The sequence below is a fragment of the Streptomyces sp. NPDC002809 genome (genome assembly GCF_040295435.1).
Taxonomy (GTDB): Bacteria; Actinomycetota; Actinomycetes; order Streptomycetales; family Streptomycetaceae; genus Streptomyces.
In genome coordinates, this window is record NZ_JBEOVJ010000058.1 from 1 (window position 1) to 53,122 (window position 53,122).

Here is a 53,122-nt window from a genome sequence, read left to right on the forward strand (position 1 = left end):
GCCGTCTTCACCCGGGGCGGCCCGGAGAACAGCAGGGAGCCGGCGAACGCGACGACGGCGGCGAGCGCAGCGGTGCCCACCATGAGGCGGCCCTGTGTGGCTCTCGTCACGGCTGTCGCCGTGGCCTTCGTCGATCCGGCTTCCCATTGTGGGGGACGGGTCTGACAATCCCGGCAGCCGGACGAACGGCCCCCGGCTGCCGGCCCGTCGACCGCGTCGGCAGCCGGCCCTGTTGACCGCGCCGGAACGCCGATGGTCCCGCACCTGTTCGCGCGGGACCATCGGCGTACCCGGTCAGCGGCGCGGGCGGCGTCCCCGGCCCTTGGGCGCGGGACCCTCGTCGTCGTGGTCGCCGAGCAGTTCGTCCGCCAAGGTGGGCAGATCGTCCAGCGGGGTCTCCTCCGCCCAGTCGGGGCGGGGGCGGCGCGACCGGGGTGCCTGCTCCTGCTGATCCCGGTCCGCGTGCTGGCTCGCGTGCGGGTCGGTGATCTGCGGCAGCTCGCGGGTGCGCTCGTTCTCGCCCTCCGGTACGGAGGGCGACGGGCGCTCGTCCCGGAAGATGCCGCGCGGCACCCGGTCCGCGGGGTCGGCGTCGCGTCCGGCGTTCCGTCCGCTGTCCCGTGCCGTGTCCCTACCTGTATCCCGTACCGGCGGAAGCACCGCCGTCTCGTCCGCCGCACCCGGATGTCCGGACGTGTCGGAGACCTTCGGGATCATCGCCGTCTCGGCCTCGTCGGAAGGCCAGGGCGCGGACTGCGACGCGCTGCGGGGCCGCCCGGACCCTGACTGCGGGTCCACCGGGGAGGGCACCGGCTGCGTGATCTCGTTCGGGTTGACGATCGGGGTCGGCACCGTCAGCTCACTGTCCGAAACGGACCGATCGGACCGATCGGATGTCCCGGACTGCCCGGCGGCACGCGCAGCCCTCGCTGCCGCAGCCGCCTCGGCATCGGCTTCCGCCTGGGCGGCGGCCGCCTGCGCACGGGCGCTCTCCGCTGCCGCGGCCGCATCGGCCTCGGCCTGGCGGCGCGCAGCCTCGGCGCGGAGCAGTGACTCCTCCGCCTTGCGCTGCTTCTCCAGGCGCCGGGCCTCGGCCTCCTGGCGGAGCCGCGCCTCTTCCTCGGCCTGGCGGCGCAGCCGCGCCTGCTCGGCCTCGCGGGCCGCGTCCTCGGCCTCGACCCGGGCGCGCTCCTCCTCGGCGACCCGGCGGGCCTCCTCGGCACGCTGCCTGGCCTCTTCCGCCTGGCGTTCGGCCTCGCGACGGCGCGCTTCCTCCTCCTCGAGGCGCTTGCGCTCCTCCTCCTCGGCACGGAGCTTGGCGAGCTGCTCCTGTCGCTCACGCTCCAGGCGCTCCTCCTCCGCCTTGCGCGCGGCTTCCTCCTCGGCGAGGCGCCTGGCCTCCTCCTCGGCGGCCTTGCGCGCCGCTTCCCGGGCCTTGATCTCGGCCTCGGAGAGCGGAAGGAGCTGGTCGAGCCGGTGACGTACGACCGTGGTGATCGCCTCAGGTTCCTGGCCGGCGTCCACCACCAGGTAGCGCGTCGGATCGGCGGCGGCCAGCGTCAGGAAGCCGGACCGGACCCGGGCGTGGAACTCGGGCGGCTCGGACTCCAGCCGGTCGGGCGCCTCGGTGAACCGTTCCCTCGCGGTCTGCGGGTCGACGTCCAGGAGCACCGTCAGGTGCGGGACGAGCCCGCTCGTCGCCCAGCGCGAGATCCGGGCGATCTCGGTCGGCGCGAGATCGCGGCCCGCACCCTGGTAGGCGACGGACGAGTCGATGTAGCGGTCGGAGATGACGATCGCGCCCCGCTCCAGCGCCGGACGCACGACCGAGTCGACGTGCTCGGCGCGGTCGGCGGCGTACAACAGCGCCTCGGCGCGGTTGGAGAGGCCGGCCGACGACACGTCGAGCAGGATCGAGCGCAGCCGCTTGCCGACGGGGGTCGCGCCCGGCTCACGGGTGACGACGACCTCGTGGCCCTTGGCACGGATCCACTCGGCGAGCGCCTCGACCTGGGTGGACTTGCCCGCTCCGTCACCGCCCTCCAGGGCGAGGAAGAAACCGGTCGCGGCGGGGGCGACCGCCGGGTCACCGCCGCGCAGCGCCTCGCGCAGATCGCGGCGGAGCGGCACTCCGGCGCGGTCGTCCGTCTTGGCGAGGACGATCGCGGCCACCGGCAGCAGCAGTGCGCCGATCAGCATCAGGGTGAAGGCGGCGCCGCCGTGCGCGAAGACGAAGTCGCCCGCGGTCAGCCGGTGGGTGCCGATGGTGGCGGCCACCAGCGGGCCGCCGACCGCGCCGAGCGCGATCAGGACCCGGACGACGGCCTGGAGGTGCTCGGTGGTCCGGGCACGGCAGAACTCCTCGGTCTCCTGGTCGACGAGCACGTGGCCGGTGTTCGCTGCGACACCTGCCGCGTATCCGGCGAGCACGGCGACGAGGACAACGGTCGCCGTGTCCGGCACCAGGCCCATCGTCAGCAGGGCGACTCCGGTGACGGCGGTGGCCAGGGAGAGCAGCCGCCGGCGCGACAGGGCCGGCAGCACCTTCTGCGCGGTGCGGATGCCGACGCCCGTACTGCCGGTCAGGGCGAGGATCAGCAGGGCGAAGGTGACGGGTCCGCCGCCGAGGTCGGCGGCGTGCAGTACGGCGACGGCGGCCGCGGCCGCGATCGCTCCGGCGACCGCGGCACAGGTCGCGACGATCAGCGGGACGGCGCCGGTGCGGCCCTTGTCGGGTCCACTGCCGGCGGACGGCCGGCGCAGCCCCTCCAGGGGCGAGCGCGGACGGGGCGTCGGCGAACCGGGCAGCTCCAGGAAGTACAGGGTGGAGATGGAGGCGGAGAACAGCCCGGCCGCGACGTACGAGCCGAGGGCCGCCTGGTGGAAGGAGAACCACTCCAGGCCCGAGCCCAGCAGATTGCCGATGAGCGTAGCGACCAGCAGAACGGCCGCGGCGGCCGGAACGGCCGCGAAGTCCGTACGCAGGGAGAGCCGACGCAGGGTGTCGAGGTGGTCCGGCAGCGGGCGCACCGCGGCGCCCTCGATCGGCGGGGCGGGCAGCAGCGCGGGCGCCGCCCCGTCCTTCGCGATCGTCCACAGACGTTCACCCGCACCGGTGACGAAGACGGTGATCAGGATCATCATGAGGGCCTTGTCGGGCACCCAGTCGATCCACAGCGGGGCGACGACCAGCAGCGCGAGCCGCAGCCCGTCGGCGCCGATCATCAGCCACCGCCGGTCGAGCGGCCCTCCTGGGGCCGTCAGGGTCGTCAACGGACCCAGGAGTACGGCTCCGAAGAGCAGGGTGGAAATAATCCGGGCCCCGAAGACGGCAGCGACGGCGAAGGCCGCCCCGCGGTATCCGGATCCGAATGAGCCCTCAAGGACCGCCGCTTGCAGCGACAGCAACACCAGCACGAGAAGGGCGAGTGCATCGCCGGTACTGCCGACGAGCTGGGCGCTCCACAACCGCTTCAGCGGGGGAACACGCAACAGGGCTCGTACGGCGCGCTCGCGTGAGTCTGCGGCAAGTGTGTCGGAGGTGGGGCTCACGACCGTTGGCTGCTCGGCTCGCGTCATCCGCCCAGCCTATCGGGAGCGGACCGGTACCCGGGGCCCGCGTCCGAACATACGACCGCAGACCCACCGATCCGCGCCGCCGCCCGGAACGGTTCCCACCCCTCAGGACCTCTCCCACCAGCGCCTCCGCAGATCCCCCTCAGCGCGTCCGAACGCCCGCCCAGCCCCTCGGGACCTCTCACGGCAAGCCTCCCCGACCGTCTCCCCCAACCCCTCCGGGGTACCGCCCAGCCCCGCAGCCCCTCAGCCCCTCTTCACCGCAGCCTCTCCGGGGTGCATTCCAAGCCCTCCCTGCGTACCTCCAGCCCCTCCGGCGTTTGAGGAGCGGGCTCCGGGGCGGAGCCCCGGTCACGGGAAGGACCGGGTAGGGGACAAGGCCCGCCGCAGGCGCCCACCCGCACCCAGCCGGGCACGCCCCGCACCGGCCCCGGAACGCAGCAACGCCGGGCGGTCTGGACACACGTCCAGCCCGCCCGGCGTTCAGGAACCCGCCCGGGGCCCCGGAAGGTCAGTCCTCCGAAGACTCCGCAGACGCCGTCTTCTTCGCCGCGGTCTTCTTCGCGGCGCCCGTCGTCTTCTTGGCCGCAGTCTTCTTCGCCGCAGTCGTCTTCTTCGCGGCCGTCGCCGTCTTCTTCGCCGCGGTCGCCTTCTTCGCCGGCGCCTTCTTTGCCGGAGCCTTCTTCGCCGTCTTCTTCTTGGCGGGCCCCTTGGCACGCTTCTCGGCGAGCAGCTCGTAGCCGCGCTCCGGCGTGATCTCCTCGACGCTGTCGTCGGTCCGCAGCGTCGCGTTCGTCTCACCGTCGGTGACGTACGCGCCGAAGCGACCGTCCTTGACGACGACCGGAGCACCGCTCACCGGGTCCGTGCCCAGTTCCTTCAGCGGCGGCTTGGCGGCGGCCCGCCCGCGCTGCTTCGGCTGGGCGTAGATGGCGAGGGCCTCTTCGAGCGTGATGTCGAAGAGCTGGTCCTCGGAGGTGAGGGACCGCGAGTCCGTGCCCTTCTTCAGGTACGGGCCGTAGCGGCCGTTCTGCGCGGTGATCTCGACGCCTTCGGCATCCTCGCCGACCACACGCGGCAGCGACATCAGCTTGAGCGCGTCGGCCAGCGTCACCGTGTCCAGCGACATCGACTTGAACAGCGAAGCCGTCCGCGGCTTCACCGCGTTCTTGCCGGTCTTCGGTGTCCCCTCGGGCAGCACCTCGGTGACGTACGGGCCGTAGCGCCCGTCCTTGGCGATGATCTGGTTCCCGCTCACCGGGTCCGCACCGAGCTCGAAGTCGCCGCTGGGCTTGGCCAGCAGCTCCTCCGCGTACTCGACGGACAGCTCGTCGGGGGCCAGGTCCTCGGGGACGTCCGCGCGCTGGTGGCCCTCGGAGTCCTTCTCGCCGCGCTCGATGTACGGGCCGTAGCGGCCGACGCGGAGCTTGATGTCGTTGCCGACGGGGAACGAGGAGATCTCCCGGGCGTCGATCGCACCGAGGTCGGTGACGAGCTCCTTGAGCCCGCCGAGGTGGTCGCCGTCGCCGTTGCCCGCGTCGGAGGCCTTCCCGGCACCGGCCGCGTCACCGTCCTGCGCACCGAAGTAGAACCGCTTCAGCCAGGGCACGGACTGGGCCTCGCCCCGCGCGATGCGGTCGAGGTCGTCCTCCATGCGGGCCGTGAAGTCGTAGTCGACGAGCCGGCCGAAGTGCTTCTCCAGCAGGTTGACCACGGCGAACGACAGGAACGACGGGACGAGCGCCGTGCCCTTCTTGAAGACGTAGCCGCGGTCGAGGATCGTTCCGATGATCGAGGCGTACGTCGACGGGCGGCCGATCTCGCGCTCTTCGAGCTCCTTGACCAGCGAGGCCTCGGTGTAGCGGGCCGGCGGCTTGGTCGCGTGACCGTCGACAGTGACCTCGTCGGCGGACAGCGCGTCGCCCTCGGCGACCTGCGGCAGCCGGCGCTCGCGGTCGTCGAGCTCGGCGTTCGGGTCGTCGGCGCCTTCGACGTACGCCTTCATGAAGCCGTGGAAGGTGATCGTCTTGCCGGACGCGGAGAACTCGGCGTCCCGGCCGTCGCTCGCCCGGCCGCCGATCTTGACGGTGACGGAGTTGCCGACCGCGTCCTTCATCTGCGAGGCGACGGTCCGCTTCCAGATCAGCTCGTAGAGCCGGAACTGGTCGCCGGTGAGGCCGGTCTCGGCCGGGGTGCGGAAACGGTCCCCGGAGGGGCGGATCGCCTCGTGCGCCTCCTGCGCGTTCTTGACCTTGCCCGCGTAAGTGCGGGGCTTGTCCGGCAGGTAATTCGCCCCGTACAACTGCGTGACCTGGGCCCGGGCCGCGGTGATCGCGGTCTCCGAGAGGGTCGTGGAGTCGGTACGCATGTAGGTGATGAAGCCGTTCTCGTACAGCTTCTGTGCGACCTGCATGGTGGCCTTGGCCCCGAAGCCCAGCTTCCGGCTCGCCTCCTGCTGGAGGGTCGTCGTACGGAAGGGGGCGTACGGGGAGCGGCGGTACGGCTTCGACTCGACGGATCGCACGGCGAACGTGGATTCGGCGAGCGCGGCGGCCAGGGCGCGGGCGTTCGTCTCGTCCAGGTGCAGCGTCTGGCCGGAGGCGGACTTGAGCTGCCCGTCCGGACCGAAGTCGCGGCCCTGGGCGATGCGGCGCCCGTCGACCGCGCTGAGGCGGGCGGTGAGCGTCGAGGGGTCGGAGGCGTCACCGGTGCGGCCGGTGGCGAAGGTGCCGGTCAGGTCCCAGTACTCGGCGGAACGGAAGGCGATGCGCTCGCGCTCCCGCTCGACGACGAGGCGGGTGGCGACGGACTGGACGCGGCCCGCCGACAGCCGCGGCATGACCTTCTTCCACAGGACCGGCGAGACCTCGTAGCCGTAGAGGCGGTCGAGGATACGGCGGGTCTCCTGGGCGTCGACCATGCGCTGGTTGAGCTCGCGCGGGTTGGCGACGGCGGCCCGGATCGCGTCCTTGGTGATCTCGTGGAAGACCATCCGGTGGACGGGAACCTTGGGCTTGAGCACTTCCTGCAGGTGCCACGCGATGGCTTCGCCCTCGCGGTCCTCATCGGTGGCGAGGAAGAGTTCGTCGGACTCCGCGAGAAGCTGCTTGAGCTTCCTGACCTGCGCCTTCTTGTCGGCATTGACGACATAGATCGGCTGGAAGTCGTTCTCGACGTCGACGCCGAGACGGCGTACCTCGCCGGTGTACTCGTCCGGCACCTCGGCGGCGCCGTTCGGGAGGTCGCGGATGTGCCCGACGCTCGCTTCGACGACGTATCCAGGGCCGAGATAGCCCTTGATCGTCTTCGCCTTGGCAGGCGACTCGACGATGACGAGTCGGCGGCCGCCCTGTGCGGTCTCGCTGGTCGGGGACAACTTCGCTCTTCTCTCCGGTCGACGCTCGGTGGGCATCAGGGCAGCGCGATGGCGCTGCCGACAGTGCTGTCGCTGCGGAGTGTGACGGTACAACCCGCCCCCGTGTCAAACGGCAAAAGCCCGCAACGGCCACTCGAACGGTAACCCGACTTCCGCCATTCCTGCCGCCCGGCCCGTTCGGTCGGCCATGCGCAAGGCCACTGCCTGTGGGTTTCGACGGCGCTGCGGCCGCCCTGCGGGTGCCGGGCGCGGGAGCGGGCAGCCCGGGCGTGTTCCCGGGCCGACGCGGGCGGCCGGAGCCGGAGCGGGTTCAGATACGAGTGAGGCACCACACCCCGAGGACGAGGAAAAGTACGCCGAACAGTGCGAACACCGTTCCGGCGCAGACAGCAGGTCCGCTCTCCATATCCGTACGCCTCCCTGTCCCCCGGCGCGGCCCGGCACGGTCGGCCCGTGCGGTGCCGCCCGGTTTCCGGGGGAGACTCCCACCGCGGAACGTCGCCGACACGAACGCCGGGTGAACAGCCGAGCCCGGGTGTGGACAGGGTCAGCGCGCAGGCACGGCAACCATGGCCGAATTCACATCACGTCGAGGGTCGCGCGCCGCCTTTTGCCGTGCTCGAACACCGTCAGCGGTACGTCAGCAGTACGACGGCGCCCAGGACGTACGCCGCCCGTCACGGGCTCCGCGGCGATGCCCCGGCCGTCGAGACCCATGCCGCCGACAACTCACCCGCAGCTTCGGCCACGTGAGCCATCGGCAGCACGTCCCCGCCGGCCCGCATCCGTTCCGGCACGTTCACCCTCGGCACGTTCACCCTCGGCACGTTCTCCCTCGGCACGTTCGCGCCGGTCAGGGGCAGAAGTCGGGAACCGGCCGCATTCGAAATTTCCAGGATGCGAGGAAGACTTCATGAACCACGGACCGAGCACTCCCGGCACCAGGCCGAAGTCGAGGCACCCTGCCGCTGCGGCTGCGGCAGCCGCAGCCGGACCGGTGCGGCCCGGGCACCACCCCAACCGGAATCCGAAGCCCGAGCAGCGGGCAGGCCACAGGTGGCGTGAAGACCCTGATGAAGAGGCTGTTCAGTACATACGGCAGAGCGTGGCCGAACCAGAACGGAGCCCGATTCCGACGGCTCAGCCACAGGGCCGGGACGGCAGTCACGCCATGGCAGCCGGGCCAGGAGCGCGGCATCCCGGAGACCGAAGCGTACGGAGCGGGGCGAGGAACACCCTCGACCGCATCATCCGGCCCCTGGCCGGCGGGCCCGGGCCGGCAGACCCTGCCCGGCGAACACGCGCCGGCGGCCAAGGCCCGGACGCCCGCCGGACCGTGGCAGCGGACAAGCCGTCAACGTGCGGACAGAACACCGCGCAGAGTTGCACACACGCAGGTGCCCGCAGCGCTCGACGGAGTGCGGGTCGGACAGGTCGTCACACTCGAACCCACCCTGGAGGACGCCTGCATCACGATCTTCGGGCAGGCGGAGAAGGCGTCCCGGCAAACGGCCGGACGCACGCGGCCGTTCACCGGCAGCCGTGCCCGTCCCCGTCTGCCGAGACGGTCCGGTGCGCCGAAGCGGCGCGGTGCGGCGCGGTGCGCCATGGCCGTCGCCCGCTGCAGAACAGGCCCCGCAGCGGGCTGATGGCGATCCGGGTCACGCCGGGCGCCCCTCGTCGGGCTCGATACCGATCATCCGGCCATCGGCCCGGCCGGAGGCAGGGGCTCCAGGAAGCCCTCCTCGACCAGCAGCCGGATGGCCTGCGGGGTGCGGTCGCGCAACAGCACCGGGTCCTCGTTCATCAACTGGGCGATCGCGTCCAGGATCCGGCCGGCGGGCAGCGATCCGTCGCACACGCCCGCGAATCCGGCACCGACCGCGTCGACCTTCGTGGCGCGTCGCATGCCGCGGTTCTGACGCAGCACCACGTGCTCGGGATCCTCGGCACCCGGCAGCCCCACCTGCTCCTGCACGACCTCGGCGGCGAGGGTGAAGTGCGCGGCCAGCAACCCCGCGTCGTCCTGCTCCCGCAGGTAGTCCTGGCGGGCGAAGTGCGCCTCGACGGCCGGTCCCAGCGGCTGTTCCACCGGGTGCGGCCACTCCTCGATCACGATCGAGGGCTCCCCGGCGGCGGCCGCGGCGGACTTCCGCAGCGTGATCCAGCCGAAGCCGACGCCCTTCACTCCGTGGGCCTCGAACTCGTCCAGCCAGGCGTCGTACCGCGCGGCGTACTCCGCGGGGGCCGTGCGGTGGTCGCCGCTGTCGCGCAGCCAAAGCTCGGCGTACTGCGTGACGTCCTGCACCTCGCGCTGGATGATCCAGGCGTCACAGCCCCGCGGCACCCAGGACCGCAGCCTGTCCTGCCACTCCTCGTCCTCGGTGTGCTGCCAGTTGGCCAGGAAGTGGGCGTAGCCACCCTCGTTGAGCCGGTCGCCGGTCTGCTGCACCAGGGTCCGGCACAGGTCGTCGCCCGCCATGCCGCCGTCGCGGTAGGTGAGACGGGCGCCGGGCGAGATGACGAAGGGCGGGTTGGAGACGATGAGGTCGAACGTCTCCGTGCCGACGGGCTCGTACAGGGACCCCTCGCGAAGATCGGCCGGACCGGCGCCGGACAGGGCGAGGGTGAGCCGGGTGAAGTCGAGGGCGCGTGGGTTGAGATCGGTGGCGGTGACCCGGGTGGCGTGCTGCGAGGCGTGCAGCGCCTGGATGCCGGAGCCCGTACCGACGTCCAGGGCGGAGCCGACGGGCCTGCGGACGGTGATCCCGGCGAGGGTGGTGGAGGCCCCGCCGATTCCGAGGACGACTCCCTCCTCGTGCGAACCGATGCCGCCCGCGCCGCCGACCGCGCAGCCCAGATCGGAGACGATGAACCAGTCCTCGTCCTCCGGCCCGCTGTACGGCCGCACGTCGACCGTCGCCCGCACCTCGCCGTCCGCCTCGGTGAGCCAGCCGTCCGCCACGCACTCCTTCAGCGGCAGCACGGCGGCTGCCCGCCCGGCGGGTACGGGGCGCTGGAGCAGGAAGAGGCGCACGAGCGTGTCGAGCGGCGCGTCACCCCGGGTGGCCCGCAGCGCCGGGACCGTTTCGCTGCGGGCGAGTGCGGCATAGGCGGGTGCGCCGAGCAGGTCGAGGAGCCCGTCGGCGGTGAAGGCGGCGGCGAGCAGGGCTTCGCGGAGCCGGGTCGCGTGGTCTGCTGCGGGAAGGCTGGTCTTACTCACATGACCCATTGTGACGGCTCCCACTGACAACGGCAGCGGCCCGGCAGCCCACCAGGGGCGCCGGGCCGCTCGTACGACCACCGGTGGCGGGCGTACAACTGCTCGAAGAGGGTGCCGCCGCCTCGGCCGGGAGCTTGCCCGGTGACGACTCCTTGCGGGCAGCCCTCAGGCGGAGGCGGACGCCTCCTTGGACGGCGTCGCCTTCTTCGAGGAGCCGGCCGATGGCGACGTCGAGGGCTTCGGCTTCTGGCAGCCCGTCTGCTTGGCCATCGCGGTACCGACCTCGCCGGACTGGAGCTTCTTCAGCGCCTGGTCACCATTGGTGCTGATCTTGTTCAGCTCGTCCGCGATGCCCTTGAGGCCGTCGGCGAACTTCGCCTGGTCCTTCGTGTCCAGGTCATCGACCTGCTTCTGCAGATCCGCGTAGGCCACGGAGGAGGCGTTGAGCTCCTTCACGGCCTCCTTCTGCGTGGTCTCGCCGTCGTCGACCGGCGGCGGACCTGCCGACTCGACGGCCGCGCCCAGCGCCTTGTACGCCTGCGAGATCTGCTGGAAGGCAGCCGAGTCGGTCTTCTGGACGTCGGCGGGCTTGCTGTTGTCGGCAGTCTGCTGCTGGATGGAGGCGTTGGCGTTCGCGATCTTCTGCAGCTGGGGCTGGACCTGGTCACAGACCTTCTTGGCCCAGTCGTTCACCTTGTTGTCGCTGTCGTCGCTGCAGCCCGACAGCGTAAGTACCAGTACCGCACCGCCGGACAGCGCGGCCGCAAGCTTCTTGTTCACCGGATTGGTCCCTTCCAAGGCTCTCGGCCCCGGAACTTACACGCCGGATGCCCCCCATCCGGGTGCTGGGCGTCCGGTCGATGGCCTTTTGCAGCCATTTGCACCAAGGGAAATGAGGGAGATACAACTCACCCGCACGGCCCCCGAGCGCAAGAACACCTGCACGATCCACCACTCGTACGGAGACACTGACGGGCGGACGTGGCATCAGGATGCCTCGCCCGCCCGTGCCCTGATCAGGCGTCGCCCGGTGAGGACGTACGCGTTCCGGATCCCGGCCTACTGAGCGGCCGCCGGGTCGGCCGGCCTGGCGCTGCCCTCCCCGCCGCCGCCGTCCTCGCCGCCGGAGTCACCCTCGTCCCCCACCGCGATCCCTCGCCGTTTGGACACGTAGACCGCGCCGACGATGACCGCGACGGCCAGTACCGCCACCACCGCTCGCACCCCTGCGCTCGCGTCCTCGCCGTAGCTGAACTGCACCACCGCCGGTGCGATGAGCAGCGCGACCAGGTTCATCACCTTGAGCAGGGGGTTGATCGCCGGCCCGGCCGTGTCCTTGAACGGATCGCCGACCGTGTCACCGATGACGGTCGCGGCATGGGCGTCGCTTCCCTTGCCACCGTAGTGACCGTCCTCGACGAGTTTCTTGGCGTTGTCCCACGCACCGCCGGAGTTGGCGAGGAAGACGGCCATCAGCGTTCCGGTGCCGATGGCGCCCGCCAGGTACGAGCCGAGTGCGCCGACACCGAAGGTGAAGCCGACCGCGATCGGCGCCAGCACCGCCAGCAGACCGGGGGTGGCCAGCTCGCGCAGCGCGTCCTTGGTGCAGATGTCGACGACGCGTCCGTACTCCGGCTTCTCCGTGTAGTCCATGATCCCGGGGTGCTCGCGGAACTGCCGCCGCACCTCGTAGACGACGGCGCCCGCGGACCGCGACACCGCGTTGATGGCCAGTCCGGAGAAGAGGAATACCACCGCGGCACCGAGGATCAGACCGACCAGGTTGTTGGGCTGCGAGATGTCCAGGCTCAGCCCCATCTCCCCGGCCGAGGCGCCCACGTCGTCGACCGCGGTGGCGATCGCGTCACGGTAGGAGCCGAAGAGCGCCGCTGCCGCCAGGACCGCCGTGGCGATGGCGATGCCCTTGGTGATGGCCTTGGTGGTGTTGCCCACGGCGTCCAGGTCGGTGAGGACCTGCGCGCCGGCGCCGGTGACGTCGCCGGACATCTCGGCGATGCCCTGCGCGTTGTCGGAGACCGGGCCGAAGGTGTCCATGGCGACGATGACGCCGACCGTGGTGAGGAGCCCCGTACCGGCCAGCGCCACGGCGAAGAGCGCCAGCATGATCGACGTACCACCGAGCAGGAACGCCCCGTAGACGCCGAGCCCGATCAGCAGCGCGGTGTAGACGGCCGACTCCAGGCCGATGGAGATACCGGCGAGCACGACGGTGGCCGGTCCGGTCAGAGAGGACTTGCCGATGTCCCTGACGGGTCGCCGGGTGGTCTCGGTGAAGTAGCCGGTCAGCTGTTGGATCAGGGCCGCCAGCACGATGCCGATGGCGACGGCGACCAGCGCGAAGACCCGTGGGTCCCCACCGTGCGAGGTGATGGCCGCGTCGGTGACCCCGTCCAGTTCCGCGTACGAGGACGGCAGGTAGACGAAGACCGCGACGGCCACCAGGACGAGCGAGATGACGGCGGAGATGAAGAATCCGCGGTTGATGGCGGTCATCCCGCTTCGGTCGGTGCGTCGCGGGGCGACCGCGAAGATCCCGATCATCGCGGTGACCACACCGATCGCCGGCACGATCAGGGGGAAGGCCAGCCCGGAGTCGCCGAAGGCGGCCTTGCCGAGGATGAGCGCGGCGACCAGCGTGACGGCGTACGACTCGAAGAGGTCGGCGGCCATCCCCGCGCAGTCCCCGACGTTGTCGCCCACGTTGTCGGCGATGGTCGCGGCGTTGCGGGGGTCGTCCTCGGGGATGCCCTGTTCCACCTTGCCGACCAGGTCGGCACCTACGTCGGCGGCCTTGGTGAAGATGCCTCCGCCGACCCTCATGAACATCGCGATCAGCGCCGCACCGAGCCCGAAGCCCTCCAGCACCTTGGGCGCGTCGGCGGCGTAGACGAGCACCACGCAGGAGGCGCCGAGGAGCCCGAGCCCCACGGTGATCATGCCGACCACGCCGCCCGTACGGAAAGCGATCTTCATTGCTTTGTGCGAAACCGCGGTGAGATCCTTTTCCGGTTCGCCTTCCGCGGGGGTCGCCTCACGCGCGGCGGCCGCCACCCGGACATTGCTCCGTACGGCCAGCCGCATGCCGATGTATCCGGTGGCTGCAGAGAAGATCGCACCCACGAGGAAGAACAGCGAACGGCCCGCACGCTGCGACCAGTTGTCGGCCGGAAGCAGCAGAAGCAGGAAGAAGACCACGACGGCGAATACGCCGACGGTACGCAACTGCCGGGCCAGATAGGCATTCGCGCCCTCCTGGACCGCAGCCGCGATCTCCTTCATGCGCTCGGTTCCCTCGCCGGCCGCCAGAACCTGGCGTACCAGCAGCTGGGCGACGACCAGTGCGGCGACAGCGACGACCGCGACGACGATCACGATGACGCGGTTGTCATCGGTGAGTACCGCGGCCGCCAGAGTGGTGGGTGGGTCGGAAAGTGCGGAAAACTGCGACAGTTCTGCCAGTGGTGTGGTGCCGAACCCCGCCATACGTCCTCCTTGACGCTCAGCGCTCAAGACGTGGACGGATTGTAGGGAGAGGAACACGATCAAAACAGTGCGCGGTAAATGTAATTGACCTTCATCCACCGAACGGCAATTGATCGAGTTCTGCGCCTGGACCGAATGCAGTAATGGGGCAGACGCATTTCCCTGAGATCACGGACCGGGCGGAACCGAAAAAGGCCCTGCTCAGCAGGGCCTCGGAATCCGGATCAGGCTTGGCCGACTGCGCCGTCGGGGTGATCGAACGCCCCCGGGACCGCGCCGCCTCAGGAAGGAGCGGGCAACCGACGTCTTCAGCCGGATCAGAACACGGTGGCCGGGTCCTCGGCCGCCTCCGGTCGGTGTCCGACCTCTGCCGCCGACCGGAAACACGGTGCGCGGCGTCCTCGGCCGACCAACAGCACGACAGTCGGCGTCTACAGCCGGCTCACACGGCGGTCGGCGTCTGCCACCGGCTCAAGACATGACGGCATGGCCGACGGCCGACGTCTGCCACCGACTCACGACGCGACTCACGGCGTCTTCGACCAACTCACAACGCGACGGCCGGCGTCTTCGGCCAACTCACAACGCGACGGCCGGCGTCTTCGGCCAACTCACAACGCGACGGCCGGCGTCTTCGGCCAACTCATACGGATCACTCCGCCGTCCGCACCGGACCTGACCTCGACGTCGTCGACCAGACCACTGATGACCGCGAGGCCCATCTCGTCCTCGCCGTCGCCCTCGGCGTCCGGCTCCGGCTCGTCCGGTCCCACGCCGGGCGCGGCGTCGCGGCGTCCGGAAACGCCGCCGGGCACGGACCCGTCGGCACCCGGGCCGGGCACCTCGTCACCGACCTCGATGGAGAAGGACTTCTCCTCCTCGATCAGGACGACCGTGACAGGCGCGGTGATGCCGTGGCTGCGGTGCAGCCCGACCGCGCGGCTGCAGGCCTCGCCCACGGCGAGTCTGACCTCGTCGAGCACTGCCTCATCGACTCCGGCCCGGCGCGCCACAGCAGCCGCCACGAGGCGGGCCGTTCTGACGTGTTCGGGCTGGGCGCTGAAGCGGAGTTCAACGGTGGCCATGCGATCCCCCTCGAACGTACGTATGTGCATCCGCAGGAGCCGGACGTGCGGCCCGGAACTCCTGACTCTGCCTGCGAAAACAGCCGGCCGATCGGACGATCCGCCGATAGGGCGATCCGCCGACCGGCGACGCCCCGGCCATCTGGCCATCCGGCCGACAAGCGACGCGCAACCGCCGTCCGGCAACCGTCCATCCGGCGACCATCCGACACCTGTTCGACAACCGCCGAACCGGTGCCCCGACGTCGCCCGGCGACCGGCCGCCGACAGATGAAGTCAGCCGCAGACCGCCGAACGGGTGACGGAAGCACGCCGAACACCAGTCGCCGAAAGCACCGGCCGCCGATGAACGGCTGCCGTCGCCTCGGCTGTCCCGGTGCGGACCGCCGTCGCACCGACCACCGCCGGACCGGCCTCAGGGCCGGCCCGACCGCGGGCGGGACGTCAGTCGGTTGCCGCCACGGCCTCATCGACCGTGGTGTGGATCGGGAACACCTTGGTCAGACCGGTGATCCGGAAAATCTTGAGAATGCGCTCCTGGTTGCACACCAGTCGCAACGAGCCCTCATGGGCCCGAACACGCTTCAAACCGCCCACGAGCACGCCGAGGCCGGTGGAGTCGAGGAAGTCGACACCTTCCATGTCGACAACCAAGTGGTAGCTGCCGTCATTCACCAACTCGACCAACTGCTCGCGCAGCTTGGGCGCGGTATACACATCAATCTCGCCACCGACCTCGACGACCGTACGGTCGCCACCAGGGCCGGACACATTGCGAGTCGACAAGGACAGGTCCACGGATCCTCCAGCACCTTGCTATCGAGCGGTCGCCCCTCGGTCTCCCCGGCGGAGCCAGGGGACGGATCGCCAGCCGCGATGGCATTCAATCACTTACGGGCAGCCATGCACGACGCCTTGGGACCATTGTCCGTCTCGCCAGTGACACACTCGGTGCCGATGGCCAAGAATCACCGCCCCAGTCGACCGCCCGAGAGCGGGGCTTCCCGCCCCTCTCCCGACGTGGTCCTCGACCGGCTCGCCGCAGGGGCGGGCCGGTCCGCGCGCATCACTCATACGGAGCACTTGCCCCCGCGTACGGGAACCCATGCCATCTGGCCCGATCGCATCCGTCCGGAAGTGATCGCCGCCATCCAGAAGGCCGGTATCGATCACCCCTGGGCCCATCAGGCCACCGCGGCAGAGCACGCTCTGGACGGCGAGTCGGTCGTGATCGCCACCGGCACGGCGTCCGGCAAGTCGCTGGCCTACCTCGCCCCGGTCCTCAGCGCCCTCCTGGACGGCTCCGAAGCCCCTAACGGCCGTGGGGCGACAGCCCTCTACCTCGCCCCCACCAAGGCCCTTGCCGCCGACCAGCGGCGCTCGGTGAAGGAACTCGCGACTCCGCTGGGCAGCGGGATCCGGCCCGCTGTCTACGACGGCGACACCCCGGTCGAAGAACGCGAATGGGTACGCCAGTACGCCAACTACGTCCTCACCAATCCCGACATGCTGCACCGCGGGATACTCCCGTCCCACCCTCGCTGGTCCTCCTTCCTGCGCGCCCTGCGCTACGTCGTCATCGACGAGTGCCACACCTACCGAGGCGTCTTCGGCTCGCACGTCGCCCAGGTGGTGCGCCGGCTACGCCGCCTGTGCGCCCGCTACGGCGCCGATCCGGTCTTCCTCCTCGCCTCCGCCACTTCCGCGGAGCCCTCAGTCGCGGCAGGCCGTCTCACCGGCCTTCCGGTCACGGAGGTCGCCGACGACGCCTCCCCGCGCGGCGAACTGGTCTTCGCGCTGTGGGAGCCGCCACTGACCGAGCTGTCCGGCGAGAAGGGCGCCCCGGTGCGCCGTACCGCCACGGCCGAGACCGCCGACCTGCTCACCGATCTGACCGTGCAGGGCGTGCGTTCCGTCGCGTTCGTACGCTCACGGCGCGGCGCCGAACTCATTTCCGTCATCGCCAAGGAACGCCTCGCCGAGATCGACCGCTCCCTGCCCTCCAGAGTCGCCGCCTACCGCGGGGGCTACCTCCCCGAGGAACGCCGCGCCCTGGAACGCGCGCTGCACTCCGGCAGCCTGCTCGGTCTGGCCGCCACGACCGCCCTCGAACTCGGCATCGACGTGTCCGGCCTCGACGCCGTCGTCATCGCGGGATATCCCGGCACCAGGGCGTCGCTGTGGCAACAGGCCGGCCGCGCGGGGCGGGCCGGCCAGGGCGCCCTCGCCATCCTGGTAGCCCGCGACGACCCGCTGGACACCTTCCTCGTCCACCACCCCGAAGCACTGTTCCAGCAGCCCGTGGAGTCGACCGTCCTCGACCCGGACAACCCGTACGTCCTGGCCCCCCACCTCTGCGCCGCCGCCGCGGAGCTGCCGCTCACCACATCCGACCTGGAACTCTTCGGCCCGGCAGTGGCGGAGCTGCTGCCACAGCTGGAAGCCGCGAAGCTGCTCCGCAAACGGACCTCGGGCTGGCACTGGACCCGGCGGGAGCGAGCCGCCGACCTCACCGACATCCGGGGCGAGGGCGGCCGCCCCGTCCAGATCGTCGAGGAGGGCACCGGCAGGCTTCTGGGCACCGTCGACGAGTCCGCCGCGCACACCGCCGTCCACGAGGGCGCCGTCCACCTCCACCAGGGCCGCACCTACCTGGTCCGGAAACTGGACCTGGAGGACTCGGTCGCGCTGGTCGAGGAGGCCAACCCGCCGTACTCGACGACCGCACGCGACACCACGGCCATCGCGGTCCTGGAGACCGATACCGAGATCCCCTGGGGGGACGGACGGCTCTGCTACGGCTCCGTCGAGGTGACCAACCAGGTCGTCTCCTTCCTTCGCCGCAAACTGATCACCGGCGAGGTACTCGGCGAGACCAAGCTGGACCTTCCGCCCCGCACCCTGCGCACCCGCGCCGTGTGGTGGACGGTCACCCAGGACCAGCTCGACTCGGCACGGATCAACCCGGAGATCCTGGGCGGCGCGTTGCACGCCGCCGAGCACGCCTCCATCGGGATGCTGCCGCTCTTCGCCACCTGCGACCGCTGGGACATCGGTGGAGTGTCCGTACCGCTGCATCCGGACACTCTGCTACCGACGGTCTTCGTGTACGACGGCCACCCAGGCGGCGCCGGTTTCGCCGAACGTGCCTTCCACACCGCCCACGACTGGCTGACCGCCACACGCCAGGCAATCGCATCCTGCGAGTGCGAGGCGGGCTGCCCGTCATGCATCCAGTCCCCCAAGTGCGGCAACGGCAACGAGCCCCTGCACAAACGAGGCGCCGTCCGCCTGCTCACGGAGCTCCTCCGATCCGCCCCGTCCGGCCCGGACGCGACCGAGGCCGAAGCCACCGACGGGACCGACTAGACCCACAAGGCCGACCAGCGGGGCAGAGCCGACGAGGCCGGCAGGGCCGACTCCGCGGAGGAGGCAGGTCCTGCGGACTGATCCGGCCCTATGGCTCAGCCCGGCTCCGAAGAGAAGTCGGACCCTTTGACGGAACCGGGTTCCCCGGAGGTCCGAGCGGCCGGGCGGGCGCCGCAGCCGGCGGGCCCGCCCGTGACCTGACCTCGGACGCGTACGGCCCGCAACGGACCCGGGCCGTCACATCGGCGACCTCCCCCTGGACGGTGCACCGCACCACCTCCGCCCCCTGCGCCGCCGCCACCGCCCGGGCCGACCGGCAGGCGGCAGCGCCTCCCTCCAGGGCCCGGTCGGCCGCAGCCAGCGCGGCCAGGTCGGCCGCGCCCCCGGCCCGGTGCCGGATCACGACCACCTGTCCGAGTGCCAGGATCACCGCGAAGACCACGCACAGCGTCGCCGTGGTGACCGCGGCCCACACGGTTGCCAGCCCCTGGTCCCGGCACTGCCTGGACACCCGCAGTCGTCCCGGCCACCGGACCGGCCGCCGAGGGCCGGGCCGCGTCATGGCGCGGCCCCCACCGTGTCCTCAGCCGCCGCCGCGGCCTCCGAACTCAGCGTCACGCCCAGCGGCCCGGGACCGGGCGCCGGAGCTGCCACGCTGACCCGCCACAGCTCCCCGGCCCGCTCCACCTCGACCCGGGCCCGGTCGGGCGCCGCCGAAAGGGCGGCCTCCCTCACCTGCGCCTCCGGTTCGGATCGGGCTGCCGCCCGCGCGCCGGCACGAGCCGCGTCCACGCACCGGATCTGGGCCGAAGCGGCCATCAGCGCCCACAACAGGGCGAGCGCGAAGATCACCAGCACGGGGATCACCATGGCAGCCTCCGCCGTCACCGCCCCGCGGTCACCGCACCGCCCTGCCGCCCCGGCCGCCTTCCGGGCGCGTCGCTCCCGCTCGGCCCCTTCCGCGGAGCACTCCGGCGCCCCGGCCGCCTCGTCAGAATTTCGCATCGAGTGCGTCCTTCAGCAGCGACTGCAACTGCGCCATGACCGCCGGGCTGGTGACCACCTTGTAGAGCACCGCGGCAAACGCACAGGCCGCGATCGTTCCGACCGCGTATTCCGACGTCGTCATTCCGGCATCTGCCCGCGCCTTGCGTGCCGCGGCTCGCATCCAACGCATGATTTTGCGCATCACTTCAAACCCCCGTTAATTTATATTTCGGTGATAAATCGCCTGCATTTGCGCTTTCCTGGCCATCAAGGCTGCAACAGCCCTCCTGCCAGTCCGATCACCACAGGTGCCACGCCCACGGTGAGGAAGGCAGGAAGGAAGCAGAGCCCGACAGGTGCGGTGATCAGCACGGCGGCCCGCTGGGCCCGCGCCACCGCCGCGCTCGCGCGCTCGGCCCGCATCGCCTCGGCCAGCCTGGCCACCGACTCCGCAGCGGGAGCGCCGGTCGACCCGGCCCGGTCCAGGCAGCGCGCCAGAGCGGCAGCACCCGGTATCTCTCCGAACCTCCCCCAGGCCACCGTGGGATCGCCGCCCAGCCGGATCTCCGCCGCCGTACGCGCCAGTTGCTCACCGACCGGTCCGCCCAGCGACTCACCGACCGCCTCGGCCGCCTCGCGCGGACCGGCCCCCGCGGAGATGCAGGCCGCCAGCAGATCGGCCGCCAGCGGGAGCCCGCGCAGGGACTCCGCCTCGCTCGCCGCCTTCTCGGCAGCGGCTCGCGGTGCCTGCCCGAGCCGCGCGCGCTGCCACCTCCACATGCCACAGGCCGCCGCCAGCCCGATCACCCACCCCGCGGGGCCACCCACCAGAAACCAGCCCGCCAGAACGGCACTCAGCGCCGCCGCCCACTGCTTGGCGCCGGCGGCTAAGCCCGGCCACCGCACAAGGCCCGGGCGCATGGCGACCCGCCCGCCAAAGGGCATCGGAGCGACGGAAGCCACGGCAAGGAGCGTCAGACCTCGCCGCCGGACCCGCTGCCCTGTCCGACGTCGTGCCAGGCCCAGAGCCGACTGCGTGCACACACCAAGCACCAGCCCCAACACACCGAGCCTTTGCACGACTTCGGCGGCCAGGGCGCTCATACGACTTCTCCCTTACGGACGATCCGGGTTGCCCAGACCAGCCCGGCCGCTTCCAGTGCTGCGCCCATCACCAGACAGACCAGCCCGGCGGGGCTGTGCAACAACACGCCCAGCGGGTCCGCCCCGAGCGCCGCTCCCAGCCCCAGGCCCAGCACCGGCAGCAGCGCCAGCACCGTGACCGTCGACCAGGCACCGGCCAGTTGGGCCCGCAACTCCTCCCGCCGACGCCGCTCGGCTCGTAACGCGCCCTCCAGCCGGTCCAGACCAGCCGCGAGACCAGCACCGCCATCTGCTGCCACCCGCCAGCAGGCGGCCACTCCGGCGAGCCCCTCCAGGCCCGGCTCGCCCGCCGCCTGTCCCAGCGCCCGCGGAACATCGCCCCCGAACCGCGCCGCGGCCGACACCCCAGGGCCTGCCGCGCCCAGCACCCCCGTGCCGTGGACCGCGACAAGCAGTGCCTGCCCCGGCTCGCGCCCGGCCCTCAGCTCGCCCACCACGGCGCCGCACAGGTCCACCACGGCCCCGGCCCGGCGCTCCCGTTCCTTGCGCAATTCCCTTCTCCGAAGCCACCGCCGCACCAGGGGAACAGCAGCCGCTCCCGCGATCACCGGCAGCACGGAGTCGCCAAGGACGGCCAGAACCATCGCCGCCGGCAGGCACAACCACTCCCGCCGCTCCCTCAGACACCCGCACAGCCGGCTCCAGCCGGTCTCCCACCACTCCCGAAGGGGCTCCTGCCTCGCTCCTTCACCGAACAGCACCCGCACTCTGCGACGCACTCGGCTTCGCTCAGCCGACCCCAACCCGGCAGCCGCCCCCGCGCACAGCGCGGCCGCATACACCGCTTCCGGAACCCACGGCGGCACACCAACACTCACCGCTCGCCCCCGATCAACGCCCGCAGCCGTTCCCAGCCCCGCTCACGCTCGAATCCGGACGCTCCCCAGCGCAGCGCAGGCACGGTCACCACCAGCCCCGCTCCATCGCGTTCCAGCACCTGGACCTCGGAGATCCTTCGCTGTCCGGCTCTGTCCCGAACGAGATGGACCACCACCGACAACGCCGCCGCCAACTGACTGTGGAGAGCCGTCCGGTCCAGACCCGCGGCGGTCCCCAGCGCCTCCAGCCGGGCCGGAACGTGTTCGGCGGCGTTGGCGTGGACCGTTCCGCAGCCGCCTTCGTGACCCGTGTTCAAGGCCGCCAGCAATTCGGTGACCTCGGCGCCTCGGACCTCTCCGACCACCAGCCTGTCGGGGCGCATGCGAAGGGCCTGCCGCACCAGATCCCGGAGGGTCACCCGCCCGGCGCCCTCCTGATTCGCAGGGCGCGATTCGAGGCGCACCACGTGCGGGTGGTCCGGCCGGAGCTCGGCCGAATCCTCGGCGAGCACGATCCGCTCGCGCTCCCCCACCACACCGAGCATGCTGGACAGGAGTGTCGTCTTTCCCGCTCCCGTTCCGCCGCTGATGAGGTAGGAAACCCGGGCCTCCACCAAAGCCCGCAGGAGCCGGTCGCCTCCCGGCGGCACCGTCCCAGCCGCAACCAGCTCCCGTAGCGAGAAGGCCTTCGGCCGGACCACCCGGAGCGACAGGCACGTCGATCCGACCGAGACCGGCGGCAACACGGCATGCATCCGGGTCCCGTCCGGAAGGCGGGCGTCCACCCAAGGCCTGGCATCGTCCAGGCGCCGCCCCGCAACGGCCGCCAACCGCTGCGCCAGCCTGCGGACAGCCGCCGCGTCGGCGAAGGCCACCGGGGTGAGTTCGAGCCCGCGGCCCCGGTCCACCCATACCCGATCGGGCGCGGACACCAGTACATCGGTGACGGCCGGATCGGCGAGCAGCGGCTCCAGCACGCTGGTCCCGACCAGTTCGCCACGCAACTCGTCCGCCGCACCCAGCACTTCGACGTCGCCGAGCAAGCGCCCCTGGGCCCGCAGTGCGGCCGCCACCACCGCCGGAGTCGGCGCCGCACCACTCTGCGCCAGCCGCTGCCGCACCGCATCGAGCAACGCCTCGGTCATCACGCACCGCCCCTGACGGCCGGGCCCCCGGCCGCCTCGCCCGCAAGGGCCCGGTCCCAGAAGGCCGAACAGAACCTGGCCAGTGGCCCGCGAGGACTTCCGCCGGGCGGCTCTCCCATGTCCTGCTCGGCCAGCAGCCCCGGCTCCAAGGGGAGTTCGCCGGCGAGCGGAAGGCCCATGGCGTGCGCCACCCACTGCTCGTCGAGCCCGGATGCGTACGGTCCGCGCGCCACCACACGGAGGTCCTCCAGGACCATCCCGGCCATCGATGCCACCCGTTTCGCCGCAGCTACGGCCCGCAGCTCCCCGGGCACCACCAAGAGCCCGAGATCCAGCTGCGCCAGAGCTTCGGCCACCGCCTCGTCGATCCGGCGCGGCAGATCGACCACCACCACCCCGCCGAGCCTGCGCGCCGCGCCGAGAACCGCCTGCATGGCCTGAGGCGGGATGACCACCCAGTCGTCACGGCCCCAGCTGAGGACCCGCAGCCCGTGCAGAGCGGGCAACGACTCCTCCAGCGCTCCGCCACCGACTCGCCCCTTGGAATGGGCGAAATCAGGCCACCTCATCCCCTCGGCCCGCTCCCCACCGAGCAGCACGTCGATCCCGCCGCCCAACGGATCGCCATCGATCAGCATGGTCCTCTGTCCGGCCCTCGCCGCTGTCACCGCCAGCGCACAGGCCAGGGTGGACGCGCCGGAACCGCCCCGGCCACCGATCACCCCGACGGTCAGCGCAGGCCGGCCGACGCCCTCGGCCGCGTTGGCGATCTGGCCGACCAGCCAGTTCTCCGAGTCGGGCAGCCGCAGCACATACTCGGCCCCGATCTCCACCGCCCTGCGCCACACGTCGGGCGCGTCCTGGTCGCGCCCCACGAGCATCACGCCGCGCCTGCGAGCCGCCCCACGGCACCGCGCCGCCGCGTCGTCCCCCACCAGAACCATGGGCGCCTGCTCCCACCCCCCTCTGCGGTCGGGCAGCGTGTGATGGACCTCGGGCTCCGCTCCGGCGGCTGCGCACAGCCTCAGCAGATCGTCGAGCAGTTCCACGTCCTCGGTCACGATCAGCGGTCCGCCCCGCCGCGCCTCGGCAGCCGGCAGACGATCCCGTGCACTGGATTCAGCCACGATCTCCACCCCCTTCTTCACTCACCTTCACCGCGGTTCGCGGCGTTCTCGGCGCGTTCCGAGAACGGTGATTCCGGAACCCGTGGACTTCACGGGTGGAATCACGGTGCAGCGCTTCAGGAAATCGTGTGGATCTTGCTCAAGAACTGTGGACAACTCCACCGTTGTGAATAACTCCGTCACTCGCACCGGTGACTTCCGAGAGCATCCCTTCAGTCACGCACTGTGACGGTGCATGCTGGTGTGAGCCGAGCACAGATGCAGGCCACCACGGCCGAAGAGGAGGAGAAATGCTTGATTCCGAGCGGCAGAACCGCTTCCGGACATGCGACGACCCCCGCCGGGGGGGAGAGCGGGGGTCGTCCCCACGGCCGACTCGGGGGGGGGGGAGGAGTCGGACCGGGTTAGCACGGTCGCGAACGATCCGTGACTTCCATGGTGTACCCGAGGGCCTTCTCAGGCAAACCCACGCGCTGGAGTTTACGCCGAATGGTGGGCCCCTATGCTCTGCCTTGTGGAAAACCGCTTCTTGCCGCGCACAGCCGCCTTCTTTGACCTGGACAAGACGGTCATTGCGAAGTCATCGACGCTGACCTTCAGCAAGTCCTTCTACCAAGGCGGACTGATCAACCGCCGCGCCGTACTGCGCACCGCGTACGCGCAGTTCGTGTTCCTTGCCGGGGGCGCAGATCACGACCAGATGGAGCGGATGCGTGAATATCTCTCATCGCTCTGCAAGGGATGGAACGTGCAGCAGGTGAAGGAAATTGTTGCCGAGACCCTGCACGATCTGATCGACCCGATCATCTACGACGAGGCCGCGACACTCATCGAGGAGCATCACACCGCCGGCCGCGATGTGGTGATCGTGTCGACCTCGGGCGCCGAAGTCGTGGAACCGATCGGTGAGCTGCTGGGCGCCGACCGCGTCGTCGCCACCCGAATGGTCGTCGGCGATGACGGATGCTTCACCGGGGAGGTGGAGTACTACGCGTACGGACCGACGAAAGCCGAGGCCATCAAGGCTCTCGCCGTGTCCGAGGGCTACGACCTCACCCGCTGCTACGCGTACAGCGACTCGGCCACCGATGTGCCGATGCTCGAATCCGTCGGCCATCCGCACGCGGTCAATCCGGACCGAGCACTGCGGCGTGAGGCGACTCTGCGGGAATGGCCGATTCTCGTCTTCGACCGTCCGGTCCGGCTCAAACAACGCTTGCCCGCGCTCTCGATGCCTCCACGGCCGGCGCTCATGGCCGCTGCGGCGGTGGGCGCCGCGGCCCTTACGGCCGGACTCGTCTGGTACACCGCCCGCCGTCGCGCCACCATCGCGTCGGTGTGACTCGGCTCTGTGCAGGGTGCCGCCGCATTTGCCGCCCTGCACGGAGTCGCCCCGGCCCGCGCATGGCGCTCTACTCACCGGCGCCGAAGCCGCCCCGAACGCGCTACATAGCGGCCGTTCCCGTTTGGACCGACTCGTCCGTAATTGAACATAAAAGTAAAGAAGTCCGGCCAGCACTTCCGCTGACTCGACCTCTGGAGTACAAAGGACTCAACGGCCCGCGAGACCAAGGACATCCGAGAGGATGACCTGTAACGCAGAGAAGGCCCCACGGACCGCGCATGAATGCCGGGCACCCACGCGACGTCGACCCGTCGATTACGGGCCAGCCGCACCAGGAACGGGCAAAGCACCCGACCTGATGGGCATATATCGAGGACGCTTGGTAACTGGGCGGACATGCCAGCGGCGGTACCGAGGACGGTACCGCCGCAACCCTTTACCCCCTGCCCCAAGCGACACACCGGCCGACCAAGCGGCCGGAAGCCGACGGGGACCAGAAGCAGACCGGTCCGCGGCGAGCCGCCCGCTACGCGGCTCCGCGCTGAAGCGCCTCACACACCGCCGTCGACTCCCTGACGCCCAGCTCCGCCGCCCGCCCGCAGTGCGCGATCCAGGTGGCCACACCCTCCGGCGTCCCCGACAGATATCCGTCGAAGGCTGCGACGTAGGCGGCGCGCCCCTGTTCCGCATGGCCGACCTCGGCCGGGCAGATCGACTTGGGGTCGAGCCCACTCCCGATCAGCACGATCCGTTCAGCGGTCCTCGCCACCAGGCCGTTGTACGAGCCGAAGGGGCGCAGAGCCAGCAGCTCGCCGTGCACCACGGCAGCCGTCACCAGAGCGGGAGCCGCACTCCCCGAAAGAATGAGCCCGCTGAGCCCCTCGAGTCGCCCCGCGACCTCCTCGGCGTCCGGCAGGGGCGCCTCGATCAACGGCTCGTCAACCGGCTCACCCGCCAGCCGGGGCCGTCCGACCGCATCCTCGGGAGCCGCGCCTCCGGCCGCCACCAGATGGAGCCGCGCGAGGACTCGCAGGGGCGACTGCCGCCAGATGGAGAGAAGTTGGCCCGCCTCGGCCGTCAACCGCAGTGCCGCGCCGATCACGTGCGCCTCACCGTCACCACTGAAGTCGGCACGGCGACGCACTTCCTCAAGATTCCAGTCGGCGCCGGAGAGGGCAGCCGACCCGCGGGCACCCCGCAGGGCCGCCTCAGCGGTCACCTCGATACTGCGGCGCCGCATGACGCGGTGGCCGTAGACCCGGTCGACAGCCTTGCGTACGGAGTCCACAGCATCGGGTACACCTGGCAGGGCGCCCAGGGCGGCGAGCGGGTCCGAGGAAGTCGTACTCATAAGTAGCGAGGCTACGCGCCCCTTGCACACCTACCGGTCCGGAGTGGCATTCTTCACGAACCTCGACAGCAGACCGCAATCATGCGACTACCCTAGGTGAACATGAAGATCGCTTTCGTAGGGAAGGGCGGCAGCGGCAAGACCACGCTGTCCTCGCTCTTCATCCGCCACCTTGCCGCCAATGAAGCTCACGTCGTCGCGGTGGACGCCGACATCAACCAACACCTCGGGGCCGCGCTGGGCCTCGACGAGAAGGACGCTGCGGCCCTGCCCGCCATGGGGGCGCAGCTGCCACTGATCAAGGAGTATCTGCGGGGCAGTAACCCCCGCATCGCCTCGGCCGAGACGATGATCAAGACGACGCCGCCGGGAGAGGGCTCTCGGCTGCTCCGGGTGTGCGAGGACAACCCCGTCTACGACGCCTGCGCCCGCACGGTCGGGCTCGACGACGGGGACATCCGGCTGATGGTCACGGGGCCTTTCACCGAATCGGACCTGGGGGTGGCCTGCTATCACTCCAAGGTCGGCGCCGTTGAGCTCTGCCTCAACCACTTGGTCGACGGCCCCGAGGAGTACGTCGTGGTCGACATGACCGCCGGTTCGGACTCGTTCGCCTCGGGGATGTTCACCCGTTTCGACATGACGTTCTTGGTCGCCGAGCCGACCCGCAAGGGCGTCTCGGTCTATCGCCAGTACAAGGAGTACGCACAGGACTTCGGCGTTGCCCTGAAGGTTGTCGGCAACAAGGTGCAGGGAGAGGACGACCTCGAGTTCCTGCGCGCCGAGGTCGGCGACGATCTACTGGTCGCCATCGGACACTCGGACTGGGTGCGAGCCATGGAGAAGGGGCGCCCCGCCCGCTTCGAGCTGCTGGAGGCGGACAACCGGATGGCGCTGCAAGCCCTGCAGGACGCCGCCGAGGACTCGTACGGGCAGCGGGACTGGGAGCGCTACACCCGACAGATGGTGCACTTCCATCTGAAGAACGCGGAGAGCTGGGGAAACGAGAAGACAGGGGCCGACCTGGCCGCTCAGGTCGACCCCGCCTTCGTACTCGACGAGCGATACGCGCGGGCCGAGGCCGCCCAACCCGCCTGAGTCACCGCCAGGGCCTGGCCTGCCCCGATCCGCCGGAGGGGACAGGCCCTGAGCGTTGACCACTCGGGCCGGAGGGGACAGGCCCTGAGCCTTGCCCTCCCGGGAATGAACAGAGGGGACGCCGTCCCGGGCCGGCCCAGCAGTCACCCTCCGGGACGGCCCAACAGCGCGGCGCAGTGGTCGGCCTAACGGTCGGCCTTGTGCCCTGCGGATCCGGCGGGCACCTTCGCCTCGGCCTGCCCCTCGCCCTCGCCCTTGCCAGGGCTCGCGGCCCCACCGAGGAACGACGCCCAACTGGTCTTCGGCGCTTTGCCGACCTTCAACGTGCCGAGCTTCGCCAGCGTGGCCGGGTCCTGTGCGTCCAGCCAGTCCGCAAGCTGCTTGAACGACACACAGCGCACGCCCTCCTTGGTGCATACCGTCTCGATCGTCTCCTCGATGGCGCGCATGTACGTGCCACCGTTCCAGGACTCGAAGTGGTTGCCGATGATCAGAGGGGCCCGGTTCCCGTCGTAGGCACGGTCGAAGGCCTGGATCAGGCCGTCTCGCATCTGATTGCCCCAGTATTCATGCTCGTCCGGATCACCCTGCGTCGTACCGGACTGGTTGAACATGAAGTTGTAGTCCATCGACAGGGTTTCGAACTCTCTCCCCGGCACCGGGACGAGCTGCATCGAGAGGTCCCAGATGCCGTTCTTCTTCTTCGGCCAGACCTGGTCGTTGACTCCGCTGGAGTCGTAGCGGAAGCCCATCGACCGCGCCGCCGCGACCATGTTCTTCTGCCCCTCCAGGCAGGGCGTCCTGCCTCCGATCAGTTCCTTGTCGTAATCGAAGGGCAGCGACTTCTCGTCCTTGAGGACCGGGTCGTTCGTCTTCCAGCCCTTCACGAAGGACTTGGCCTGGCTGATCTCGCTCTTCCACTCATCGACGGACCAGGTGCCGACCCCGCCGTCCTCGCCGCAGAAATGGCCGTTGAAGTGGGTGCCGATCTCGTTCCCGTCCAGCCAGGCGCCACGGACCTGGGCAAGGGTGTCGCGGATGCCCTCGGTGTCGTTGAAGCCGATGTCGGAACTGCCCGCGTTGTGCTTGGGCGGGTCATAGAGCTCGCGCTTCGCCTCCGGCAGCAGGTACACGCCGCTGAGGAAGTACGTCATGTTCGCGTGGTACTTCTTGCCCACCTTCCGGAAGTGCGAGAAGAGCCGCTGGCTGTCCTCCCCTGCACCGTCCCAGGAGAACACCACGAACTGCGGGGGTTTCTGACCAGCTGCCAGGCGCTGCACGGCCGGCTGCCCAGGCTGGGCGCCCGTGAAGGCGGTCGACCCGTCACCGATGAGCCGGACCGCACTCTTGGGGGCCGCTTCGGCCGCCTTCTTCTTCGCTCCCGCGGCGCCGTTCGCGGCGCCAGGGCCGGAGCCTCCCGGACCGGAACCCGCACCGGCGCAGCCGGCCGCTCCCGCGACCAGGGCAACGGCCATGACACCCAAGGCGAACCTCTTCGTGGCGGCCATCATCCGCCCACCCTCTTCCTTGCAGGTAACTTGCGCTGAAGTGCCGAAGCGGCGCGGCCAAAATGGCACGCATTGCACACAAATTCGGACGACAAGCCGCATGAAAAGCTGCCTATTCACTGGAACGGGTGCTTGGATGGCCCATTTGCCCTTAATCCTGGACGCACATCTTTACTCTCCATTACGATCTGTTTACCGAGAGTTGAGATATCCCGCCGCTGCACGCCGTGACCCACGGCCGCGTCCCCACGTTCCGCGACCGCGCTGCCCCGGAGGAGACGGGAAACATGTCTGCCTGCGTACCCACTCGTCATGACCACTCATCCCGCAGTTCGCGCCCTCCCCGGTCCTCGGGAGTCAAGCGACCTCACAGCCCGCCACCGCCGCGCCGCGGCGGACGATTCCGCATCGCGGGCGCCGACCTGTCCGCATCGATCACTGTCTTCCTGCTCGCCGTCCCCATGTCGCTCGGCCTGGCCGTCGCCATGGACGCCCCGCTCGAGGCGGGCCTCATCTCCGCCGCAGTCGGCGGCATCGTCGCCGGACTGCTCGGCGGCACTCCTCTGCAGGTCTCCGGCCCATCCGCCGGACTGACTGTGGTGACAGCCGAGTTGATCCAGATCTACGGCTGGCGCACCACCTGCGCGATCACCATCGGCGCAGGTCTGCTGCAAATCGTGCTGGGCTCGCTGCGGGCCGCGCGCAGTGCGCTGGCCGTCAGCCCCGCCATCGTCCATGGCACGCTCGCCGGCATCGGAGTGGCGATCGCACTCGCTCAACTGCACATCGTGCTCGGCGGCTCGCCGCAGAGCTCGGCCGTCTCCAACGCATTGCATCTTCCGGCCCAGTTGGAGCGCGTGGGGCCGGCGGCACCGTTGATCGGCGGGCTCACCGTCGCGATCCTGGTGCTGTGGCCGCGGATCCCTGGCCGGACCGGACGGATCATGCGGCGCATCCCGGCGGCCCTGGCCGCGGTAGCCATGGCAACCGCGGTGGCCGCTCTCGCGGCACCCTCCATCGCCAGGGTTGACCTGCCGTCCTGGCGCTCGCACGCACTGCCCGAAATGCCGCAGGGACCCGTGCTCGGCCTGGCCACGGCCGTATTCACGATGATGTTGGTGGCCAGTCTGGAATCCCTGCTCGCCGCCGTCGCGGTGGACAAGCTGACTGCCGACCGGAACCGCGAACGGTCGAGCGGGCCCGCCGTCGAGAGCGACGGCGGGCAGGCCGGCGGACGCAACGACGCCCCCGAAGCGGGCTTGGCCGCAGCCGCACCCCGGGTCAAACGCTCCGATCTCGACCGGGAACTGCGCGCACAGGGCATCGCCAACACTGTGTCCGGCCTGCTCGGTGGGCTGGCGGTCTCCGGCGGCGCGGTGCGCAGCTCGGCAAACGTACGGGCCGGAGCGACGGGGCGCGCCTCCACCGTGCTGCATGGCGTCTGGGTCCTGCTCGCCACCGGCCTGCTGGTCACCGCGCTGGAGTGGATCCCGCTGGCCGCCCTCGGTGCGCTCGTCATGGTGGTCGGCATCCAGATGGTGAACTTCGCCCACATCCGTAACGTTCACAAGCACCGGGAATTCCTGGTGTACGGCGCGACGATCACCGGTGTGCTGCTCTTCGGCGTACTCAAAGGTGTGACGATCGGAATCGCCGTGGCGGTGGCTGTCGCCCTGCACCGTCTGACCCGCACCCGGATCACCGTCTCCGATCACGATGGAAGGCATCTGCTGGTCGTGCGAGGGCAGTTGACGTTTCTCGCCGTACCCCGTCTCAGCAGGGCGCTGGGGCAGCTTCCTCAGGACGCCGATGCGGTAGTCGAGTTGGACGGCTTCTTCATGGATCACGCGGCATACGAGCTGATCCATGACTGGAGCATTGCCCATGCCGCCCACGGTGGCCGGGTCGCCTTCACCGGCAGGTCCGGAGGCAGAATCGCCGAACCCGCCTCTGCCGCGCATTCCTGCTGCCGCCCCTGGACTCCCTGGCGCAACCACCACTGCCACGACCGGCCTGAGCATGTGCCCGTCACCGGAGCGGGAACGAGTACACACGCGGAAGGCGGCACAGGTAGGGGCACGGGCTCAGGCACGAGTTCGAGTACGGGTGCAGCGGCGCCTGTAACTACTGCTGCCGCCGTGGCCGATGCCATGTCGGCCCACCCTGCAGCCGGCGCACCGGAACCGGCACCGGCCCTCGCACCGCCAGAACGACGCGCACAGGACTCCGACGAGGCACAGTCCAGCCCCCTGCTCACCCCCGGAACCGCCGGAGCACCCGGAGCACCCGGAGCACCCGGAACACCCGGTCACACCGGGGCGCACGAGCCGGGACATGTGCCGGGACACACGCCGAGTACCGCACAGGTCCACTCAGGGGACCACGCAGGCGATTTCGCGCCCGACCATGCGGCTGCCCGGCCGCGCCCGGCCGGCAGTCAACGGCTGGTGAGCGGCCTCAGCTCGTTCCAGCGCAATACAGCCCCGCTGGTCCGTGAGGAGCTGGCGAGACTCGCCAGGGAAGGGCAGCGCCCCTCGCAGCTGTTCATCACCTGCGCGGATTCCCGACTGGTCACGAGCATGATCACGGCGAGCGGCCCCGGTGACCTGTTCACGGTCCGCAACATCGGTAATCTCGTGCCACCTCCCGGCTCCGAAGCGGGCGACCACTCGGTCGGCGCGGCCATCGAGTACGCGGTCGATGTGCTGGGGGTCGAGTCCATCACCATTTGCGGGCACTCCGGCTGCGGTGCGATGAACGCGCTGCTGGGCGCCAAGCCGGGCGGTCCGGAGACCTCACTCTGGCGCTGGCTCCGGCACGGGCACCCCAGCCTGGAGCGGATGGCCTCGCGCGACCGGGCCTGGGCCCGGATCTCCGGCCGGCTGCCTGCCGATGCGGTGGAGCAGCTCTGCCTCACCAACGTCGTCCAGCAGCTCGACCATCTGCGGGCCCATCCGTCGGTGTCTCGACGCATCACCGAAGGCACTCTTCAGCTTCATGGCATGTATTTCCACGTGGCCGAGGCTCAGTCCTATCTGCTGACCGAGGGCGCGGATGCCGACAGCGGGCTCGACGAGGTGTTCGACCCGATCAGCCCTTCCCTCCCGTCCGCTCCGGCAGAACCGGTCGATCCGTCCCATCCGGCCGAGCTGGCGCGTACCGGCGTCTGAACCACATCTCCCCCGGGCACGTGTGACCTTGTGGCCCCGCTTCCGCACGACCTGCACCACCACAGCACCACAGCACCACAGCACCACAGCACCACAGCACCACCCCGCCGCGGAAGCGGGATCGTGGCTCCATACACGAAGACACAGGTCTAAACCAATTCCCGGCAGACACTTGTCACCCGGCCCCCGGCCTGATGAGCTATGCCCCGGGACACAACGGACACCCTGGGACTGGGAGATGTCGTGAGCAACGAAAGCTTGGCCAATCTGCTTCGTGAGGAGCGGCGGTTCGCACCGCCTGCCGATCTGGCCGCGAACGCCAACGTCACAGCGGAGGCGTACGAGCAGGCCAAGGCGGACCGGCTGGGCTTCTGGGCCGAGCAGGCCCGCCGCCTGACCTGGGCCACCGAGCCGACCGAGACGCTCGACTGGAGCAACCCGCCCTTCGCGAAGTGGTTCGCGGACGGCGAGCTCAACGTCGCGTACAACTGCGTGGACCGTCACGTCGAGGCGGGCAACGGCGACCGGGTCGCCATCCACTTCGAGGGCGAGCCCGGCGACAGCCGTGCCATCACCTACGCGGAGCTGAAGGACGAGGTCTCGCGCGCCGCGAACGCCCTCATCGAGCTCGGTGTCGGCAAGGGTGACCGGGTCGCCGTCTACCTGCCGATGATCCCCGAGGCCGCCGTCGCGATGCTGGCCTGCGCCCGCATCGGTGCCGCGCACTCGGTCGTCTTCGGCGGCTTCTCCGCCGACGCCATCGCCGCCCGCATCCAGGACGCGGACGCGAAGGTCGTCATCACCTCCGACGGCGGTTACCGTCGCGGCAAGCCCTCCGCGCTCAAGCCGGCGGTCGACGACGCCGTCTCCCGTATCGAGAGCGTCGAGCACGTGCTCGTCGTCCGCCGTACGGGCCAGGACACCGCGTGGACCGAGGGACGCGACGTCTGGTGGCACGAGATCACCGCACGGCAGTCCACCGAGCACACCCCCGAGGCGTTCGAGGCGGAGCAGCCGCTCTTCATCCTGTACACGTCGGGCACCACCGGGAAGCCCAAGGGGATCCTGCACACCTCCGGCGGCTACCTCACCCAGGCGGCGTACACGCACCACGCGGTCTTCGACCTCAAGCCGGAGACGGATGTCTACTGGTGCACCGCCGACATCGGCTGGGTGACCGGACACTCGTACATCGTCTACGGTCCGCTGGCCAACGGTGCGACGCAGGTCATGTACGAGGGCACGCCCGACACCCCGCACCAGGGACGCTTCTGGGAAATCGTCCAGAAGTACGGCGTCACGATCCTCTACACCGCGCCGACCGCGATCCGCACGTTCATGAAGTGGGGAGACGACATCCCCGCCAAGTTCGACCTGAGCAGTCTCCGGGTCCTGGGTTCGGTCGGTGAGCCGATCAACCCGGAGGCGTGGATGTGGTACCGCAAGCACATCGGCGCCGACAAGTGCCCGATCGTGGACACCTGGTGGCAGACCGAGACGGGCGCGATGATGATCTCGCCGTTGCCCGGTGTCACGGAGACCAAGCCGGGCAGCGCCCAGCGCGGCCTGCCGGGCATCTCCGCCACCGTCGTCGACGACGAGGCGCGTGAGGTCCCGGACGGCGGGGGCGGCTACCTCGTCCTCACCGAGCCGTGGCCCTCCATGCTGCGCACCATCTGGCGCGACGACCAGCGGTTCCTCGACACCTACTGGTCGCGCTTCGAAGGCAAGTACTTCGCGGGCGACGGCGCCAAGAAGGACGAGGACGGCGACATCTGGCTGCTCGGCCGCGTCGACGACGTGATGCTGGTGTCCGGGCACAACATCTCGACCACCGAGGTCGAGTCGGCGCTCGTGTCGCACCCGTCGGTCGCCGAGGCCGCCGTCGTCGGCGCCGCGGACGAGACGACCGGTCAGGCCATCGTCGCGTTCGTGATCCTGCGCGGCACGGCAACCGCCTCCGACGAGCTCGTCGCGGAGCTGCGCAACCACGTCGGCACCACCCTCGGCCCGATCGCCAAGCCGAAGCGGATCATGCCGGTGGCCGAGTTGCCGAAGACCCGCTCCGGAAAGATCATGCGACGCCTCCTCCGCGACGTCGCCGAGAACCGCGCCCTGGGTGATGTCACCACGCTGACCGACTCATCGGTCATGGATCTGATCCAGACCCAGCTGCCTCAGTCCTCCTCCGAGGACTGAGCCCCCGGGACGGGACCGAGGCCCGAGGGACCTGGGCGAAGGGCCCCGAGGCCCGAGAGGGCCGACCAAGGCCCCGGGTCCCAGAGGCCCCGGAAACAGCACACGCCCCGAAGGGCATCCGGCAACGCGCCGGATGCCCTTCAGGCATTTAGGGTGACGATCACCGGTCACAGCCCCGCGCACCCCGGGTACAGTGGCAGCTGATCAACAAGACGATAAGAAATCTCCACAGGGTGTGCCGGGAAGTCTGGTCGGCAAGTGCATCAGCCATGCCATCGCTGCCGTACCGACCCGGAGGTCTCCCCCCGTGGCCACGCCCACACCCGCGCCCCCCTCCCCCCGCCGCACCTTCCTGGGACGCCTGTCGCTCCCCGAGCGCAACTACCTCACCGACGCCCTGCGTACGGAGACCGTCGGCGGAGTCATCCTGCTGGTCGCCGCCGTGGCCGCCCTCATCTGGGCGAACACCTTCGGATCGAGCTACTCGACCGTCAGCGACTTCCACTTCGGACCCGAGGCGCTCGGACTCCATCTGTCCGTGGCGCACTGGGCGGCCGACGGACTGCTCGCGGTCTTCTTCTTCGTTGCCGGGGTGGAGCTCAAGCGCGAACTCGTCGCGGGTGAACTGCGCGACCCGAAGGCGGCCGCGCTCCCGGTCGTCGCCGCACTGTGCGGCATGGCTGTGCCGGCGGTCGTGTACACGCTGGCGAATGTGGTCGGCAACGGTTCCACCGACGGCTGGGCCGTCCCGACGGCCACCGACATCGCCTTCGCGCTCGCCGTCCTCGCCGTCATCGGCACCTCGCTGCCGGCCGCGCTCCGCGCGTTCCTGCTGACGCTCGCCGTCGTCGACGACCTCTTCGCGATCCTGATCATCGCGGTCTTCTTCACCGAGAACATCGACTTCGTCGCACTCGTCGGCGCCTTCGCCGGCCTGGTCGTCTTCTACCTGCTGCTGCGTTTCGACGTCCGCGGCTGGTACGTCTACGTACCGCTCGCCCTGGTCATCTGGGGGCTCATGTACAACAGCGGCATCCACGCCACCATCGCCGGTGTCGCCATGGGCCTGATGCTGCGCTGCACCCGGCGCGAGGGCGAGGACCGCTCCCCCGGCGAACGCATCGAGCACCTGGTCCGTCCGCTGTCGGCCGGTTTCGCCGTGCCGTTGTTCGCACTCTTCTCCGCCGGGGTCTCCCTCTCCGGCGGCGCGCTGGCCGGAGTGTTCACCCGGCCCGAAACGCTCGGTGTCGTCCTGGGACTCGTCGTCGGCAAGACGATCGGCATCTTCGGCGGTACGTGGCTGGCCACCCGGTTCACCAGAGCCGAGCTGAACAAGGACCTGGCCTGGGCCGATGTCTTCGCGGTCGCCTCGCTCGCAGGCATCGGTTTCACCGTCTCGCTGCTGATCGGGGAGCTCGCCTTCACCGGCGACGACGACATGATCAACGAGGTCAAGGCGTCGGTTCTCATCGGTTCCGTGATTGCCGCCGTACTCTCCGGTGTACTGCTCAAACTGCGGGTACGCAGATACCGGGCGCTGTTCGACGCCGAGGAACTCGACGAGGACGCGTCCGGGGTTCCGGACGTCTACGAGCAGGACGATCCGGAGTACCACCTGCGGATGGCCGCGCTCTACGAGAAGAAGGCGGCCGAGCACCGCCGCCTTGCCCAACTGGCGGGGGCAGCGAGCAGCAAGCCGGACAGTCCGGCATGATCTGACATCGGATGTGTTGAACAGGAGAGGGAGTCAAGGATGAGCGACCCCGGCAATTACGCGGGCAGCGCCGACCGCAGTCTCGGTCAGCTGGTCGCCTCGGCGACGGCCGAACTGTCGGCGCTGGTGCACGACGAGATTGCCCTGGCCAAGGCCGAGGTGCGACAGGACGTCAAGCGCGGCGTCATCGGCAGCGTGGCGTTCATCGTCACGGGCGTGCTGATTCTGTTCGCGATCCCGGTGCTGAGCTTCGCGGCCGCGTACGGAATCCACAACCTGGGGCTCGGACTCGCCTGGTCGTTCCTGATCGTGGGCGGTGCGTTCATCCTGCTGGGGATCCTGCTCGCGCTGTTCGGCTACGCCAAGTTCAAGAAGGTCAAGCCGCCGGAGAAGTCCATCGCCTCGGCCAAGCAGACCGCAGCCGTCCTGCAGGGTGTCAAGCCGCACCCGCGGGCGAGCGTCGGCGCCGACGCGATCCTGCCGGCGGGCGGCAGCACACTTGCGGACAAGGCCATCGAGAACCGTCCGGTCCAGGACAAGGCGTCGGCTGTGGCACGCTCATCCACATGACGGTCCCCGATTCCAGCGCATTCCGCCCTGTGGACCCGGAAGACCGGGCAGGCCATGAGAAGCCGGCCGGTCCGGCGGTCCCCGCCTCTGCCCCCGGTGGTCCTGCGGGCCCCGCTGCCGCGGCCGGAGGCCCCGTCCGCATCGACGGCCCCTGGACCCACCGGGACGTCGCGGCCAACGGCGCACGCTTCCACATCGCCGAAATGGGGGAAGGGCCGCTGGTCCTCCTCCTGCACGGCTTTCCGCAGTTCTGGTGGACCTGGCGCCACCAGCTCCCGGCACTCGCCGACGCGGGCTTCAGGGCCGTGGCGATGGACCTGCGTGGGGTGGGCGGCAGCGACCGGACGCCGCGCGGTTACGACCCCGCCAACCTGGCGCTCGACATCACCGGCGTCATCCGCTCGCTCGGCGAGCCGGACGCCGCACTCGTCGGCCACGACATGGGCGGCTACCTGGCCTGGACGGCCGCGGTGATGCGTCCGAAGCTGGTGCGCCGGCTGGTCGTCTCCTCGATGCCGCATCCGCGCCGGTGGCGCTCCTCGATGCTCTCCGACTTCGCCCAGTCGCGAGCGGGCTCGTACATCTGGGGCTTCCAGCGGCCCTGGGTGCCGGAACGTCAGCTCGTCGCGGACGACGCGTCGTTGGTCGGCCGGCTGATCCACGAGTGGGCGGGCCCGGGCACGGCGGAGTTCCCCGACGACGCGACACTGGACGTCTACCGGCGTGCCATGTCCATCCCGTCGACGGCCCACTGCTCGATCGAGCCCTACCGCTGGATGGTGCGTTCGCTGGCGCGCCCGGACGGCATCCAGTTCAACCGGCGCATGAAGCGGCCGGTGCGGGTGCCGACCCTGCATCTGCACGGGTCACTCGATCCGGCGGTCCGCACCCGGAGTTCGGCGGGGTCCGGCGAATACGTCGAGGCGCCGTACCGTTGGCGACTTTTCGATGGTCTGGGGCACTTCCCCCACGAGGAGGATCCGGCCGGGTTCTCTGCCGAACTCATCAGCTGGCTCAAGGATTCCGAGCCCGACCGCTAGCCGACACGCACGCACGTACGACGAACAGCCACTTGCCTGCCGCATAGGCCAATTGGCTGGCGGATGGGCGGTTACCGACCATGTGTCACGGGCAGACGTCGAGGTATGGGCTGGACGCACGACTTCGGTGACGCAGCACGCAATCGTCGCTCGACCGCCACGGCGGCTCCGGGCACTCATGAGGGGGGCGGCCCCCAGGGCCGGGTGCACACTATGCATGTTCTGCATGATCCCCGGCTCGGCATTCCGCGCATCCTCCGCCGCCGGGCCCGCTGGGTCTCGGCGCGGCTGCGCCACCCGCGCGGATGACCCGCAGCCCCGCCACCTCGCAGGCGGGACCTTCTGCCCACGCTCCTAGAGCGCGCACCCCTGACTGTCGACCTGCTGGTTGGCCGAGCGTCCCTGGGTGATGTCCTGGCGGATCTCGTCGGCCGTGAGGGCGTAACCGGTGTCGGGGTCGTCGAGCGATTTGGCGAAGACGACTCCGTACACCTTGCCTTCGGGCGTCAGCAGCGGGCCGCCGGAGTTGCCCTGCCGGACCGTCGTGAAGAGTGAGTAGACATCGCGGCGGACGGTGCCACGGTGGTAGATGTCGGGCCCGTTCGCGTCGATGCGGGCCCGGACACGCGCGGAGCGTACGTCGTACGAGCCGTTCTCCGGGAAGCCCGCGACGATCGCGCTGTTCCCGGTCGCGGCGTCGTCGTCGGTACCGGTGAACTGCAGCGGCTTCGCGTCGAGGTCCGGCACGTCGAGTACGGCGATGTCGCGCCGCCAGTCGTAGAGGACGACCTTCGCGTCGTACAGCCGTCCCTGGCCGCCGATCTGCACGGTCGGCTCGTCGACGCCGCCGACGACGTGGGCGTTTGTCATCACACGGCGGTCGGAGAAGACGAATCCGGTGCCTTCGAGGACCTTGCCGCAGCTCGGGGCCGTACCGACGACCTTGACGATCGACTGCTTGGCGCGGGCCGCGACGGGGCTGCCGGCCAGGGCCGGGTCGGGGGCCCTGACCTCGGTGATCGGTTCGTTGGCGAACGGGCTGAAGACCTGCGGGAAGCCGTTCTGCGCGAGGACCGAGGAGAAGTCCGTGAACCAGGTGGAGGCCTGGGGCGGCATCACCCGGGAGATGCCGAGCAGGACGGAGGAGTTACGGACCTCCTTGCCCAGCGTCGGCAGGGACGTACCGGCCAGCGCGGAGCCGATCAGCCAGGCCACCAGCAGCATCGCGACGACGTTGACGAGGGAGCCGCCCGTCGCGTCGAGAGCGCGCGCGGGCGACCACGTGATGTACCGGCGGAGTTTGTTGCCCAGGTGGGTGGTGAAGGCCTGGCCCACCGAGGCGCACACGATCACGACGACGACCGCGACGATGGCCGCGGTCGACGAGACCTCCGAGCCGTCCGTCACCTGGTCCCACAGGATGGGGAGCAGATAGACGGCGACGAGACCGCCGCCGAGGAACCCGATCACCGACAGAATGCCGACGACGAACCCCTGGCGGTAGCCGATGACCGCGAACCACACGGCGCCGGCCAGCAGCAGGATGTCCAGCACGTTCACCGTCTATTGCCTCGCAGATTCGTCACCGGGCCCGTACGTCTCCCCGTGACCGGGAAGGCCCGGAGCAGCGGAGCACGGAAGTCAGCCTGTCATGCGCGCCAGTCGAGCGGCACCTGCTTGGCCCTGTCCCAGGGGAGCTCCCAGCCCGCGAAGTGCAGAATCCGGTCGATCACCCCTGCCGTGAACCCCCATACGAGTGCGGATTCGACCAGAAATGCCGGGCCTCGGTGGCCGCTGGGATGGCGCGTGGTCACCCGGTTGGCCGGATCCGTGAGATCCGCCACGGGAACCGTGAAGACCCGGGCGGTCTCGGCGGGATCGACGACCCCGACCGGACTGGGCGAACGCCACCAGCCGAGGACGGGCGTCACCACGAAGCTGCTCACGGGGATGTAGAGCCGGGGCAGCACGCCGAAGAGCTGCACCCCGTGCGGATCGAGGCCGGTCTCCTCCTCGGCCTCGCGCAGCGCGGCCCGCAGCGGTCCTGTCGTCTCCTGGTCGCCGTCGGCGGGGTCCAGGGAGCCGCCGGGGAAGGAGGGCTGGCCCGGGTGGGAACGCAGACTGCCGGCGCGCTCCATCAGGAGCAGCTCCGGCCCGCGTGCACCTTCGCCGAACAGGACGAGCACGGCGGACTGCCGTCCGGCACCGCTCGCGGGCGGCAGGAAGCGGCTGAGCTGCTGCGGCTCGATGGTCCGCGCCGCTCGGGCGACAGGGTCCAGCCAGTCGGGCAGGCCCTCGGTCGTGACGTCGATCGCCGCGTCTTCCCGGCCGGCTTCCCGGGCATCGTCTGTGGTGGTGCGCGCGGTGTTGCGCGCGTCCTGCGCGGCGGCGGCGCCGGGCCCGGCCTCTGCTGCGGCGGTAGCCGCGTCCGTGCTGTGTTCATGCGTCTTCATAGGCACCCCTCGTTTCACAACGCCTGTCCTCACGCATTTCGTTCCGGCGCGGCCTGCGGTGTCAGCCTTCGCCCAGGGCGGGGGCCGGTCTGCCCGGGTAGTCCGCGGGCGGGCTCAGGCGCTGCCCCGGCCGGCCCCCCATCTCGTACTTCAGAAGCTTCCGGGCCTTCTCAGGGTCGGTCTCGCCCTCGCCGTACGAGGGACAGAGCGGGGCGACCGGACAGGCGCCGCAGGCGGGCTTGCGGGCGTGGCAGATGCGGCGGCCGTGGAAGACGACGCGGTGCGAGAGCATCGTCCACTCGCTCTTGGGGAAGATCGCCGCGATCTCGGCCTCGACCTTCTCCGGATCCTCCTGCTCGGTCCACTTCCAGCGGCGGACCAGTCGGCCGAAGTGCGTGTCGACCGTGATGCCCGGAACGCCGAAGGCGTTGCCGAGGACGACGTTGGCGGTCTTGCGGCCGACCCCGGGCAGCGTCACGAGATCCGCCAGGCGCCCCGGAACCTCGCCGCCGAAACGGTCCCGTAGGGCGACGGAGAGACCTATGAGCGACTTGGTCTTGGCCCGGAAGAAGCCGGTCGGCCGAATGATCTCTTCCATCTCCTCCGGGACGGCCATCGCCATGTCCTCCGGAGTCGGGTACTTCGCGAACAGCGCCGGCGTCGTCTGGTTCACCCGCAGGTCCGTCGTCTGCGCCGACAGCACGGTGGCCACCAGCAGCTCGAAGGGCGTCTCGAAGTCCAGCTCAGGATGCGCGTACGGATACGTCTCCGCCAGGACGCGGTTGATCTTCCGCGCCCTCCGCACCATCGCCAGGTGAGACTCCGGCTTCTTCGGCTTCTTCGGCTTCGCAGCCGCCTTCACCGCCGGTTCGACCGCGGCCTTCCGGACCTTGCTCTCTGCCATGCACGAAGGCTACGCCGACGGGGCGAACCCACGGGGCCGGTTCATGAGCCGGTCACGATGTCGGACTGTCCCGTGCCCGGCCGCGGTCCTGAAGTCCTGGCGGCATGTGTCAGGACGCCGGCCCGGGGTTCGGGGCCGGCGTCCTTGAGGATCACCGGGGTCAGCCGACGGAGGAGGGTTCCCCGGCGACACGGGCGGCGGCGGCCCGGCCCGGGGTGCGAAGGGTGAGGGCGGAGGCGAGCGCCCCGGCGAGGGCGAGGGCGGCTGCGCCGAGGAAGGCCGCGGAGAAGCCGTGGGTGAGGGCCTGGGGGTTGCCGGGTTCGCCGGCACCGTTGGCGGCGGCGACGGCGGTCATCGCAGCGAGACCGAGGGCCGAACCGACCTGGTAGCTGGTGTTGACGATGCCGGAGGCGAGGCCTCCCTCCGCCGGGTCGGGGATGGCGAGCGCGGTCCCCGGCGAGGGGATGAAGGCGAGCGACATGCCGACCGCGGCGAGCAGCGAGGCGGGCAGCACATCCACGACGAAGCTGCCGTCGGGCCGGACGAAGGAGAGCCAGACCATGCCGGCCGCCAGAGCCGGCAGACCGGTGACGATCAGCGGCCTCGGCCCGAAGCGGGCGATCAGCCGGGGCGCCGGCACGATCATCATCAGCATGATGGCGGCGGTCATCGGCAGCAGCGCGGCGCCCGAGGCGAACGCTTCGAGTCCCAGCACCTGCTGGAGGTAGAGGTTGAGGAAGAACCACATCGGGATCCACGCGGCCGCCATCAGCAGCTGGGCGAGGTTGGCGCCGGCCAGGTCGGGGCTGCGCCAGATGCCGAGCCGCATCAACGGTTCGCGACGCCTGGCCTGGATGGCGACGAACGCGCCGATCAGCAGCAGGCCGCCGGCCGGAACGAGCCACGTGCCTGCCGAACCCCACCCGGTCTCCGGAGCGCGGACCACGCCGTAGACGGTGAGGGCCAGGCCGCGGGTGACGGTGACCGCCCCGAGCCAGTCGACCGATCCCCGACGGGCGGCGCCGCCCGGCATCACGCCGGGGGTGGCGAGCAGGACGCCGAGCGCGACCGGGATGTTGATCCAGAAGACCCACTGCCAGCCGGCGTACTGGGTGATCAGTCCGCCGAGGAAGACACCGGCGGTGCCGCCGGCCGGCGCGGCCGCGCCGTACAGGGCGAATGCCTTGGTGAGTTCCTGGGGCCGTCCGCCGAACAGGGTCATCAGAAGGGTCAGCGCAGCGGGTGCGATCAGTGCGGAACCGGCACCCTGGACTGCCCGGCCGACCAGTTCGGCCCAGGCCTCGCCGGCCGGCCCCGCGACCGCCGACCCGACGGCCAGCACCACCCAGCCGGCCACGAACAGCCGCTTGGCGCCGAACAGATCGGAGAGGCGGCCGCCGAGCAGCAGCAGTCCGCCGAAGGCTACGACGTAGGCGTTGAAGACCCAGGACAGGTTCTCCTGCGAGAAGCCGAGCGCCGTCTGCATCTCGGGCAGGGCCACGCCGATGATCGAGGTGTCCATGATCACCATGAACTGGGCGAGGGCGATCAGGGCGAGCGCCGTCCAGCGTCTGGGTGCGGGCGCAGGTGCGGGTGGCGCGTTGAGGTCGGACATGGCCGTGCACTCCTATGCCGGAAGAGGGGGAAGCGGATCGGGGCTGCGCCGCGCTTCAGTGCTGGTGGTCGCCGTCGTGCTCCGCGGGCGCCGAGGCGGACGGGTCGGACGGAGCCGACGAGGTGGCCGGAGTGGCCGGGGTGGCCGGGGCTGACGCGTTCGCCGGGCCGTCGGCGGCGGTGACCGTGAAGGCGGCGGTGCGGACCACGTCCCCGTGCCGGAAGTCCAGGAAGAGGCGGTAGCCGCCCCGGCTCGGCGCGGTGGTGGTGAAGGTGATGTCCGGGCCGGGCTCGGTGCCGGCGTCACCCGTCTCACCGTCCGGGTGGACGTGCAGGTAGGCGAGGTCGCCGGCCCGCAGCGCGACCAGGTGGCCGTATGCGCCGAGATAGGGCTGGAGGTCGGTGACGGGCCTGCCGTCCTTGGCGACGGCGAGGCCGAGCCGCGTGGAGCGGCCGGGGACGAGGTCGCCGGTCAGGGTGACGCGGTAGCCGTCGACGGTGACGGTGCGTCCCGTCTCGGCCGGAGGCACGGGACGCAGGTCGCCGGCCGCGTGCAGGTCGGCGCCGAGAGTGAGGCCCTGCGAGGCGCCGGCCGGGGTGAAGTCGGCGAAGACGCGGTACTCGCCTGCGGCGGGCACGGCGGCAGTGGTGCGCCAGGTGCCGTCGGCGGCGCGGGTGGGGTGCAGGTGCTGGAAGGTGGAGAGGTCTCGCGGGGCGACGATGAGGTGCAACTCCTTTCCGTGCGCGGGCTGGTAGGCGGTGACGGGTCTGCCGTCCGCTCCGAGGATCCGGAAGCGCAGGTCGACGGGGGCGCCGGCGGTGACGTAGGAATCGCTGAGGCTGAGCGTGTAGCCGCGTTCGGAGATCTGCAGGCCACCGGGCAGGTGGCCGCCGCCGCCCGGCACAGCTCCGTCGTCGCCGTCCGGGGAAGCCGGATCCGAGGGCGCGGCTGCTGATGTGTGCCCCGCGTGGGTGGCGGTGGACGGCTTCGGGGACGTGCCGCCGGTGGCGTGGCCGATGCCGTACGAGGTGCCGAAGACGGCGGCGAGGCCTGCGGTGAAGGCGGTGATCTTCAGGGCGGTGTTCATGGCGGACTCCTCGGCGGATTCAGGGGGGAAGGCTGCGGATTCAGTGGTGCAACCGGACGGGCGAAGCCCGCGCGGCCCGGCTCCGGCGGGGGGCTGTTGTCGTCGCGGCATCCGGACATGCGGGGTCTCCTCGTTCCGGCGGGCGGAGCGGCAACACACGCAGTACATACCCCCTAGGGGTATAAGCGCAACCCAAAATCAGCATACCGATGGGGGGTATACCGCAGAGGTCACTCACCCACGCCCCGGGCGACCCGTTCACCCCTCAGACCCTCAGACCCTCAGACCCTCAGACCCTCAACCACTCGGACTCTCAGGCCATCAGCCCTCAGCCCCCCACTCCCCCTCACCCCTCACCCCTCGCCCCGCTTCGATTACGGCGCGGCCGGTCCGCCCCGGACCGACACAGCCCCACCCCTCCCCGAAGGGCCTCCACCCGGCGGCAGCCGCCCCGCGCCACCCACCCGCCCCACGGGGCATTTGCCGCACTTCGCCGACCCTTGACGACCTGTTCGCCCACAGCGGAATCGCGACCCGCCGACACCCCGTCAGCCCCCTTGGCCTGCGCTCCCACCGGCGTTCCGGTCACCCTTCCGGCCCAGCGCCCACCCCCGGCATCCACGCCGCTCACCGGCGATCCGCCCCCAATCGGCCCCCTGCCGTACGCTCCGGCACGCGCGTGCGTCAAACTGGTTTGTGATTGATCGCACTGTTTTACCGTCCGGCATGATGGGGACCACGGTTCCCTGAACAGGCCGACAAGGAGAGAACTCGTGGACGACGTTCTGCGGCGCGCCCCGCTTTTCGCGGCGCTCGATGACGAGCAGGCCGCGGAGCTCCGCGCCTCGATGAGTGAGGTGACCCTCGCGCGCGGCGACGCGCTGTTCCACGAGGGTGACCCGGGCGACCGCCTCTATGTGGTCACCGAGGGCAAGGTGAAGCTCCACCGCACCTCCCCCGACGGGCGCGAGAACATGCTGGCGGTCCTCGGCCCCGGCGAACTGATCGGTGAGCTGTCGCTCTTCGACCCGGGCCCGCGTACCGCCACCGCGACCGCGCTGACCGAGGTCAAGCTCCTCGGCCTCGGCCACGGCGACCTTCAGCCCTGGCTGAACGTACGCCCCGAGGTGGCCACGGCCCTGCTGCGTGCCGTCGCCCGGCGCCTGCGCAAGACCAACGACCAGATGTCCGACCTGGTCTTCTCCGACGTGCCGGGCCGTGTCGCCCGCGCCCTCCTCGACCTGTCGCGCCGCTTCGGCGTCCAGTCGGAGGAAGGCATCCACGTCGTGCACGACCTGACGCAGGAGGAGCTGGCCCAGCTGGTCGGCGCCTCCCGCGAGACGGTCAACAAGGCCCTCGCCGACTTCGCCGGCCGCGGCTGGCTGCGGCTGGAGGCCCGTGCGGTGATCCTCCTGGACGTGGAGCGGCTGGCCAAGCGGTCCCGCTGACCCGTCGTCGTACGCAACGCCCGAGGGGCCCCGCCGACACCGGCGGGGCCCCTCGCGTACGTATCCGGGGCGGGGCCGTCAGATCAGCCCGTGCTCGGTCAGGTATTCCATCTGCGCCCGCACCGACAGCTCCGCCGCAGGCCACAGGGAGCGGTCCACGTCCGCGTACACGTGTGCCACGACCTCGGACGACGTCAGGTAGCCGGCCTCCACGGCCGTCTCCACCTGGGCCAGGCGGTGCGCGCGGTGGGCCAGGTAGAACTCGACCGCGCCCTGCGCGTCGTCCAGCACCGGGCCGTGTCCGGGCAGCACCGTGTGCACCCCGTCGTCGACCGCGAGCGAGCGCAGCCGCCGCAACGAGTCGAGATAGTCCCCCAGCCGGCCGTCCGGGTGCGCCACCAGCGTCGTCCCGCGCCCGAGGATCGTGTCCCCCGTCAGCACCGCGCGGTCGGCGGGCAGGTGGAAGGAGAGCGAGTCGGCGGTGTGGCCCGGAGTGGGCACCACGTACATCTCCAGCCCGCCGGTCGTGATCACGTCCCCCGTGCCCAGGCCCTCGTCACCGAGGCGGAGCTCCGGGTCCAGGGCCCGGACCTTCGTACGGGTCAGCTCGGCGAACCTCGCCGCACTCTCCGCGTGGTCGGGGTGGCCGTGGGTCAGGAGCGTGAGCGCGATCCGGCGGCCCGCCCGCTCGGCCGTGTCGATGACGGCCCGCAGGTGGACGTCGTCCAGGGGGCCCGGGTCGATGACCACCGCGAGGTCCGAGTCGGGCTCGGCGACGATCCAGGTGTTGGTGCCGTCCAGCGTCATCGCAGACGCGTTCGGCGCGAGGACGTTGACCGCCCGGGTCGTGGCAGGGCCGGACAGCACCCCGCCGCGGGGCTGTCCGGGCAGCGCGGCCGCGTCGCTCATGCCGGTTCACCGCTCGTGCCACTCGTGCCGCTCGTGCCGCCCGAGGGGATGTGCTTGGTGAACTCGTCGTGTCCCGGCCAGCTCAGCACCAGCTCGCCACCCTCCAGGCGGGCCTGTGCGAGCACGGGGGCCAGATCCTGGCCCGATGCCGCCTCCAGCGCCTGCGCGGCGGTTGCGTACGGCCTGAGCGTGCGCAGCGTGGAGACCGTCGGCGGCATCATCAGCAGCTCGCCCCGGTCGTATCCGTCGGCCGCCTCGCCCGGACCGATCCACACCGTGCGGTCGGCCTCCGTCGAGGCGTTGCGGGTGCGCTGGCCGGCCGGGAGCGCGGCGACGAAGAACCACGTGTCGTAGCGGCGCGGTTCGAACTCCGGAGTGATCCAGCGCGCCCACGCGCCGAGCAGGTCCGAGCGCAGCACCAGTCCGCGCCGGTCGAGGAACTCCGCGAACGACAGCTCACGCGCGACCAGTGCCTCGCGGTCGGCCTCCCAGTCCTCACCGGTGGTGTCCGTGACGACCGTGCCCGCGGTCGGACCTGCGAGCAGGACGCCCGCCTCCTCGTACGTCTCGCGGACGGCGGCGCAGACGATCGCCTGCGCCTCGGCCGGCGTCCCGACTCCGAGCCGCAGCGCCCAGCTCTCCAGCGCGGGTCCGGCCCAGCCGACGAGCCGGTCGTCGTCGCGCGGGTCGACCCCGCCACCCGGATAGGCGTACGCCCCTCCGGCAAAGGCCATCGAGGTGCGCCGGCGCAGCATGTGCACCGCGGGCCCGCCCCCGGTACCCGCGGCGGCATCCCGGAGCAGCATCACGGTGGCTGCCCGCCTGGGAGTGGCTGCCGTCAGTTCACCTGCGGCGAGGGCCCGGATCCGGTCGGGCCATTCCGGTGGGTACCACTGACCATTGGACATGGCCGGAGGCTATCCGGAACCGCGCCGATGTTCGAGGGGCACGGTGATCCGTACATGCCCTGTACACAGGTGATCCCGCCCGGTCGTGACGACCGGACGGGACCCTCGCGGAACCGGGGCGGAGCCCCGGCAGCGGTACGGCTTCGGCTCAGGCTCCGGTCAGCTCGACCTGGACCTCGACCTCGACCGGCGCGTCCAGCGGCAGCACCGCGACACCGACGGCGCTGCGGGCGTGCACACCCTTGTCACCGAGCACCGCGCCGAGCAGTTCGCTCGCGCCGTTGATCACGGCGGGCTGGCCGGTGAAGTCCGTGGCCGAGGCGACGAAGCCGACGACCTTCACGACGCGTGCGATCCGGTCCAGGTCGCCCGCGACCGACTTCACGGCGGCCAGCGCGTTGAGCGCGCAGGTCTTCGCCAGTTCCTTCGCCTCGTCGGGCGTGACCTCCGCGCCGACCTTGCCGGTGACGGCGAGCTTGCCGTCCACCATCGGCAGCTGACCCGAGGTGTACACGTACACCCCGGACTGCACGGCCGGCTGGTACGCGGCGAGCGGCGGCACGACGTCCGGCAGGGCCAGCCCGAGTTCGGCGAGCTTCGCCTCGACGGCGCCCGCCACTAGGACTTCTCCCGCTTCAGGTAGGCCACGAGCTGCTCGGGGTTGTTCGGGCCGGGAACGACCTGGACCAGCTCCCAGCCGTCCTCGCCCCAGGTGTCCAGAATCTGCTTGGTCGCGTGCACGAGAAGAGGCACGGTCACGTATTCCCACTTGGTCATGGCCCGACTGTAATGCCTGTGCAATCCCCGGCACGCGCAGCCTCGTGCGTAGCCTGCGGCGCGACTGGTTAGGCTCGAATACGTGAGCAGGTTCCAGGTCGTCAGCGGCAAGGGCGGTACCGGTAAGACCACGGTCGCCGCCGCCCTCGCGCTCGCCCTCGCGACCGAGGGCAGGCGCACCCTCCTCGTCGAGGTCGAGGGCAGACAGGGCATCGCCCAGCTCTTCGAGGTGGATTCCCTCCCCTACGAGGAGCGCAAGATCGCCGTCGCGCCGGGCGGCGGCGAGGTGTACGCCCTCGCGATCGATGCCGAGCGCGCCCTCCTCGACTACCTCCAGATGTTCTACAAGCTCGGCAGCGCGGGCCGGGCACTCAAGAAGCTCGGCGCGATCGACTTCGCCACCACCATCGCGCCCGGTGTCCGGGACGTGCTGCTGACGGGCAAGGCGTGCGAGGCAGTGCGCCGCAAGGACAAGCGGAACCGATTCGTCTACGACTACGTGATCATGGACGCCCCACCGACCGGCCGGATCACCCGCTTCCTCAACGTGAACGACGAGGTGGCGGGGCTGGCCCGGATCGGCCCGATACACAATCAGGCGCAGGCCGTGATGCGGGTGCTGAAGTCCCCGGAGACCGCGGTGCATCTGGTGACCCTGCTGGAGGAGATGCCGGTCCAGGAGACCGCGGACGGCATCGCGGAGCTGCAGGCCGCCGAACTGCCGGTGGGCCGGGTCATCGTGAACATGGTGCGCCCGCACCTGCTGGACGAGGACGCGCTGCGCACCGCCGCGGGCGGGCGGCGCAAGGAGATCGCCAAGACGCTCACCCGGGCGGGAGTGACGGGCTCCGCGGGACTCGTACGTCCCCTGGTTGCGCAGGCGGCCGAGCATGCCCAGAGGGTGGAGCTGGAGCGTGAGCAGCGCGCCGTACTGGCGGAGCTCGGACTGCCCGGGTACGAGCTTCCGCTGATCGGCGAGGGCGTGGACCCGGCCGGGCTGTACGAGCTGGCGATGGAGCTGCGCAAGCAGGGCGCGGGCGAAGGGGCGGCGGAACAAGGGGTGGGTTCATGACAGCGGCCGCGGACACCGGCAGCACCACAGGCGCGCACACCGGCGCAGGCACGGAAACCGACACCGAAGCGGACACGGGTACGGCCACGGCCCCCGCCCTGGACACCGACGCCCTGCTCGACGACCCGGACATCCGGATCGTCGTGTGCTGCGGCTCGGGCGGCGTCGGCAAGACGACGACCGCGGCGGCCCTCGGCGTCCGCGCGGCCGAACGCGGTCGAAAGGTCGTCGTCCTCACCATCGACCCGGCACGCAGGCTCGCCCAGTCCATGGGCATCGACTCCCTGGACAACATCCCCCGCCGGGTGAAGGGCGTCGGGGCTCGGGGCTCGGGCGAACTGCACGCCATGATGCTCGACATGAAGCGGACCTTCGACGAGATCGTCGAGGCGCACGCGGACGGGGACCGGGCCCGCGCGATCCTGGAGAACCCCTTCTACCAGTCCCTGTCGGCCGGTTTCGCGGGCACGCAGGAGTACATGGCGATGGAGAAGCTCGGTCAGCTGCGGGCGCGCGACGAGTGGGACCTGATCGTCGTCGACACCCCGCCGTCGCGGTCCGCACTGGACTTTCTGGACGCCCCGAAGCGGCTGGGCTCGTTCCTGGACGGAAAGTTCATCAAGCTGTTGATGGCCCCGGCGAAAATGGGCGGCCGGGCCGGAATGAAGTTCCTCAACGTGGGCATGTCGATGATGACCGGCACGCTGGGCAAGCTGCTCGGCGGCCAGTTCCTGCGTGACGTGCAGACCTTCGTAGCCGCGATGGACACGATGTTCGGCGGGTTCCGCACCCGCGCCGATGCCACGTACAAACTCCTCCAGGCACCCGGCACGGCGTTCCTCGTCGTCGCGACACCGGAGCGGGACGCGCTCCGCGAGGCGGCGTATTTCGTGGAGCGGCTGGCCGCGGAGGACATGCCGCTGGCCGGCTTGGTGCTCAACCGGGTCCACGGCAGTGAGGCCGCCCGGCTCTCGGCGGAGCGCGCGCTGGCCGCCGCAGAAAATCTTGACGCCGACGGCATTGTGGATCAGGGCGCCGGGAAGGCTGGACTTCGTGAGCCCGCCGAATCCCCCGCGGCCGGTTCCGCACAGACCCCGGACCCCGCAGGAGCCGCCGCCCCCGAACCGTCCGAGCATGCCTCGGAGCACGAGCCCGCCGACATCCCGGACGTCCGTGCCGACGCCCGTACGGGCGCCGTAACCACAGACGCCGCACCCGCAGACGCCCCGACCGAAGACACCGTGACTGTCGAACAGCTGACGGCAGGTCTGCTGCGCCTCCATGCCGAACGGATGCAGGTGGTCGCGCGCGAACAGCGCACACGCGACCGCTTCACCGCGCTGCATCCCGAGGTGGCCGTGACCGCGGTGGCCGCGCTGCCCGGAGATGTCCATGACCTCGCAGGGCTGCGAGCCATCGGGGACCGGCTCGCGACCGGTTCCGCCTCGGCCGGAGCTGCGTAGTCACCCCGTCGTCCGTCCTGCCGCCCGGGCTACCCCACGGCGGCGAACGTCTCGTGCAGTTCGTCGTCCTCCAGCCCGATCGCCACGGGCAGGATGCCCGTGGACCGCTCGTACTCGCTGCGTGCGGTCTCCAGCAGCCGGCGCCAGGACGTGACCGTCGGGCGCCGGCGCAGCAATGCGCGGCGCTCCCGCTCGGTCATTCCGCCCCACACGCCGAATTCGACGCGATTGTCCAGCGCATCGGCCAGGCACTCGGTCCGCACCGGACATCCGGTGCACACCGCCTTGGCTCTGTTCTGCGCTGCCCCTTGTACGAACAGTTCATCCGGATCGGTAGTGCGGCAGGCTGCCTGCGCACTCCAGTCGGTTACCCAGCCCATCCCGGCGCCGTCCTCTCCCGAATCGAGGCTCCCCCACGGCGGCAGCGGCATATTCACCGCTGCCAGTTGAGGACGTTACGGAAGGTGGCGACAGCACAACACCCCCTTCGGGCCCAATCTTGAATGGCCCGAACGGACTATGCGTATGCGGCAGATCACCCAGGGGAGTGATGCGAGGACATGCGCGACTATCCCCGCAGAATCGGGACAGATCACCTGAGTCACAACGGACGTTCGATGACACACGAGGCGATTTCGGGAGCGCCTGAACTCGTGGCCGTGCAGTGCAGGGGGGTTGATACGGAACCGGACTGCTGTGACAGTTGAGAGCAGCTTAGGCCAAGGCATATACGTGTGTCCGGCGAATGAGAACGTAGGCTGCCCCCATGCCAAAGAAGCGCTCGGGCGGGGGTCTCACGACGACCCAGCAGGCCGCCAAGTTCCTCGGTGTCGCCGCACTCTCCGGAGTGGTCCTGGCGGGCATCGCGCTGCCGGCCGCCGGAGCACTGGGTCTCGCCGCCAAGGGAACGGTCGACGGGTTCGACGAGATCCCGGCCAATCTGAAGACTCCACCGCTGAGTCAGCGCACCACGATCCTGGACAACCAGGGCGGCCAGATCGCCACGGTGTACTCACGGGACCGCACCGTGGTGCCACTGACGAAGATCTCCCCGTACATGCAGAAGGCGATCATCGCGATCGAGGACGCCCGCTTCTACGAGCACGGCGCGGTCGACCTCAAGGGCATCCTGCGTGCGATGAACCGCAACGTACAGGCGGGCGGGACCGCGCAGGGCGCGTCGACTCTCACCCAGCAGTACGTGAAGAACGTCTTCGTCGAGGAGGCCGGCGACGACCCGACCAAGGTCGCCCAGGCCACCCAGCAGACGCTCGGCCGCAAGGTCCAGGAGCTGAAGTACGCGATCCAGGTCGAGGAAGAGCTCGGCAAGAAGAAGATCCTGGAGAACTACCTCAACATCACCTTCTTCGGTCAGCAGGCGTACGGCGTCGAGGCGGCCTCCCAGCGGTACTTCTCCAAGTCGGCGAAGGACCTGAAGCTGGAGGAGGCCGCGATGCTGGCCGGCATCGTGCAGTCGCCCAGCCGCTACGACCCCGTCAACGACACGGAGGAGGCGACCAAGCGTCGCAACACCGTGATCCAGCGGATGGCCGACGTCGGGGACATCTCGCAGGAGGAGGCCGACAAGGCCAAGGCGACCCCGATCAAGCTGAAGGTGAAGCGGCCGAAGAACGGCTGCATCACCGCGGTCAGCGGATCGGGCTTCTTCTGCGACTACGTCCACCAGATCGTCATGAGCGACCCGGCCTTCGGCAAGACCTCGAAGGACCGGGCCAAGCTCTGGGCGACCGGCGGACTGACCATCAAGACGACCCTGGACCCGCGCTCCCAGGCCTCCTCCAACGAAGCGGCGACCTCACGGGTCAACGAGACCGACAAGGTCGCGGCCTCGGTCGTCCAGGTCCAGCCCGGCACCGGTCAGATCCTGGCGATGGCGCAGTCCCGTCCCTACGGGCTGGACGCGTCCAAGCACCAGACCATGATGAACCTCTCCGTCGACCACAAGATGGGCGGCACCAACTTCGGCTTCCAGGTCGGATCGACCTTCAAGCCGATCACGGCGGCTGCCGCGTTGGAGAAGGGGATCAGCCCGGCCCAGAGCTTCACCACGGACCGCCGGATCACCTTGCCCGCCGACGCCTTCCGCACCTGCGAGAACCAGCCCGCGGACACCGTCCCGTGGGAGGTGGAGAACGAGCTCGAGTCGGAGAAGGGCACCTTCGACATGACCGGCGCGCTCGCCAAGTCGGTCAACACCTACTTCGCGAAGCTCGAGGAGCAGGCCGGCCTCTGCGAGACGCTCACGATGGCCAAGAAGGTCGGCTACATCCGCGGCGACAACAAGCCGCTGCGGCAGGCCCCGTCCACCACCCTCGGCGGCCAGGAGTCGACGCCGCTCGCGATGGCCGCGTTGTACGCCACCTTCGCCAACCGCGGAAGTTACTGCACCCCGGTCGCCATCCTGTCGGTGACCAAGCCGGACGGAAAGCAGATCGCCGTACCGAAGTCGACGTGCAGCACTGCCATGAGCGAGCACACGGCCGACACCATCAACCAGATGCTCAAGGGCGTGGTCGAGGACGGCACCGGAAAGGCCGCCGGTCTCAGCGACCGTGACAACGCGGGCAAGACCGGTACGAGCGACGAGCGCAAGAACGCCTGGTTCGTCGGCTACACGCCGAACCTGTCCACAGCGGTCTGGGTCGGCAACGACGGCGCCCGGCAGGACCCGATGAGCAACATCACCATCGGCGGCCAGTACTACGAGGACGTCTGCGGTGGCTGTCTCCCCGGCCCGATCTGGCGGACGGCGATGACCGGTTCCCTGAACGCCTCCGAAACCCCGGCCTTCACCCCGGTCGACGTACCGCGGGCGAAGCCCAAGGAGGACAAGGACAAGAACAAGGACAAGAACAAGCCGGGCGAGGGCGACAACAAGCCCGGCGACGACACACCGTTCCCCGGCATCAGCATTTCGCCGGACCTGATCGGCGGAAACGACGGCGACGGCCGCGGCCAGAACGACGGCGGGACCAACGGCCCCTGACCCGCCCGGCCCCGCACACGGCAGACATGAAGGTGGGGCGCCCCCGGCCGCGACGTGCGGTGTGGCCATCGACGTACCGGACATCGACCGGTAGGCGTAGATGCCGCGGC

The 53,122-nt window shown here is 70.3% G+C and carries 39 protein-coding genes; 13 read left to right on the plus strand and 26 right to left on the minus strand.

The window, feature by feature from the left end:
- Positions 1 to 294: 294 nt before the first annotated feature.
- The 7 genes from tmk to ABT025_RS27775 all read right to left on the minus strand — a co-directional run bounded on the left by tmk (position 295) and on the right by ABT025_RS27775 (position 15,562).
- Entirely contained in the window at positions 295 to 3,579 is a 3,285-nt protein-coding gene (gene tmk / locus ABT025_RS27745; protein WP_351000013.1) for a dTMP kinase, read from the minus strand.
- Positions 3,580 to 4,087: 508 nt separating this feature from the next.
- Complete coding sequence (gene topA / locus ABT025_RS27750; RefSeq protein ID WP_351000015.1) at positions 4,088 to 6,952, minus strand: type I DNA topoisomerase; 2,865 nt, start codon at positions 6,950 to 6,952, stop codon at positions 4,088 to 4,090.
- A 1,696-nt stretch (positions 6,953 to 8,648) separates the two neighbouring features.
- Positions 8,649 to 10,184, minus strand: a complete 1,536-nt coding sequence (locus tag ABT025_RS27755) for a DUF7059 domain-containing protein (protein WP_502972038.1) — start codon at positions 10,182 to 10,184, stop codon at positions 8,649 to 8,651.
- Between the two features lie 156 nt (positions 10,185 to 10,340).
- A complete protein-coding gene (locus ABT025_RS27760; protein ID WP_351000019.1) occupies positions 10,341 to 10,955 on the minus strand; it encodes a small secreted protein in 615 nt (204 codons plus the stop codon).
- 279 nt (positions 10,956 to 11,234) lie between these two features.
- Positions 11,235 to 13,679, minus strand: a complete 2,445-nt coding sequence (locus tag ABT025_RS27765; protein WP_351000022.1) for a sodium-translocating pyrophosphatase — start codon at positions 13,677 to 13,679, stop codon at positions 11,235 to 11,237.
- 611 nt (positions 13,680 to 14,290) lie between these two features.
- Positions 14,291 to 14,764, minus strand: a complete 474-nt coding sequence (locus ABT025_RS27770; RefSeq protein ID WP_351000024.1) for an ATP-binding protein — start codon at positions 14,762 to 14,764, stop codon at positions 14,291 to 14,293.
- Positions 14,765 to 15,208: 444 nt separating this feature from the next.
- Positions 15,209 to 15,562 (minus strand): STAS domain-containing protein, encoded by a 354-nt coding sequence (locus tag ABT025_RS27775; RefSeq protein ID WP_003967428.1) that lies wholly within the window; start codon positions 15,560 to 15,562, stop codon positions 15,209 to 15,211.
- Between the two features lie 78 nt (positions 15,563 to 15,640).
- On the opposite strand from ABT025_RS27775, the gene ABT025_RS27780 reads away from it, so the two are divergent.
- The gene (locus ABT025_RS27780) at positions 15,641 to 18,133 is read left to right on the plus strand and encodes a DEAD/DEAH box helicase (protein WP_351000026.1); all 2,493 of its coding nucleotides are present in this window, start codon (positions 15,641 to 15,643) and stop codon (positions 18,131 to 18,133) included.
- Between the two features lie 88 nt (positions 18,134 to 18,221).
- Here ABT025_RS27780 and ABT025_RS27785 read toward each other — a convergent pair whose 3' ends face one another.
- The 7 genes from ABT025_RS27785 to ssd form a co-directional block, all read right to left on the minus strand.
- Positions 18,222 to 18,695, minus strand: coding sequence for an Rv3654c family TadE-like protein (locus ABT025_RS27785; protein WP_351000028.1), 474 nt, complete (start codon positions 18,693 to 18,695; stop codon positions 18,222 to 18,224).
- The gene (locus ABT025_RS27790) at positions 18,692 to 19,138 is read right to left on the minus strand and encodes a TadE family type IV pilus minor pilin (protein WP_351000030.1); all 447 of its coding nucleotides are present in this window, start codon (positions 19,136 to 19,138) and stop codon (positions 18,692 to 18,694) included. The genes ABT025_RS27785 and ABT025_RS27790 overlap by 4 nt, the downstream gene beginning before the upstream one ends.
- Entirely contained in the window at positions 19,125 to 19,322 is a 198-nt protein-coding gene (locus ABT025_RS27795; RefSeq protein ID WP_351000033.1) for a DUF4244 domain-containing protein, read from the minus strand. Before ABT025_RS27795 ends, ABT025_RS27790 begins: the two co-directional genes overlap by 14 nt.
- 65 nt (positions 19,323 to 19,387) lie before the next feature.
- Positions 19,388 to 20,224 (minus strand): type II secretion system F family protein, encoded by an 837-nt coding sequence (locus ABT025_RS27800; RefSeq protein ID WP_351000035.1) that lies wholly within the window; start codon positions 20,222 to 20,224, stop codon positions 19,388 to 19,390.
- Positions 20,221 to 21,066 (minus strand): type II secretion system F family protein, encoded by an 846-nt coding sequence (locus ABT025_RS27805; RefSeq protein WP_351000113.1) that lies wholly within the window; start codon positions 21,064 to 21,066, stop codon positions 20,221 to 20,223. Before ABT025_RS27805 ends, ABT025_RS27800 begins: the two co-directional genes overlap by 4 nt.
- Positions 21,067 to 21,098: 32 nt before the next feature.
- Positions 21,099 to 22,247, minus strand: coding sequence for a TadA family conjugal transfer-associated ATPase (locus tag ABT025_RS27810; protein ID WP_351000038.1), 1,149 nt, complete (start codon positions 22,245 to 22,247; stop codon positions 21,099 to 21,101).
- Positions 22,247 to 23,308 (minus strand): septum site-determining protein Ssd, encoded by a 1,062-nt coding sequence (ssd, locus tag ABT025_RS27815; protein WP_351000116.1) that lies wholly within the window; start codon positions 23,306 to 23,308, stop codon positions 22,247 to 22,249. Before ssd ends, ABT025_RS27810 begins: the two co-directional genes overlap by 1 nt.
- Positions 23,309 to 23,876: 568 nt before the next feature.
- On the opposite strand from ssd, the gene ABT025_RS27820 reads away from it, so the two are divergent.
- Positions 23,877 to 24,716: an HAD family hydrolase gene (locus ABT025_RS27820; RefSeq protein ID WP_351000041.1), complete on the plus strand. Its 840-nt coding sequence runs from the start codon at positions 23,877 to 23,879 to the stop codon at positions 24,714 to 24,716.
- Between the two features lie 529 nt (positions 24,717 to 25,245).
- On the opposite strand, the gene ABT025_RS27825 is transcribed toward ABT025_RS27820, so the two are convergent.
- Positions 25,246 to 26,070 (minus strand): Fic family protein, encoded by an 825-nt coding sequence (locus ABT025_RS27825; protein WP_351000044.1) that lies wholly within the window; start codon positions 26,068 to 26,070, stop codon positions 25,246 to 25,248.
- A gap of 102 nt (positions 26,071 to 26,172) precedes the next feature.
- On the opposite strand from ABT025_RS27825, the gene ABT025_RS27830 reads away from it, so the two are divergent.
- Positions 26,173 to 27,168 carry an ATP-binding protein gene (locus ABT025_RS27830; RefSeq protein ID WP_351000047.1) on the plus strand — a complete coding sequence of 332 codons (996 nt, stop codon included), beginning with the start codon at positions 26,173 to 26,175 and terminating at the stop codon, positions 27,166 to 27,168.
- Between the two features lie 185 nt (positions 27,169 to 27,353).
- On the opposite strand, the gene ABT025_RS27835 is transcribed toward ABT025_RS27830, so the two are convergent.
- Positions 27,354 to 28,679: a polysaccharide deacetylase family protein gene (locus ABT025_RS27835; protein WP_351000050.1), complete on the minus strand. Its 1,326-nt coding sequence runs from the start codon at positions 28,677 to 28,679 to the stop codon at positions 27,354 to 27,356.
- Positions 28,680 to 28,963: 284 nt separating this feature from the next.
- Here ABT025_RS27835 and ABT025_RS27840 point away from each other — a divergent pair, with 284 nt between their 5' ends.
- From ABT025_RS27840 to ABT025_RS27865, 6 genes are all read left to right on the plus strand, one after another.
- Positions 28,964 to 31,846 (plus strand): bifunctional SulP family inorganic anion transporter/carbonic anhydrase, encoded by a 2,883-nt coding sequence (locus ABT025_RS27840; RefSeq protein ID WP_351000063.1) that lies wholly within the window; start codon positions 28,964 to 28,966, stop codon positions 31,844 to 31,846.
- A 201-nt stretch (positions 31,847 to 32,047) separates the two neighbouring features.
- Complete coding sequence (acs, locus tag ABT025_RS27845) at positions 32,048 to 34,045, plus strand: acetate--CoA ligase (protein ID WP_351000066.1); 1,998 nt, start codon at positions 32,048 to 32,050, stop codon at positions 34,043 to 34,045.
- A gap of 307 nt (positions 34,046 to 34,352) precedes the next feature.
- Positions 34,353 to 35,759, plus strand: a complete 1,407-nt coding sequence (gene nhaA, locus ABT025_RS27850) for a Na+/H+ antiporter NhaA (RefSeq protein ID WP_351000068.1) — start codon at positions 34,353 to 34,355, stop codon at positions 35,757 to 35,759.
- 39 nt (positions 35,760 to 35,798) lie between these two features.
- Entirely contained in the window at positions 35,799 to 36,329 is a 531-nt protein-coding gene (locus ABT025_RS27855) for a phage holin family protein (RefSeq protein WP_351000071.1), read from the plus strand.
- Positions 36,326 to 37,369, plus strand: a complete 1,044-nt coding sequence (locus ABT025_RS27860) for an alpha/beta fold hydrolase (protein WP_351000074.1) — start codon at positions 36,326 to 36,328, stop codon at positions 37,367 to 37,369. Before ABT025_RS27855 ends, ABT025_RS27860 begins: the two co-directional genes overlap by 4 nt.
- Before the next feature lie 105 nt (positions 37,370 to 37,474).
- Entirely contained in the window at positions 37,475 to 37,678 is a 204-nt protein-coding gene (locus tag ABT025_RS27865; protein ID WP_351000076.1) for a hypothetical protein, read from the plus strand.
- 45 nt (positions 37,679 to 37,723) lie between these two features.
- Here ABT025_RS27865 and ABT025_RS27870 read toward each other — a convergent pair whose 3' ends face one another.
- The 5 genes from ABT025_RS27870 to ABT025_RS27890 all read right to left on the minus strand — a co-directional run bounded on the left by ABT025_RS27870 (position 37,724) and on the right by ABT025_RS27890 (position 43,428).
- Positions 37,724 to 38,929: a MarP family serine protease gene (locus tag ABT025_RS27870; protein WP_351000078.1), complete on the minus strand. Its 1,206-nt coding sequence runs from the start codon at positions 38,927 to 38,929 to the stop codon at positions 37,724 to 37,726.
- An 89-nt stretch (positions 38,930 to 39,018) separates the two neighbouring features.
- Entirely contained in the window at positions 39,019 to 39,822 is an 804-nt protein-coding gene (locus ABT025_RS27875; protein ID WP_351000081.1) for an NUDIX hydrolase, read from the minus strand.
- Between the two features lie 61 nt (positions 39,823 to 39,883).
- Entirely contained in the window at positions 39,884 to 40,726 is an 843-nt protein-coding gene (nth, locus tag ABT025_RS27880) for an endonuclease III (RefSeq protein WP_351000084.1), read from the minus strand.
- 160 nt (positions 40,727 to 40,886) lie between these two features.
- Complete coding sequence (locus tag ABT025_RS27885) at positions 40,887 to 42,341, minus strand: MFS transporter (RefSeq protein WP_351000087.1); 1,455 nt, start codon at positions 42,339 to 42,341, stop codon at positions 40,887 to 40,889.
- A 55-nt stretch (positions 42,342 to 42,396) separates the two neighbouring features.
- The gene (locus tag ABT025_RS27890) at positions 42,397 to 43,428 is read right to left on the minus strand and encodes a DUF8832 domain-containing protein (RefSeq protein ID WP_351000090.1); all 1,032 of its coding nucleotides are present in this window, start codon (positions 43,426 to 43,428) and stop codon (positions 42,397 to 42,399) included.
- A gap of 773 nt (positions 43,429 to 44,201) precedes the next feature.
- Between ABT025_RS27890 and ABT025_RS27895 the strand changes: the two genes are divergently transcribed.
- Positions 44,202 to 44,876 (plus strand): Crp/Fnr family transcriptional regulator, encoded by a 675-nt coding sequence (locus ABT025_RS27895; protein WP_123460131.1) that lies wholly within the window; start codon positions 44,202 to 44,204, stop codon positions 44,874 to 44,876.
- 78 nt (positions 44,877 to 44,954) lie between these two features.
- On the opposite strand, the gene ABT025_RS27900 is transcribed toward ABT025_RS27895, so the two are convergent.
- From ABT025_RS27900 to sp36, 4 genes are all read right to left on the minus strand, one after another.
- Positions 44,955 to 45,785: an MBL fold metallo-hydrolase gene (locus ABT025_RS27900; protein WP_351000094.1), complete on the minus strand. Its 831-nt coding sequence runs from the start codon at positions 45,783 to 45,785 to the stop codon at positions 44,955 to 44,957.
- Complete coding sequence (locus tag ABT025_RS27905; protein WP_351000097.1) at positions 45,782 to 46,693, minus strand: NUDIX hydrolase; 912 nt, start codon at positions 46,691 to 46,693, stop codon at positions 45,782 to 45,784. The genes ABT025_RS27900 and ABT025_RS27905 overlap by 4 nt, the downstream gene beginning before the upstream one ends.
- A 148-nt stretch (positions 46,694 to 46,841) precedes the next feature.
- Positions 46,842 to 47,312 carry a RidA family protein gene (locus ABT025_RS27910; protein ID WP_351000100.1) on the minus strand — a complete coding sequence of 157 codons (471 nt, stop codon included), beginning with the start codon at positions 47,310 to 47,312 and terminating at the stop codon, positions 46,842 to 46,844.
- Positions 47,312 to 47,470, minus strand: coding sequence for a Sp36 family protein (gene sp36, locus ABT025_RS27915; RefSeq protein WP_095874066.1), 159 nt, complete (start codon positions 47,468 to 47,470; stop codon positions 47,312 to 47,314). The genes ABT025_RS27910 and sp36 overlap by 1 nt, the downstream gene beginning before the upstream one ends.
- A gap of 82 nt (positions 47,471 to 47,552) precedes the next feature.
- Between sp36 and bagA the strand changes: the two genes are divergently transcribed.
- Positions 47,553 to 48,542 (plus strand): ATPase BagA, encoded by a 990-nt coding sequence (gene bagA / locus ABT025_RS27920; RefSeq protein WP_351000104.1) that lies wholly within the window; start codon positions 47,553 to 47,555, stop codon positions 48,540 to 48,542.
- A complete protein-coding gene (gene bagB, locus ABT025_RS27925) occupies positions 48,539 to 50,005 on the plus strand; it encodes an ATPase BagB (RefSeq protein ID WP_351000107.1) in 1,467 nt (488 codons plus the stop codon). Before bagA ends, bagB begins: the two co-directional genes overlap by 4 nt.
- A 29-nt stretch (positions 50,006 to 50,034) precedes the next feature.
- On the opposite strand, the gene ABT025_RS27930 is transcribed toward bagB, so the two are convergent.
- On the minus strand, positions 50,035 to 50,385 hold the full coding sequence (locus tag ABT025_RS27930) for a WhiB family transcriptional regulator (RefSeq protein ID WP_018551136.1): 351 nt from the start codon (positions 50,383 to 50,385) through the stop codon (positions 50,035 to 50,037).
- Between the two features lie 386 nt (positions 50,386 to 50,771).
- On the opposite strand from ABT025_RS27930, the gene ABT025_RS27935 reads away from it, so the two are divergent.
- Positions 50,772 to 53,012 carry a transglycosylase domain-containing protein gene (locus tag ABT025_RS27935; RefSeq protein WP_351000110.1) on the plus strand — a complete coding sequence of 747 codons (2,241 nt, stop codon included), beginning with the start codon at positions 50,772 to 50,774 and terminating at the stop codon, positions 53,010 to 53,012.
- The last annotated feature ends 110 nt before the right edge of the window (positions 53,013 to 53,122 follow it).

What these genes read in the sequence shown, in the direction of transcription:
- ABT025_RS27790 (WP_351000030.1), bottom strand. Translation starts at nt 19,138, where the DNA reads ATGCGAAATTCTGACGAGGCGGCCGGGGCGCCGGAGTGCTCCGCGGAA.
- ABT025_RS27935 (WP_351000110.1), top strand. Translation starts at nt 50,772, where the DNA reads ATGCCAAAGAAGCGCTCGGGCGGGGGTCTCACGACGACCCAGCAGGCC.
- ABT025_RS27770 (WP_351000024.1), bottom strand. Translation starts at nt 14,764, where the DNA reads ATGGCCACCGTTGAACTCCGCTTCAGCGCCCAGCCCGAACACGTCAGA.
- ABT025_RS27780 (WP_351000026.1), top strand. Translation starts at nt 15,641, where the DNA reads ATGGCATTCAATCACTTACGGGCAGCCATGCACGACGCCTTGGGACCA.
- ABT025_RS27810 (WP_351000038.1), bottom strand. Translation starts at nt 22,247, where the DNA reads ATGACCGAGGCGTTGCTCGATGCGGTGCGGCAGCGGCTGGCGCAGAGT.
- ABT025_RS27930 (WP_018551136.1), bottom strand. Translation starts at nt 50,385, where the DNA reads ATGGGCTGGGTAACCGACTGGAGTGCGCAGGCAGCCTGCCGCACTACC.
- bagB (WP_351000107.1), top strand. Translation starts at nt 48,539, where the DNA reads ATGACAGCGGCCGCGGACACCGGCAGCACCACAGGCGCGCACACCGGC.
- nth (WP_351000084.1), bottom strand. Translation starts at nt 40,726, where the DNA reads ATGGCAGAGAGCAAGGTCCGGAAGGCCGCGGTCGAACCGGCGGTGAAG.
- ABT025_RS27755 (WP_502972038.1), bottom strand. Translation starts at nt 10,184, where the DNA reads ATGGGTCATGTGAGTAAGACCAGCCTTCCCGCAGCAGACCACGCGACC.
- ABT025_RS27885 (WP_351000087.1), bottom strand. Translation starts at nt 42,341, where the DNA reads ATGTCCGACCTCAACGCGCCACCCGCACCTGCGCCCGCACCCAGACGC.
- tmk (WP_351000013.1), bottom strand. Translation starts at nt 3,579, where the DNA reads ATGACGCGAGCCGAGCAGCCAACGGTCGTGAGCCCCACCTCCGACACA.
- ABT025_RS27840 (WP_351000063.1), top strand. Translation starts at nt 28,964, where the DNA reads ATGTCTGCCTGCGTACCCACTCGTCATGACCACTCATCCCGCAGTTCG.
- ABT025_RS27785 (WP_351000028.1), bottom strand. Translation starts at nt 18,695, where the DNA reads ATGACGCGGCCCGGCCCTCGGCGGCCGGTCCGGTGGCCGGGACGACTG.
- ABT025_RS27860 (WP_351000074.1), top strand. Translation starts at nt 36,326, where the DNA reads ATGACGGTCCCCGATTCCAGCGCATTCCGCCCTGTGGACCCGGAAGAC.
- ABT025_RS27820 (WP_351000041.1), top strand. Translation starts at nt 23,877, where the DNA reads ATGCTCTGCCTTGTGGAAAACCGCTTCTTGCCGCGCACAGCCGCCTTC.
- ABT025_RS27865 (WP_351000076.1), top strand. Translation starts at nt 37,475, where the DNA reads ATGGGCTGGACGCACGACTTCGGTGACGCAGCACGCAATCGTCGCTCG.
- ABT025_RS27900 (WP_351000094.1), bottom strand. Translation starts at nt 45,785, where the DNA reads ATGAGCGACGCGGCCGCGCTGCCCGGACAGCCCCGCGGCGGGGTGCTG.
- ABT025_RS27765 (WP_351000022.1), bottom strand. Translation starts at nt 13,679, where the DNA reads ATGGCGGGGTTCGGCACCACACCACTGGCAGAACTGTCGCAGTTTTCC.
- ABT025_RS27830 (WP_351000047.1), top strand. Translation starts at nt 26,173, where the DNA reads ATGAAGATCGCTTTCGTAGGGAAGGGCGGCAGCGGCAAGACCACGCTG.
- sp36 (WP_095874066.1), bottom strand. Translation starts at nt 47,470, where the DNA reads ATGACCAAGTGGGAATACGTGACCGTGCCTCTTCTCGTGCACGCGACC.
- ABT025_RS27835 (WP_351000050.1), bottom strand. Translation starts at nt 28,679, where the DNA reads ATGATGGCCGCCACGAAGAGGTTCGCCTTGGGTGTCATGGCCGTTGCC.
- ABT025_RS27800 (WP_351000035.1), bottom strand. Translation starts at nt 20,224, where the DNA reads ATGAGCGCCCTGGCCGCCGAAGTCGTGCAAAGGCTCGGTGTGTTGGGG.
- ABT025_RS27855 (WP_351000071.1), top strand. Translation starts at nt 35,799, where the DNA reads ATGAGCGACCCCGGCAATTACGCGGGCAGCGCCGACCGCAGTCTCGGT.
- ABT025_RS27905 (WP_351000097.1), bottom strand. Translation starts at nt 46,693, where the DNA reads ATGTCCAATGGTCAGTGGTACCCACCGGAATGGCCCGACCGGATCCGG.
- ABT025_RS27890 (WP_351000090.1), bottom strand. Translation starts at nt 43,428, where the DNA reads ATGAACACCGCCCTGAAGATCACCGCCTTCACCGCAGGCCTCGCCGCC.
- ABT025_RS27875 (WP_351000081.1), bottom strand. Translation starts at nt 39,822, where the DNA reads ATGAAGACGCATGAACACAGCACGGACGCGGCTACCGCCGCAGCAGAG.
- ABT025_RS27825 (WP_351000044.1), bottom strand. Translation starts at nt 26,070, where the DNA reads ATGAGTACGACTTCCTCGGACCCGCTCGCCGCCCTGGGCGCCCTGCCA.
- ABT025_RS27795 (WP_351000033.1), bottom strand. Translation starts at nt 19,322, where the DNA reads ATGCGCAAAATCATGCGTTGGATGCGAGCCGCGGCACGCAAGGCGCGG.
- acs (WP_351000066.1), top strand. Translation starts at nt 32,048, where the DNA reads ATGCCCCGGGACACAACGGACACCCTGGGACTGGGAGATGTCGTGAGC.